This window comes from Streptomyces sp. NPDC002776, assembly GCF_053592195.1.
In genome coordinates, this window is record NZ_JBSFVG010000001.1 from 334,419 (window position 1) to 390,973 (window position 56,555).

Genomic DNA, 56,555 nt, shown 5'->3' on the forward strand with positions numbered 1-56,555 from the left:
CGGCCACCGGGAAGGGGCAGTCCTGCGCCGCCTCCGTGATCACCTCGGGGGTGTCGTCGGTGGAGTCGTCCACGAAGACGACCTCGCAGGGCAGCCGGGCGGGCACCGACTCGGTGATCAGGCGCAGCAGCCGGCGGATGTTCGCGGACTCGTTGAAGGTCGGGACGACGATGGTGACGGCGCCGGGCTCGGGGACCTCGGCCGCCTGAAGATCCGGGATCGGGGTGGTGTATTCCTGGCTCATCGGACGCCGCCTCCCGCGGTCTGGATCTGCCGGATCTCGATGCGGTCCGCGCCCTTGCCGAAGACGGCGACGGGCCTGGAGTGCTCCATGGCCGCCTTCACGTTCGGCAGGTCGGCCGCGTCGCGCCGTACGGTCGGGGAGGCGACGACGTAGTCGATGTCGCGCCAGCCGCGGGGCATGGTCTCGGTGACGGCGGGGTCGAGGTCGGCCTTGTAGAACCAGATGACGCCGTCGCCGGGCCGGTACCCGGCGTGCACCAGGTCCAGCCAGAGCGCGTCGTCGACCAGGACGCGGGTGTCCTTGGGGTTCTCCACCTCGGTGCTGAGCCACTGGGAGGCGGCCCGGTAGGGGGCGTTGGCGTCGGCGGTGACGGCGGTGCGGCCGCCCTCGTACCAGCGCGGGACGACATAGGCACCGGCGCCGATCGCCAGGACGGCCACCAGGGTGTACCGGCCCGCCGGGTGCAGCCGTCCCTTGCGCAGGACGGCGTGGGCGACCGACGCGGTGCCGCCGGCGAGGACGAGGGCGAGGAACGGCAGCGCCTGGATGATGTACATCGCGGGCAGATAGCCGCTCGGGCGCATCGCGACCAGGGCGAGGATCGCCACGGCGGCACAGGGGCCGGCGAGCGCGCGGGCGGTGACCGACCAGCGCCAGGTGGCGAGCAGCAGCAGGGCGCCCGCGAGACCGCCGAGGGGCAGGACCCGGTCGTAGTAGAGCCACGACTGCAGGACGCCGTACGAACCGGAGCCCTGGTCGAGGATGAAGCCGGAACCGGGCCTGGTCATCTGGTACTTGACGCCGTCCCACAGCGACACGTGCCCGGCGCCGGGGAACAACTCCCCCTTGAGCAGAGCGAACAGGGGGTACGACAGACCGATCAGGACGCAGGCGGTGATCGCGCCGGTCACCGCGAACTTGCGGGTGTCGCGGTGGCTGTGCCGCCACATGGTGACGAGGATCGCCGGGAGGACGAACAGCATCGTCTCCTTGGTCAGCACCGCGGTGGCGGCGGCGATGCCCGCGCCGAAGTGGTGCCAGAGGTGCCGGCTCGGCGAGGCGGCGAGGGTGAACGCCAGCAGCGTCCACATCACGGCGAGGTTGTCCAGGAAGATCTCGCGCTGGAGGATCACCGAGAGCGGCGAGAGCCCGAACAGGACCATGCCGAGCCCGGCGGCCCAGCGCGGCAGCGACAGCCGCCGCCCGAGCACGTACACCAGGACCGCGCTGATCCCGCTGACGACCAGCATGACCGCGCGCATCGAGCCGACGGTCATCGAGTCGGGGCTGATCAGCGAGGGTATCCAGGTCAGCGCGGCGATCTGGATCCAGCCGAACGGCGGGTGGTCGTACCAGTAGGTGTAGTGGGCGAGCCCCTTGCCCTCCTGGACCGCCCAGGCCTGGGCGAGGTAGGTGCCCTCGTCGTCGCTGAGCGTGGGGTAGTCGGCGATGTTCCAGCCCTGCACGACGAGGATCGCCGCGAGCAGCACGGCACACAGGACGAGGTCGGGTCGAGAGGTACGCAGCTTCTTCGGCGGGGTCGTTCGACCGGTCGAACGGAACTCCGGCGCAGGCTGCCGCTGCGCGGGGACCTCGGTGGTCACCGCGGGAAGGGTGGAGGTCACGCAGGAACGTCCTCTCGGATCACTTCGGCCGGGTGGAGATGTGCGCCGACATGGGACGTCAACTCCCAGTCGTTACGGCCGCGTTGCTCGCGCCAGACGGCACGGATCGCGGCTCCGGCGAGCAGCACCTGGTAGAAGGGACCGCCGACGATGAGCTTCAGGTAGTGCACGAACCGGACGCGCAGCCCGTACTGCTTGCCGAAGTCGTGCAGTCCGACGACCTCGAAGACGAAGGTGACGAGCGCGGTGACGGCCGGCAGGAAGGTGATGAAGGCGATGGCCACCGGCACGTCGAGGAAGAGGGCGATGGCCACGTTGAGCGGGATGATCACGCCGGTGAAGGCCTGGAGGAACGGCGTGGTGAGGGTGTAGCGGGCCAGCAACCGCTGCCCGAAGGTGGGCAGTTGCTTCCAGTCCTTCTTCCGGTAGACCTGGAGGAAGCCCTGGTTCCAGCGGGTGCGCTGCTTGAGCAGCGACATCAGGCTGCCGGGCGTCTCCTCCTTGGTCACCATGTCGGAGTCGTAGGCGACGACGACCTTCTTGCCGATGCTGGACAGCCGCACCCCGAGGTCGCAGTCCTCGGCGAGGCAGTCGGGGTCCCAGCCGTCGGCCGCCCTGAGCACGTCCGTGCGGACGAACACGGTGTTGCCGCCGAGCGGGATGAACCCCTTCTGCGCGTGCAGGTGCAGCCGGGAGCGGAACCAGAAGAAGTACTCCAGGCAGTTGCGCAGGCTGTACCAGCTGGAGTGGAAGTTGATCAGCTGGACCCCGCCCTGGACGACGTCGGCGCCGGTGGAGCGGAAGGCGTGGTCGACGTGGGCGAGCAGCTCCGGATGGACCTGGTCCTCGGCGTCGAAGACCCCGACGACATCGCCGCGGCAGTACGGCAGCGCCGTGTTCATGGCCTTCGGCTTGTTCTTCTTCTCGTGGGTGTCGACGACCACCCGGACCCGCGGGTCGCGTGCGGCGGCCCGCTCGGCGACCTGTGTGGTCTCCGGGTCGTCGTGGCCGACGATGACGATGATCTCGAAGTCGGTGTGGCTCGACTCCAGCAGCCGCTGGATGGTGTGGTCGAGCACGGCCTGTTCGTGGCGGGCCGGCAGCAGCAGCGAGAACGACAGATGCTCGCCGCCGTCCGGTCTGCTGAACCGGGTGGAGGCGAGCACCTCGGGCGTACGCCAGGCGTGCATCTGCCACCACAGGGTGAACGCCGCCATCCAGAACAGGGCCAGTGAAACGACAGCGATGAAGACAGACGTGAGCAACAGATCCCCCCAGATCCCCAAACCCCCTGTCGCGACGGCCAGTCACAGCCGTCGCGCCACTGTGCAGAGATTAGGGGGGAACCGTGAAGCGCGGGAGCTGTTCCGATAAATAGCGTGTTTCGGAACGGGGCGGCGAAGAGCGGGATCTAACCGAACACACGCCCCATTTGGACAGTGCGGGACCCTCCCCGACCGCTGTTCTCAGCCGTTCAGCGCCTCACGCAGCCGCTCCGGGTCGGTCGTCGGGGCGTCACAGGTGAAATTACGGCAGACGTACGCCGCCGGTTCACCGCCGACCAGCGGCCGCCCCGCGAGCAACGGCAGCTCGTCGCTCTCCGGAGCGCCCACGGCGACCACCGCACCGGGCGCGGTGCCCAGCAGGGCCGTGCGGTGCAGGGTCCGGGTCGCCGGGTCGTCGAGCGAGGGGCCCACGACCGCGATCTCGCGCGGCCCGTCCAGCCGGGCCTCGGCGGCGGCGAGCCCCCAGCCGATGAACCGTGGCACCCGCGGCCCGAGCGCCTTCACCACGCCCAGCGCCCGTTCCGCGGCGCTGCGATGCGGCTCGGAACCGGTCTGGGCGGCATAGCTCAGCAGGGCGTTCGCGGCAGCCGTCCAGCCGGAGGGGGCGGCGTTGTCGGTCGGGTCCTGCGGGCGGCGGATCAGCCGCTCGGCGTCCACGGCCGTGTCGTACAGGGCACCCGACTCCGCGTCGACGAACCGGGTGAGGACATGGTCGAGCAGGAACCCGGCGAACTCCAGCCACACCCCCTCCCCGGTGACGGACGCGAGCGCGAGGAACCCCTCGGCCACGTCGGCGTAGTCCTCCAGCACCCCCGCGTTCGCCCCGACCTGCCCGTCCTTGCTGGTACGGGCGAGCTGCGCGTGCTCGTCCAGATGCAGGCGTACGAGGAGATCGGCGGCGCACACCGCGGCCTCGACGAGGTCGGGGCGGTCGAAGTAGGCGCCGGTCTCGGCCAGCGCGGCGATGGCGAGCCCGTTCCAGGCGGCGACGACCTTGTCGTCCCGGCCGGGGGCGGGCCGCCCGGCGCGCGCGGCGAGCAGGCGCGCGCGGACCCCGGCGACCTTCTCGGCGTCGAACACGCCCTCCTGCTGCGGGAGTTGCAGCACGGAGGAGCCCTCCTCGAAGGTGCCCTCCTCGGTGACGCCGAAGTACTGGGCGGCGAGTTCCGCGTCCTCGCCCAGCACCTCGCGCAGCTGCTGCGGGGTCCAGACGTAGTAGGCGCCCTCGACGTGCTTGCCGGTGCCGTCGTCGCTGTCGGCGTCGAGCGCGGAGGCGAACCCGCCCTCGGCGGTGCGCAGTTCGCCGACCATGAAGTCGGCGGTCTCCAGCGCCACCCGCCGGGCGAGCCCGGAGCCGGTGGACCGCCACAGGTGGGCGTAGACCCGGCACAGCAGGGCGTTGTCGTACAGCATCTTCTCGAAGTGCGGCACGGTCCACTCCCGGTCCACGGAGTACCGGGAGAAGCCGCCGCCGAGCTGGTCGTAGATGCCGCCCCGGGCCATCCGCTCGCAGGTGTCGGCGGCCATCTGCAGGGCGCCCTCGGAGCCGGTGCGGGCGTGGTGGCGCAACAGGAACTCCACGACCATGGACGGCGGGAACTTCGGCGCTCCCCCGAACCCGCCGCGCACCTGGTCGTACTCCCGGGTGAGCCCGAGCAGCGCCCCCGCAAGCTCCTCCTCGCCGGGCGCCAGGGAGTCGCCGTAGGAGATCTCCCGTCCGGCCAGATCGCGCACGATCTTCCCGGCGACCTCGGTGACCTCGTCCCGCCGTCCGGTCCAGGCCTGCTGGACGCCCTCCAGGACCTGCCGGAAGGAGGGCATGCCGTGGCGGGGGGCGGGCGGGAAGTAGGTGCCGAAGTAGAAGGGCTCGGCGTCGGGCGTGAGGAAGACGGTCATGGGCCAGCCGCCCTGCCCGGTGGCGGCCTGCACGGCCTCCATGTAGACGGCGTCCACGTCGGGGCGTTCCTCGCGGTCGACCTTGACGTTGACGAAGTGCTCGTTCAGGTACGCGGCCGTCGCCTCGTCCTCGAAGGACTCGTGCGCCATGACATGGCACCAGTGACAGCTGGAGTATCCGACGCTGAGCAGCACCGGTTTGCCGCTCCGGCGCGCCTCCTCGAACGCCTGGTCCGACCAGGGCCACCAGTCGACGGGGTTGTCGGCGTGCTGGAGCAGGTAGGGGGACGTCTCATGGGCCAGTCGGTTCGGCATGGGATCCATCCTGCCGCAGTACCCCGGCGAGCGCCGGACAGCACACCCCACAAGCCCGATCTTGCCGCCCCCTCCCCAGGGCGTCCCGTCCGCAGCACACTTGACCAAGGAAGCGTTGCCGCCGGAGGGGGACCTGACATGCGGGACAGCCATCGGACGGAGGCCGAGCGGCTGTTGGCTCGGGCTGTGGAGGAGGAGGTGCGGCGCTCGGGCGGACGCACCGACGGGGCGGTGCTGCTGTCCCGGGCGCGGGGCGCGCTGGACGCCATGGCCCAGTCGGCGGCCGAGGAGTACGAGGCGTACTGCCGCGCGCTGGACGAGGCGGAGGCCGGCCGGCTCACCTTCGGCCAGCGCTACGCCCGCGAGGGCGGCGGCACTCCGCTGCTGGTGGCGGGCGTGGCGGGGATCGCCGCCGTCCTCGCCGACCTGGCGCTCGGCACCGGTGCCGGGACCGCGGTGGGCGCGGGCGTGACCGTGGGGGTGGTGGGCGCCGCGACGACGGTGGTGAAGGTGGCCGGGGTGCATCTGCCGGCCGCGCACCACCGGGCGGGGGCGGCCGGGCAGCCCGGCGGGGTCGAGCAGCTGCGGCTGCAGTGGCTGACCGCGCTGGAGGTACGCGGGATCCGGCCCTTCCTCGACCAGCAGCGGATGCTGAGCGCGTCGACGGGGCCCAAGCAGCAGGGCCCGCGGTTGCGCGGCACCGACAAGAGCGCGGCGGCCCGGGGGCGGAAGGTGCTGGAGCAGTCCTTCGGACAACTCCCCGAGCCGGAGGAGCCGTTCGCGGGGCGGCGCCCGGAGCTGGGGCGGATCCGGCAGTGGGTGCAGGCGGCCCGGGCGAGCACGGAGACCCGTCCGACGGTGGTCGTGCTGCACGGGACGCCCGGCAGCGGCCGTACGACCCTGGCGGTGCGGGCGGCGCACGATCTGCGGGACCAGTTCCGCGGGGCGTGCGTGGTCGATCTGCGCGGCGGCACGGCGGAGGAGCCGCCGCTGTCCACCCGGGACGCCCTGCTGCATCTGCTGAACCGGCTGGGCGCGCCGCGCGAGCAGCTGCTGTTCCGTGAGCGCTCCTCCCCCGACCAGCAGGTCAAGCGGCTGAGCGAGCTGTACCACCAGCATCTGACCGGGCTGCCGGTCACGGTGGTCCTGGACGACGCCTCGGACCCGGAGCAGGTGCGCACCCTGCTGCCCGAGCGCTCCGACAGCCTGGTCCTGGTGACGGCCCGCGAAGCCCTCGACCTGCCCGGTGACCTGCCGGCGTGGGTGCATCACCTGCGGGTGGAGCCGTTGGCGGCGGCGGGCGCGGAGGAGCTGCTGACGGCGGTGGCACAGGACGCCACGGGCCCCTACGACGCCGAATCCACCGACCGGATCCGTGAGTTGTGCGGCGGTCTGCCGCTGGCGCTGCGCATCGCGGGCTCCTCGCTGGGCCCGCGGTCACCCCGCCGGCTCGCCACCGACCTGGCCGCGTACGGGCCGGTGGATCCGGTCGAGAGAGTGCTGTGGCTGCGCTACAGCGACCAGTCGGAACCGGCCCGCCGTCTGCTGCGCCGGCTGGCGCTGGCCGGACGGGCCTCGCTGGGCACGGCGGCGGCCGCCGCGCTGCTGGCGACGGACGAGCCGGAGGCGGCCCGCCAGCTGACCGCCCTGTCCGGGGCGGGCCTGCTCGACCACGTCCGCGGCAACCGCTACCGCCTGCACGACCTGGTCCGCGCCTTCGCCCACGCCCGCCTCCTGGACGAGGAGGAACCGGCGGAGCGCGCCGCCGCGCAGGAGCGGCTGATCGTCAACTACGCCGACCTCGCCGACTCGGTGCTGCGCCTGGTCGACGGCAACGTGTCCACCCGTTCCGACCGGTTCAGCCCGCACGGTTTCACCTCCCTGGACGAGGCCCTGCGCTGGCTGGACGACGAGTCCAGCTTCATCACCTCGGCGCTGCGGCACGCGGACGGCGTCAACCAGGCGGCGGTCCTGGAACTGCTCGGCGCCCTGTGCGACTACTGCCTGCTGCGCGGCGACCTGTACCGCCTGGGCGAGATCAGCGACCTGGCGCAGGCGGTGGACCAGGGCCTGCTGCTGCGCTCGGTGCAGTGGCGTACCGGCATCGCCGCACGCCAGCTCGGTGAACTGGACCGGGCGAGGACGACGCTGGCGTCGGTGGTGGACCTGTACATGGAGGCCCACCACGACGCGGGCGCGGCCCGGGCCCTGTGCTCGCTGGGCATCACGCTGCACCACCAGGGACAGCTGACGGAGGCGGCGAAGAAGCTGCGCGAGGCGCTGGATCTGCAGGATCCGCCCCAGCTGGCCACGGACCGGGCCTGGACGATGCACGCGCTGGCGGCGGTGCAGCGGGACCGGGCCCATCTGTCGGAGGCGCTGGACCTGCTGAACCGCTCGCTGGAGCTGCACCGGGCGGGAGAGTCGGTGCACGGCGAGGCGTGGGCGCACTTCCAGCTGGGCCAGCTGGGCCTGCGGATGGGGGACGTCCCGCGGGCGGAGCGGGAACTGCGCACCGCGCTCGACCTGTACGGCCGTACCCGCGACGTACGGGGCGAGGCGTGGGCGCTGACCCAGCTGGCCCGGGCTCGGCTGGTGGCCGGTGATCATTCCGCGGCGGTGGACGGCCTGCGCCAGGCGGCGTCCCGGCACCGCGACAACGAGGACGCGCGCGGTGAGGCGTGGACGGTCTACTACCTGGGCCAGGCGCTGGAGGAGACCGGCACCCTGGACCAGGCGGTCCGCGAACTGGAGCGCTCCCGCACGATGTTCTCCCGGATGCGGGACGTGTACGGCCTGGCGTGCGCCCGCCACCACTCGGCGCGGGCGACGCGCGATCTGCGGGCGGCGCAGACCGGTTCCCTGCGCAACTCCGGCTTCGCGCGCCAGCTGCTGGTCGACGCGCGGGCCGACTTCCAGCGCATCGGCGTCGCGCACGGCGAGGCGTGGACCTGTCTGGAGCTGGCGGTGGTGGACGCCGGCAACTCCCGTACCCAGCAGGCACTGTCGCTGTGCGACGAGGCGGTGGGCCTGTTCACCTCCTACGGCGACCGCCGGGGCGAGGACTGGGCCCGCTTCCTGCGCTGCACCCTGCTGCCGTATGCGGCGCCCGGCGGGGTGGAGGTCGGCACGGCGGTGGCCCAGGAGGAGCTGGCGCAGCTGGCCCGGAGCGGTCATCCGGTGCGGGACGAGAAGCTGGAGGAGTACGTCGGCGCGTATCAGCTGCTGCTGGAGCGGGGCGTGAACCTGGAGGCGGGCTGGCAGGCCTGGCGGCTGGGCATGGTGCCGAGCCGGCACGCCCGGGAGGTCATGGGGGTGGCGGTGGTGACCGCGGGGCGGTGATCCGACGGTTTCGCCGGCGGGCGGGGGCGGGGCTGGGAACGTGGTCGGGTTGCCGGGTACGGGGTTCGGGGGTGAACCGGTGGGGCGTGACCTGCGCGGTCCGACGGGGCCGCCGGACGAAGATCGGTTCGTGGGACGGGAGCGGGAGATCGCCGCGCTTCTCAGCGGGCTGCCCCCGAGCCTCAGCGACTGGACGCGGGGGCCGTACCTGGTCGTCCTGCACGGGCCGGGCGGTGTGGGCAAGTCCGCCCTCGCGGGTCAACCGGTGCGGCGGTACGGCCACGAGCTCAGGGCCCTGACCGCAACGGATCCCCTCCCGGTGCACTGGCTCTCCCTCGGCGGTGCGTTGGACACGGAGGGCACGTCTGCCGCGCGGCCTCTGCTCGAGAGGTCACGGCGCTGTTCCGGGTTGATGGTGATCGCCACCTCACGCGAGAAACGCGGCTGGAAGGACGCCGACCAACTGCACGAGGTGCGGTGTCGAGCTCTTCTCGCGGTTCTCCAAGGGCTCCTTCGACGTCCCACCAGCCGCGCGGACTGCCACCGCTCGTACGCCTCGCCGGCGCGCTCGGCATCCGGATGCGCGGCCCCGCCGAGCCGTACCCGCACGACGTCCTCGACCACCGGTTCGTCAGCGTCGACGCCTCGGACGTGTTCGTCCGCCGCCGCGGCTGGTCGGGCGCCCACTCCGGCCATGTACGGCCGGAGTCGGCGCATCTCCTGCTGTCACTGGCCGACCACGCGCGGTGAGCTCAGCCCTTCTCGGCGTCCCCGGGGGTGTCCGCCTTCGGGTCCGGGGCCTCCGTGAAGGCCACCTTGCCCATGTGCTTGTTCATCGACTTCATCAGGCCCCACACGGCCAGTGCCATCACCGCGAAGACGATGAAGCCGAGGACACCGGGGGTGACCTTGTCCTCGTCGACCTCCTTGGCGAGGGTGGCCAGCTGGGTCATTGCCAGGCTTGCGCTTGCGCTCATGTCAGGCATTGTCGCGGACGCCCGCGAAGAGGTCGTCCTCGGGGAGGGAGGTATCGACGAGGGACTTCGCCAGCTCGTACTCCTCCGTCGGCCAGACCTCTTTCTGGAGCTCCATGGGCACCCGGAACCAGCCTCCGTCGGGGTCGATCTGCGTGCGGTGCGCGATCAGGGCCTTGTCGCGGATCTCGTAGAACTCGGCGCAGGGGATGTGCGTGGTCAGCGTGCGCTCGGTGCGCTGGAACTCGTCCCAGCGCTTGAGCCAGTCCCCGTACGGCGACTCCATGCCCCGGTCCAGCAGCGCCTGGTGCAGCGCCTCGGTGCGGGGGCGGTTGAAGCCCTGGTTGTAGTAGAGCTTGACCGGCTGGTACGCCGGGCCGAACTCGTCCTCCGGGTACTTCTCGGTGTCCGCCGCGCCCTCGAACGCCACCATCGAGATCTTGTGGGTCATGATGTGGTCGGGGTGCGGGTAGCCGCCGTTCTCGTCGTAGGTGGTGATCACCTGCGGGCGGAAGGAGCGGATCTTGCGGACCAGCTCACCGGCCGCCTCGTCGACGTCCTCCAGGGCGAAACAGCCCTCGGGCAGCGGCGGCAGCGGGTCGCCCTCGGGCAGGCCGGAGTCGACGAAACCGAGCCACTCCTGCTTGACGCCGAGGATCTCGCGGGCCTCGTCCATCTCCTTCCTGCGTACCTCGTGGATGTTCTCCTCGATGTACCGGTCGCCCTGGAGCTTGGGGTTCAGGATGGAGCCGCGCTCCCCGCCCGTGCAGGTCACGACCAGCACGTCCACCCCCTCGGACACGTACTTCGCCATGGTGGCCGCGCCCTTGCTCGACTCGTCGTCGGGGTGGGCGTGGACGGCCATCAGTCGCAGCTGGTCAGTCAAGACTCAATCCTCGTCGGTCGGCGCACCCGGATGAACGGGCGCAAACGGCGGCTTCTATAGTGACCGAATCGGGGGCCGAATAATTCCGGGGCCTGCTCCACCGCCCGCCCCGCGAGAGGACGATCATGACCACGGCGAGCACACGACCGCCCGAGGGCCGGTACGGACGCTCCTCGGACGAGCGCGCCGACCACCGGCTCAAGCTCGCCGCCGCCGTCCTCGGAACCCTGCTCGTGGTGGTCGTGGGCTACTTCGGCTACCACTACGTCGGCCAGAACAAGATCAGCGCCGAGGTCATCGAATACGACTTCACGAAGACCTCGGTCAAGGTGCATCTGGAGGTCCGCAAGGACGCCGGCGCCTCCGGGTACTGCACGATCCGCTCGCAGGCGGAGAACGGCGCCGAGGTCGGCCGGGCGGACTTCCGCTTCGACGGTGACGCCACGCGGATCGACGAGGTCGTCACGTTGCGTACGACGTCCCAGGGCACCACGGCCGAGCTGCTCGGCTGTCACGCGGACTGACCCGGCCCGCCCGGGCCCGGAGCGGGTTCGCCCGCAATACGTAGGCGCTGACCTGCGTTGACGTAATTCTGGCGGCTTATGTCCTCCCCCTGACGCCCTGGAATTGTTAGGCTCGTGGTTTCGCCCTTCCGTGAAGGAACATTCTTCTGGGTAGGGCGATGCTTTGTATTCCCAGTACCGACGAGGAGCACCTGTGACCCAGACCAGCGAGTCCGTCACCTGGCTGACCCAGGAGGCGTACAACAAGCTCAAGGACGAGCTTGCGTACCTTACTGGTCCTGCGCGCACGGAGATCGCCGCCAAGATCGCGGCCGCGCGCGAGGAGGGCGACCTGCGCGAGAACGGCGGGTACCACGCGGCCAAGGAGGAGCAGGGCAAGCAGGAGCTCCGTGTGCGCCAGCTGACCCAGCTTCTCGAGAACGCCCAGGTCGGCGAGGCGCCGACCTCGGCGGAGGGCGAGGTCGCGCCCGGCATGGTCGTGACGATCGCCTTCGACGATGACGAGGACGACACCCTGTCCTTCCTGCTCGCCTCGCGTGAGTACGCGAGCTCCGACATCGAGACCTACTCCCCGCAGTCCCCGCTGGGCTCCGGCGTGATGGGCCACAAGGTCGGCGAGGACGCGGAGTACGAGCTGCCGAACGGCAAGAAGGCCTCGGTGCGGATCCTGAAGGCCGAGCCCTACAGCGGCTGACCCCGGCCCCCGGCCGTACGCCCTTGACCACGCCCCCGGCGTCCCTGTGACGCCGGGGGCGTCGTCATGCCGCCGCGGAGCGGTACTTGCGGACCGCCAGCGTCCGGAACACCGCGATGATCAGGACCGAGTAGATCAGCGACGCCCACACCGGATGCTGCATGGGCCAGGCGTCGGAGGGCGAGACCCCGGGGTTGCCGAAGAGCTCGCGGCACGCCTGCACCGTGGCACTGAAGGGGTTCCAGTCGGCGACGTGCTGGAGCCAGGGGGTCATCCGGCTGGAGTCCACGAACGCGTTCGAGATGAACGTGACCGGGAACAGCCAGATCAGTCCGCCCGAGGTGGCGGCCTCCGGAGTCCGCACCGACAGGCCGATCAGCGCTCCGACCCAAGTGAACGCATAGCCGAGCAGAAGCAGCAGGCCGAAGGCGCCGAGCACCTCGCCGAAGCTGGTGTGCGTACGCCAGCCGACCAGTAGCGCGACCATGGCCAGCACGAACAGCGTGAGCGCCGTCTGCACCAGGTCGGCCAGGGTGCGGCCGGTGAGCACCGCGCCCCGCGCCATCGGCAGGGACCGGAAGCGGTCGATGAGTCCCTTGTGCATGTCGTCGGCGATGCCCGCCCCGGCGCCGGCGGTGGCGAAGGTGACGGTCTGCGCGAAGATGCCGGCCATCAGGAACTCGCGGTAGACGGAGGACTCCGTGGTGCCGCCGATGTTCATGGAGCCGCCGAAGACGTAGCTGAACAGCACCACGAACATGATCGGCTGGATCAGTCCGAAGATGACCATCTCCGGGATCCGGGACATGCGGATGAGGTTCCGCTTGGCCACGACCAGGGAGTCCCGGACGGACTGGACGAGCGGGTGGGCGGGGGCCGTGACCGGCACGGCGTCGGTGACGGCGCTCACTTGGCTGCCTCCTTGTCGGATTCCTTGTCCCTGACCTCGGCGGCGTGGCCGGTCAGGGACATGAAGACGTCGTCGAGGGTCGGGCGGCGCAGCCCGATGTCGTCGATCTCGATCCCTCGGCTGTCCAGCTCGCGGATGACCTCGGCGAGGAGCTTCGCGCCGCCGGTCACCGGAACGGTGAGCTTGCGCATGTGGTCCTCGACGGTGGTCTCGCCCTTGCCGAAGCCGCTGAGCACCTCGGAGGCGGACTGCATGTGCTCGCGCTCGTGCACCACGACCTCGACGCGCTCGCCGCCGGTGCGGGCCTTGAGCTGGTCCGAGGTGCCCTGGGCGATGACCCGGCCGTGGTCGACCACGGCGATGTCATGGGCGAGGTGGTCGGCCTCCTCCAGGTACTGGGTGGTCAGCAGCAGGGTGGTGCCGCCGGAGACGAGCCGCTTGATGACGTCCCACAGCAGTTGGCGGTTGCGCGGGTCGAGGCCGGTGGTCGGCTCGTCCATGAACATCACGGGCGGGGAGACCACCAGGGCGGCCGCGAGGTCGAGGCGGCGGCGCATCCCGCCCGAGTAAGTCTTGGTCGGGCGGTCCGCGGCGTCGGCGAGGTCGAACTGCTCCAGCAGCTCGGCCGCGCGGGCCTTCGCCGCCTTCGCCCGCATCTGATAGAGCTGGCCGACCATCTGGAGGTTCTCGCGGCCGGTGAGGTATTCGTCGACCGCCGCGAACTGGCCGGAGAGGCCGATGGAACGGCGCACGGCGTCGGGGTGCTTGAGCACGTCGATACCGGCGACGACGGCCTTGCCGCTGTCGGGGCGCAGCAGGGTCGTCAGACAGCGGACGGTGGTGGTCTTGCCCGCGCCGTTCGGCCCGAGCAGGCCGAGGACGGTGCCCTCCGGCACATCGAGGTCGACACCGTCCAGTGCCTTTACGTCGCCGAAGGTCTTGACCAGACCTTCGGCATGGATGGCGCCTGGCATATCAGTCTCCACGTCATCGGGGATGGTTCGGTAGGCCTGAGGTGTGGCACGACACACACCATAACGCGATGTATCGCGTCTCTCAACGGAATTACTCGAACGAGTGACCAAGGGGCCTCTGACCTGGGCCGATGCCCTCAGCCGATGCCCTCTGCCGTCCTCAGGCGATGACCGTGTAACCGGCCTCGCGCAGGGCCTGGCCGACCTCGGCGCAGTGCGTCGGCCCCTTCGTCTCCAGGTGCAGCTCGACCTCCGCCTCCGTGAGCCCGAGCCGGGGATCGGTCCGTACATGGCTCACGTCGAGGACGTTAGCGTCCACCACTGACAACACCCCGAGGAGCGTGGCGAGGGCGCCCGGCCGGTCCGTGAGACGCAGCCGTACGGCCAGGTAGCGGCCCTGCGCCGCCATGCCGTGCCGCAGCACCCGCTGCATCAGCACCGGGTCGACGTTGCCACCCGACAGCACCGCGACCACCGGGCCCTCGAAGGCGCCGGGGTCGCTCAGCAGCGCCGCGACCGGGCTCGCCCCGGCCGGTTCCACCACCAGCTTGGCCCGCTCCAGGCAGAGCAGCAGGGCGGTGGACAGCTCGTCCTCGGTGACCGTGCGGACCTCGTCCACCAGATCGCCGATGATCCGGAACGGCACGTCGCCGGGTCGCCCCACCTTGATGCCGTCGGCCATCGTCGCCGGGTTGTGCACCGACACCGGACGCCCGGCCGCCAGCGAGGGCGGGTAGGCCGCCGCGCCCGCCGCCTGCACGCCCACGATCCGCACGTCCGGCCGGATCGCCTTCACCGCGACGGCGATCCCGGCCGCGAGCCCGCCGCCGCCGATGCCGACGACGATCGTGCGCACCTCCGGGCACTGCTCCAGGATCTCCAGGCCGACCGTGCCCTGGCCCGCGATGATGTCGGCGTGGTCGAAGGGGTGGATGAACACCGCGCCGGTCTCGGCCGCGTACTCCTGGGCGGCGGCCAGCGTCTCGTCGACCACCTGGCCGTGCAGGCGCACCTCGGCGCCGTAGTCCCGGGTGGCGCTGATCTTCGGCAGCGGGGCACCGTGCGGCATGAACACCGTGGAGCCCACCCCGAGCAGGGCGGAGGCGAGCGCGACGCCCTGCGCGTGGTTGCCGGCGCTCGCCGCGACCACCCCCGCGGCCCGCTCCTCGGGCAGCAGCCCGGCGATCCGGACGTAGGCGCCGCGCAGCTTGAACGAACCCGTCCGCTGGAGGTTCTCGCACTTGAAGTGCACCGGCGCGCCCACGAGCTGGGACAGGTGCCGGCTGCCCTCCATCGCGGTCACCCGAGCCACGCCCGTGAGCATCTTCTGGGCGCCGCGCACGTCGTCGAGCGTGACCGGCGGCAGCGGGTCGGCCTTGCGGTAGCTCATGACTCAAGTCTCGCAGTTCACACGTGCGGACTCCCGCCGTGACCATCCACCGAGACTGGTTTACGCAGCGCCGGTACGGCCCGCGCCCCATCCGCGTAACCTGTCCCCCAACCCAGCACCCCTTCATGAAGTGAGCCCCCGGCCATGCCCACAACACCTGAAATGTCGATGGACATGTCGACCGTCGGTGACACCGGTCTCCTCGACACGCTGCAGCACGAGGTGGCGGTGTTCGCCCGCCGTGCCGAACAGACCCGGCTCGGTGGGGTCGGGCAGGTGCGCAACTCCATGGACCGCGCCGCATACCTGCTGCTCAACCGCCTCGACAAGGAAGGCCCCATGGGGGTCAAGGCGCTCGCCGCGAGCATGGGGATCGACTCGTCGACGGTCACCCGGCAGGTGGCCCCGCTCGTCGACACCGGGCTCGTCAAGCGCACCTCGCACCCCGAGGACGGGCGGGCCGTGGTGCTGCAGCTCTCCCCGCGCGGGCAGTCCCGGCTCGAGGAAGTGCGCTCCTCCCGGCGTCAGTTGATGGCCGAGCTGACACACGACTGGGCGCCGGAGGAGCGCGAGGCGTTCTGCACGCTCCTGACGCGCTTCAACAGCGCGCTGTCCGCCCGGATGGCGGCACACGGCATGCCGGGCGCCGAGCCGGCCCCGGCCTCGGCGTCCTAGGAGCTTCCGGGTCCGCGCACACACGTGCCGCCCGGCTCTTGACCCCGGGCCGCCCCTGGCCTCATATGAAACCGGGTCCTCTTCGTACGCCCGTACGTGGCCGGGATCCGCTCACTCAGGGGGTCGCCCTCAGGCGGGAGGCGCGGTGCGAGAACGGCATGCGTTCCAAGGCGTCCGCCGGGTCCGGGAGTTCGAGGCGTTCGTCGCGGGCGCGGCGGGCCGGCTGTTGCACACCGCCACTCTGCTCACGGCGGAGGCACCGGCCGACAACCCGCGCGCGCGGCGCCTGCTGACGCTCGCCCTCGCCCATACGTACGCCGGCTGGGACCGGCTGCGCGGGGAGGATCCCTACGACCACGCCCGGCAGTATCTGGCCACCCGCTTCGCGCGCGGGGCGTGGCATCAGCACGGCGGTCCCGGCCGGGCCCGCCCGCACCCGGACAGCCCGCTGGCCGTCCTCGGCCCGCAGGAACGCCTGATCCTCGTCATACGGCTGTACGAGGGGGTCGCCGAGGAACAGACGGCGGCGCTGCTCGGTCTGCCCCTGGAACGGGTGCGGACGATCTGCGACCGGGCGACGGCGACGCTGCTGCACCCGCCGCGTGGGCCCGCGCCCGCGGCCGTACCGGCGGGAGCCGCGGCGTCATGAACCGCAACGAACGGCAGGCCGCGGCACGGCGGATCATGGAGCGCACTCCGCCCGTGGTACCGCCCGGCCTGTGCGCGGACGCCGTGCGGCGCGGCGGGCGGATGCTGCGGCGGCGCAGGGCGGCCCTGCGGCTGATGTGGCTGCTGATGTTCGCCGCGTCGGTGGCGTTCCTGGTGTGGGCCCTGCTGGCCCGTCCCTGGGTGGAGCCGCCGTCGGAGGTGACTCCACCGCTCACGGGCTGGTGAAGGACTAGCCGAGCGCCTGCTGGAGGTCCTCCAGGAGGTCCTCCACGTTCTCGATGCCCACGGACAGGCGGACCAGGTCGGCCGGGACCTCCAGGGCGGAGCCGGCCGCGGAGGCGTGGGTCATCCGGCCCGGGTGCTCGATCAGCGACTCGACACCGCCGAGGGACTCGCCGAGGGTGAACACCCGGGCGCGGTTGCAGACCTCGACGGCCGCCTCCTCGCCGCCGGCCACGCGGAAGGAGATCATGCCGCCGAACGCCCGCATCTGCTTGGCGGCGATCTCGTGGCCGGGGTGCTCGGGCAGGCCCGGGTAGAGCACGTCCGTCACGCGCGCGTGACGGGAGAGCATGTCGGCGACCTTGGTGGCGTTCTCGCTGTGCCGGTCCATGCGCACCGACAGCGTCTTGGTGCCGCGCAGCACCAGCCAGGAGTCGAAGGGACCGGCGACGGCGCCCATCGCGTTCTGGTGGAAGGCCAGCTCCTCGCCCAGCGTCTCGTCGCTGACGACCAGCGCACCGCCGACGACGTCGGAGTGGCCGCCCATGTACTTGGTCAGGGAGTGCACCACGACGTCGGCGCCGAGCGACAGCGGCTGCTGGAGGTAGGGCGTGGCGAAGGTGTTGTCGACGACGAGCCGCGCGCCGGCGTCCCGGGCGACCTGGGCGACCGCGGCGATGTCGGTGATGCCGAGCAGCGGGTTGGAGGGGGTCTCCACCCACACGGCCCGGGTCCTCGGGGTGATGGCGGCCCGTACGGCGGCGGGATCGCTGGTGTCGGCGACCGACCACTCCACGCCCCAGCGGGCGACGACCTTCGCGAACAGGCGGAAGGTGCCGCCGTAGGCGTCGTTGGGGATGACCACGTGGTCGCCGGGGCTGAGCAGCGTGCGCAGCAGACAGTCCTCGGCCGCCAGGCCGGACGCGAACGCGAGCCCGCGACGGCCGCCCTCCAGGGCCGCCAGGTTCTCCTCCAGGGCGGTCCTGGTGGGGTTGGCGCTCCGGCTGTACTCATAGCCGCCGCGCAGGCCGCCGACACCGTCCTGCTTGTAGGTCGAGACCTGATAGATCGGCGGGACGACCGCGCCGGTGAGGGGGTCCGCCGTGTTGCCCGCGTGGATGGCGAGCGTCTCGAAGTGCTGACTGATGTGCCTGTCGCTCATGAGTCACGAGCGTAGTGCTCCGACGGCGCTGATGACGGGCCGAGGAGTGGACGGAGGAGGCGACCGGGGAGTTTTCCACAGGCCGCGGCCCGGGTTGGCCAATTGTCAGTGCGGTCTGGAACCCTTGGGCCATGGAGATTCTCTGGGTTCTGGTGGCGCTGGTCATGATCGGCTTCGTGGTGCTGCCGTTCATGCGGCGCCGGCGGGGCATGATCGAGCAGGTCCCGCCCGGCCACCCGGACGCCGCGGACCCGGCGAACTACGGGTTCGTACGGCAGGAGGAGCTGGACGTCCGGATGCCCGGGCCCGATCAGGACCTGCTGGACGTGCTGGACCTGGTGCAGCGCACGCAGGACCACCGGGCGGCCGCGCAGCTGCTCGCGGGCACCGAGACGGAGGGCGAGCTGCGCTGGCAGCGGGTGCAGGCCTTCGCGGGCGCCGCCTCGCTTGAGCTCCAGCAACGGCCCGGCGGGGTCAGTGACACGCCCGGCGGGCAGTGGCTGCGGGTGTGGCGGGCCGAGCAGGCCAAGGACGCGGGCGGCGCGGCGGTGCACGCGGAGTTCCTGGTGCAGCAGGCGTGGCGCACCGCGGCGCCCGGCACGGACGAGTTCCGGATCATCATGGAGGAGGCGCGGGCGGCCTGCGGCGATGCGGCACTGCTGGCTCCCGGCGACCCGATCCCGTACATCGTCGAGCTGTCGGTGGCCCGGGGACTGGCCTACTCGCAGCCGGAGTTCGAGCAGCTGTGGCTGAAGATCCTGGACCGCGCGCCGACCCACATGGGCGCGCACCTGGCCGCGCTGCACTACTGGTGCGAGAAGTGGCACGGCTCGCGTGAGCAGGCGTACGGCTTCGCGGAGGCCGCGGCGGCCCGGGCGCCGCGGGGCTCGCTGCTCGCGGCGATGCCGCTGTTCGCCGTCTTCGAGCATCTGCCCGAGGTCAACCTGGTCAGCGGCTTCTACCAGAGCGAAGTGGTGACCAAGGCGATGCACGGCGCGCTGCACGCGGTGCACTCGGCGCGCCCCGACGACCCGATGCTGGCGCATGTACGCCATCTGCTGGTGTTCTTCCTGGTCCGCGCCGAGCGCTGGGCGGAGGCCATGAACCAGCTGGTCCACGTCGACGGCCATGTCGGCGCCCTGCCCTGGACGCTCTCCCCGGACCCGGCCGCCGAGTTCGCGGTGTACCGGGCACTGGCGGTCGCCGGCTACGAGGCCAACGGCGGCAGCCCGGCATCGCTGCCGCACTGAGGAATGCCCGGGGTCGCGGCCCTGTTGAACCGAGCGAACCCCGTGGGATTGGAGACCGCATGTTCCTGAACAGCCGTTCGCCTCAGCTGCCGACCCCCGAGCAGGCGCTGGGCGGCCGTCCCGAGCCGGCGTTCACCGTCCCCGACCGCCACACCGTCCTCGGCAACCCGCTGCTCGGCCCCTACCCCGAGGGCCTGGAGGTCGCCGACTTCGCCCTGGGCTGCTTCTGGGGCGCCGAGCGCAAGTTCTGGCAGCTCCCCGCGGGCGTGTGGACCACTCTCGTCGGCTACCAGGGCGGCTACACCGAGCACCCCACCTACGAAGAGGTCTGCTCGGGCCTGACCGGCCACACGGAGGTCGTCCGCGTGGTGTTCGACCCGAAGGCGGTCTCGTACGGCGAGCTGCTGAAGACGTTCTGGGAGTCCCACGACCCGACCCAGGGCTTCCGGCAGGGCAATGACGTGGGCACCCAGTACCGCTCGGCGATCTACACCCACACCCCCGGCCAGGCGGCAGCGGCGGAGTCCTCCCGCGCGGCCTACCAGCAGGTCCTCACCGGCTCCGGCTACGGCACGATCACCACGGAGATCCTTCCGGCCGAGGGCCGCGCCTTCTACCCGGCGGAGGGCTACCACCAGCAGTACCTCGACAAGAACCCGGGCGGCTACTGCGGCATCGGCGGGACCGGGGTGAAGCTGAGCGCCCCGTTCGAGACGAACTGGGGGGCGTCCTGCCCGACGGGCCTGGTCGCGGCTCCGGAAGCGACGACCGAGTAGCCGTCCAGCAAGTTACCAGTGGTGCCCATGGGGCATGAGTCCCCATAGGGTGCCCTGCGTGACTGCCACATTGAGTTCCACGAAGGTCCGGGCCGCGCTGCGCACATCAGCGCGGACCTCCGGAGAGTTGCTCCTCATACTCCTCATGCTCGCGGTGAGCCTGTGGCTCCTGGGCCGGATGTGGTCGATCGTCTGGCCGCTCGTGATCGGCCTGCTGCTGACCACCCTGACCTGGCCGCCGATGCGTTTCCTGCTCCGTCGCGGGTGGTCGCCCGCGCTCGCCGCGTCGGTCGTGACGGTGCTGTTCCTGCTGGTCGCCGCGGGCATCGTGGCGCTGATCGCGGTGCCGGTCGCCTCCCAGTCCGGGGAACTGAGCGACGGTGTGATCAAGGGTGTGCAGGAATTGCGCGAGTGGGCGGCCGGGCCGCCGCTGAACATCGACGACGCACAGATCAACAAGGCCTTCGACAGCGCGGTCTCCCGCGCCCAGGACGGTCTGGGCAGCATCACCGGCGCGGTCGTCACGGGTGTGAGCACCGTGCTGAACGGCCTGGTCACCGGCGTCCTGGCGCTCTTCCTGATGTTCTTCTTCCTCAAGGACGGCCCGCGGTTCCTGCCGTGGCTCGCCCGTCAGCTGCCCGGCCGGCTCGCCACCGACGTCCCGACCGTGGCCGCGCGCGGCTGGGACACCCTGGGCTCGTTCGTGCGTTCCCAGGCGGCCGTCGGCCTGCTCGACGCCGTCCTGATCGGCCTGGGCCTGTGGATCCTGGACGTGCCCCTGGTGCTTCCGCTGGCGGTGCTGACCTTCGTCTCTGCGTTCGTGCCGATCATCGGTGCCCTGTTCGCCGGTTTCGTCGCGGTGCTCATCGCGCTGGTCTCCAACGGGCTGACGGACGCGCTGCTCGTGCTGGCCATCATCGTGGTGGTGCAGCAGCTCGAGGGCAACGTGTTCCAGCCCATGATCCAGAGCCGCGGGCTCGGCCTCCACGCGGCCGTGATCCTGCTGGCGGTGACCTTGGGCGGCAGCCTGGCCGGCATCGTGGGCAGTCTGCTCGCGGTACCGGTCGCCGCGCTGATCGCGGTGGCCTGGGACTACCTGCGCGAGCAGCTCTCCGAGCCGTCGTCCGAGGACCCGGGCACCGGCACGGCGGACACCGGCGCCCCCGTCCCGTCCTAGCGTGACCGCTGGTCCGACCGGGACACTCCGGGACCGCCGCTCGCGGCCCCGGAGTCTGTGGCGCGGCCGTCGGTGAGGCCCGCGGCCGGGGCCGTCAGATCGTCGCGGTGTCGATCACGAAGCGGTACCGGACGTCGCTCGCCAGTACCCGCTCGTACGCCTCGTTGATCTCGCTCGCGGCGATCAGCTCGATCTCCGCGCCCAGGCCGTGCTCGGCGCAGAAGTCCAGCATCTCCTGGGTCTCCCGGATGCCCCCGATGCTGGACCCGGCGAGGGACTTACGGCCCATGATCACCGAGAACAGGTTGAGCGCGACGGGCTCCTCGGGCGCGCCGACGTTCACGAAGGCGCCGTCCGTCCTGAGCAGCGAGAGGAACTGGTCCAGGTTCAGCGGGGCCGAGACCGTGGACACGATGATGTCGAAGCTGCCCCGGAGCTCCTCGAAGGTCTTCGGGTCGCTGGTGGCGTAGTAGTGGTCCGCGCCCAGCCGCAGCCCGTCCTCCTTCTTGCGCAGGGACTGTGACAGGACCGTCACCTCGGCACCGAGCGCGTGCGCGATCTTGACGGCCATGTGACCGAGGCCGCCCATGCCGAGGACCGCGACCTTCTTGCCGGGGCCGGCGTTCCAGTGCTTGAGCGGGGAGTACGTGGTGATGCCCGCGCACAGCAGCGGCGCGGCCACGTCGAGGGACAGACCGTCCGGGATGCGGACGGTGTAGTTCTCGTCCACGACGATCTGCCGGGAGTAGCCGCCGTAGGTGGGCTCCCCGTTCTTGTCGAGGGCGTTGTACGTGCCGATCATGCCGCCGCCGGTGCAGTACTGCTCATGACCGGCCTTGCAGTTGTCGCACTCACGGCAGGAGTCGACCATGCAGCCGACGCCCACGCGGTCGCCGACGGCGAACTTGGTGACGCCGGATCCGACCTCGGTGACCACGCCCGCGATCTCATGGCCGGGCACCATCGGGAAGATGGCCTCACCCCAGCCCTCGCGGGCCTGGTGGATGTCCGAGTGGCAGATACCGGCGAACTTGATGTCGATCAGCACATCGAACTCGCCGACGGCGCGCCGCTCGATGGTGGTGCGCTCGAGCGGGGCCTTGGCAGAGGGGGCGGCGTACGCAGCGACAGTGGTCATGGGGAGTGGATCTCCTAGGGGTTGCACGCCCGGCTGCCTTCTGTCCGGGCACGGTATCCAGCGTGCCCCACCCGTCGGCATCCACCCAGGTCACCGCTTTGCGTACGTCTGCTGTTCCTACTACTGACGGGGTCAGGCTGGTAGGCGTACGACCGTGAATACTGGGCTCATGGACGAACAGCCCGCACCCCCGCAGGAGCCCGGCGGCCTGGACCGGCGCGCCGAGCTCAGCGAGTTCCTGCGCACCCGGCGTGCCCGGCTGAAGCCGGAGGACGTGGGGCTGCCGGACTTCGGGCGGCACCGCAGGGTGCCGGGGCTCAGGCGCGAGGAGCTGGCGCAGCTGGCCGGGGTGTCGGTGGCGTACTACACCCGGCTCGAGCAGGGCAACGGACGCAATGTGTCGGCGGAGGTGCTGGACTCCATCGCCCGGGCGCTGCGGCTGACCGACGCCGAGCACGCCCATCTGACGCATCTGGCCAAGCCCAAGCAGCACAAGAAGAAGCCAGCCGGGCGGACCGAACAGGCCCGGGCGTCGCTGGGGCAGCTGCTGGTGTCGTTGGAGAACGTCCCGGCGTATGTCACGGGGCGGCGCACGGACATCCTCGCGTGGAACCCGATGGCCGCGGCCGTCTTCGGCGACTGGGCCGAACTGCCCGCGCAGGAACGGAACTGGGCGCGGCTGGTGTTCCTGAAGCCGGAGTACCGGGAGCTGTTCGTGGAGTGGGACCAGAAGGCGTCCGACATCGTCAGCTACCTGCGCATGGACGCGGGCTGCCACCCCGACGACCCCCGCCTCTCCTCGCTGGTGGGCGAACTCTCCGTGAAGAGCGAGGAGTTCAGGCTCCTGTGGGCCACCCACGACGTGCGGGAGAAGAGCTACGGCATCAAGCGCCTGCGGCACCCGCTCGTCGGCGAACTGACCCTGAACTTCGAGACGTTCACCCTGACGGACGGCTCGGAACAGTCACTGATCACTTACCATCCCGAGCCGGGCTCCCCGTCCGCGGAGGCGCTGCGGCTGCTGGCGAGCTGGGGTGCGGACGCCACGAAGTCCGGCTCCACGGCACGGTCCGCCCCCTGACCTCCCTCAGCCCTGGTACGGCGGTGCCGCCCCCCAGTTCCACTTCGGCACCGGCTGCTCCGCCGGGGTGCGCGCGTCCGAGCCGGAGAAGTGGACCGCCAGCCGGGTGCCCCACTCCACATAGGCCACGAACGCCGAGCGGAACTCCGCGTCCGTGGGCAGGCCCGCCTCGTCCGCCGCGTCCTGGATGAGGTTGACCCAGCGGCGGCGCTGGGGCTCGGTGATGGCCAGGCCCATGTGCTTGGCGACCATGCGGCCGTGGCCGCCCTGGGTGTCGGAGTAACCGGTCGGGCCGCCGAAGACCTCGCCGAGCCACTGCGCCACGCGCTCGGCGTGCTCGGGGTCCAGGCCCTCGAACAGCGGGGCCAGCAGATCGTCCTTGGCGACCTTGTCGTAGAAGGCCGTGGTCAGCCGGCTGAGCGCCTCGGCGCCGCCGGCCCACGCGTACAGCGTGGGCACCGCCGAGCCCGTGCCGCGCACGCTGGTCGGCATGTAGTGCCGCATCTCCTCGATGTTGCTGATGAAGGACCGGATCTCGGCCAGGAAGGGAGGGAACAGCTCCGAGGTGCGGAAGCCCTCGATGTGGTCCTCGGTCGAGGTCCAGGTGATCCGCAGGATGTAGTGCTCGAAGTCCTCGTCGCAGCGCGCCAGTTCGTAGTCGACGCACTGCGGGGCCGCCGCGAGACTGGCCGCGGCGCGGGTGTAGGCGGCCATGAACTCCGCCGACTGCTGCTCCGGGATGCGGTACCGGACGTATTCCACCGTGTGAGCCGTCATGCGCCCACACAAGCACAGTCGGACACGACATGGTTCCCGCTGCGCGGACAGCCTTCTCATCCTTCTCTTATCGCGGCCTTATCCCTTCATCACGCGCCCTGCCTAGCTTGCGGCGCATGTTCTTCACCTACCTGAGGCGCGAACTGCGCCGCCGCAGAAGGGCGGCCCTCGTCGTCGCCTCCGGCCTCGCGCTGGGCATCGCCCTGGTCATCGTGGTCAACTCCGTGTCCTCGGGCATGGGCAAGGCCCAGGACACGGTCCTGGAGTCGCTGTACGGGCTCGGCACCGACATGACCGTCACCAAGGCGGCCGCCGCGGAAGGCGGTCAGGCGCAGCGGCCGCGCTTCGAGTTCGACGCGCGGGACAGCGACTCCGAGGAGGAGCAGAGCAGCGACCGGGTCATGGTCCAGGGCTTCCAGACGCTGGCGAGTTCGACCGTGGACAAGGTCGGCGCGCAGGACGGGGTCGCGGACGCGGTGGGCGGGCTGAGCCTTCAGGTCATCAAGGTCAGCGGGCAGTTCCGGCGCGGCGAGTTCCAGCAGGACGGGGGCGGCCAGGCGCAGGGCGGTCCCGGCGGCGGGACGCAGGCGCCCGAGGGCCGGGTGGCGGGCGGTGGCGCCGAGTTCGACGTCAACAACTACTCGGTCTACGGCACGGATGTCACCGAGCCTGCGCTGGGTCCGCTGACCTCCTCGACGATCACGAGTGGTCGTACGTTCAAGGCGTCCGAGACGAACGCCGAGGTGGTCGTCGCCGACGCGTCGTACGCCAAGGAGAAGGAGCTGAAGGTCGGCTCCACGGTGACCGTCAAGGGCAGCAAGTTCAAGGTGATCGGCATCGCCACGCCCGAGAGCGGGGACGCGGCGGCCAGTCTCTACATCCCGCTGAAGCAGGCGCAGACGCTGAGCGACTCGAAGAACAAGGTCACCACGATCTACGTCAAGGCGACCGACTCGCAGCGGATCGACGCGGTGAAGTCGGAGATCCAGCAGAACATCTCCGGTACGACGGTGACGACTTCCGCGGACCTGGCGGACACGGTGTCGGGGTCGCTGTCCACGGCGTCCGACCTGGCGTCGAGCGTCGGCAAGTGGCTGTCGGTCGCGGTCCTGGTGGCGGCGTTCCTGGTGGCCGGACTGCTCACCTCGTCGGCGGTGTCGCGCCGGGTGCGGGAGTTCGGCACGCTGAAGGCGCTGGGCTGGAAGTCCGGCCGGGTGACCCGGCAGGTCGTCGGTGAGGCGGTAGTCAACGGTCTGGTCGGCGGCGTCCTGGGCATCGCGGTGGGCCTGGCGGGCGCCTACGCGGTGACGGCGATCAGCCCGACGCTGGAAGCGCAGTTGGGCACGACGGGCGGTGGCATGGGCGGCCCCGCGGCAAGGCAGACCTCCACGGCCCTGGAAGTAGCCCTGACGGCCCCGGTGAGCGCGACGACGATCGCCCTGGCGGTGGGCCTGGCGGTAACAGGCGGCCTGACAGCAGGCGCCTTCGGCGGCTGGCGAGCCTCCCGCCTCCGCCCGGCGGACGCACTGAGAAGAGTCGAGTAACAACCGCCGCCCACGACGACCGAATCCGGGCCCCGCACCCGGCGCTGCCTGGTCACCGCCCTCGGCGGACGAAGGTGGGACGTGCGTGCTCGGTGCTTTCGGGTCGGGCGAAGGTGGGACGCGCAGCCCGGCGCTGACGGGTTGCCGCCCGCGCCCACCCGTGCCGCCCTGCGGCACGACTGCCCGCGGCTGAAGCGGCAGGGCCGACCCTGGCCGGGGCGGCGCAGACAGCCGTGGCTGGGACGGCGCGGCCGGCCAAGGCTGGAGCGACGCAGTCGGCCAAGGCTGGAGCGACGCAGTCGGCTGCGGCTGGAGCGGCGCAGACAAGCCTGGCTGGGACGGCACGGCCGGCAAAGGCTGCAACGGCGCGGACAAGCGTGACTGGGACGGCGCAGCCGGCCGCGGCTGCAACGGCGCAGACAAGCGTGGCTGGGGCGGCGCAGCCAGCCGTACTTGAAGCCGTACGGCCAGCCAAGACCGGAGCGGCGCAGTCAGCCGTAGCTGGAGCGGCGCGGATGGCCAAAGCCTGGGCGGCGCAACCGGCCAACCCTAGGCAGTCGGCCGCAGCCGAGGCGCGCAGTCGGCCAAGGCTGAAGCAGAGCATCCCCCGCGGCCACCCCAGAACTGACCAAGCACCCCGCACCAAGCCCACCCAGGGGCGCGGGGAACTGCGCGACCAGCCCCCACCCACCCGCAGCCAACACCAAAGCAGGCCACACCGGAACCCACCCCAGGGGCGCGGGGAACTGCGCGACCGACCCCCACTCACCCGCAGCCGACCCCGAACCCCCGCCACCCCGACGACGACCCCACCCAGGAGCCACCCATGTACGACCTCAGAAACGTCACCAAGCTCTACACCCGAGGCAAGGAAACCGTGCACGCCCTCGACGGAGTCGACCTCGCCATCCCCGACGGGGACCGTCTCGTCATCCAGGGCCCCACCGGCGGCGGCAAGTCCACCCTTCTCCAGATGCTCGGCGGCCTCGACCGCCCGACGTCGGGCGAGGTCGTCCTGGACGGCACGGATCTCGCCAAACTCTCCGAGGCCAAACTGACCGGCGTCCGCAGCGAGAACATCGGATTCGTCTTCCAGAGTTTCAATCTCATCCCCACCCTCACCGCCCAGGAGAACGTGGAAACCGCCCTCGTACCCCTCGGCACGAAGCCGAAGGACCGCAGGGAACGCGCGGCCCAGGCCCTGGAATCCGTCGGCCTCGGCGAACGGCTCACCCACCTCCCCTCCGAGATGTCCGGAGGACAGCAGCAGCGCGTCGCGATCGCCCGCGCCCTGGTCAAACAGCCCAAGGTGCTGCTCGCCGACGAACCCACGGGCAACCTCGACGAGTCGATGCGCGACGAGATCATGGACGTACTCGAACGCATGTGGAAGGAGCTCGGGCTCACCTTCATCATGGTCACGCACGATTCGGCCATCGCGAGGAAGGCCCCCCGCGTCGCGACCATCCGCAAGGGAAAGATCTCCGTCAGGGAAAACGCGGGCGCGTAACAGTCCGATTCTGTCCGTCCCCTGTCTATTGAGGTAGCTGATCACCCCCCGGCATACTGCCTATTCCGGGGGGCACGTACGTCTGTGCAGACCACCCCCGGCCGGGTGAAGGGGGAATTCACCCGGTACTTCAGCAAGGGGGAAACTTGCGCAGACAAGTGAAAAGAGCATGCGCGGCCACCGTCGCCACGGCCGCCGCCGTCGCCCTCGCCGCCGGCATGACCAGCCCGGCATCGGCGAAGCCCGAGCCGCGCGCCACCGGCGCCGCTCAGCTGACCGCCCATCACGCCATCACCCTGATCACGGGTGACCGGGTCACCGTCGACGCCAAGGGCCGCGTGATCGGCCTGCAGCGGGCGGAGGGACGTCAGCACATACCCGTCCAGATCCGCAAGGCCGACGGGCACACGCTCGTCATACCCGCCGACGCGGCGCGCCTGATCACCGCGGGCAAGCTCGACCAGCGGCTGTTCGACGTCACCGAGCTCAACACGTCGGCCACCCGCAAGTCGCAGGCCAAGGGCCTGAAGGTGATCGTCGGGTACAAGGGCGCCGCGGCCGGCACCAAGGCCGACGTCCGGGACGCGGGCCAGCTCCGCCGGACCCTGAAGTCCCTGAACGCGGACGCGGTCCAGACGCCGTACACCGAGACGCCCGACCTGTGGGACGCCGTCACCAACGGCGACCGCACCGCCTCGGGCATCGCCCACATCTGGCTCGACGGCACCCGCAAGGCCACCCTCGACACCTCGGTGGCCCAGATAGGCACCCCCGCGGCATGGTCGGCGGGGTACGACGGCAAGGGCGTCAAGATCGCCGTCCTGGACACCGGTGTCGACGTGAACCACCCGGACCTCAAGGACCAGGTGATCGCGTCGAAGAACTTCACCCCGGCGGCCACCGCGGAGGACAAGGTCGGCCACGGCACGCACGTCGCGTCCATCGCGGCGGGCACCGGAGCGAAGTCCGGCGGCAAGTTCAAGGGCGTGGCGCCCGGCGCCCAGGTCCTCAACGGCAAGGTCCTGGACGACACCGGCTCCGGTGACGACTCCGGCATCCTGGCCGGCATGGAGTGGGCGGCCGAGCAGGGCGCCCAGGTCGTCAACCTCAGCCTCGGCGGCATGGACACCCCCGAGGTGGACCCGCTGGAGGCGGCGGTCGACAAGCTGTCCGCCGAGAAGGGCATCCTGTTCGCCATCGCGGCGGGCAACTCCGGCCCGGAGTCGGTCGGTTCGCCCGGCAGCGCGGAGGCCGCGCTCACCGTCGGCGCGGTCGACGACAAGGACCGGCTCGCCGGGTTCTCCAGCACCGGACCACGGCTCGGCGACGGCGCGATCAAGCCGGACGTCACCGCCCCGGGCGTGGACATCACGGCCGCGTCCGCCAAGGGCAGCATGATCGAGCAGGAGGTCGGCGAGAAGCCGGCCGGGTACCTCACCATCTCGGGTACGTCGATGGCCACCCCGCATGTCGCGGGCGCCGCCGCGATCCTGAAGCAGCAGCACCCGGAGTGGACGTACGCCGAGCTCAAGGGCGCGCTGACGGCGTCCGCCAAGGGCGGCAAGTACACGCCGTTCGAGCAGGGTTCGGGCCGGATCCAGGTGGACAAGGCCATCAAGCAGACCCTGATCGCCGACCCGGTGTCGCTGAGCTTCGGGGTGCAGCAGTGGCCGCACACCGACGACACCCCGGTCACCAAGGAGCTGACGTACCGCAACCTCGGTACGCAGGACGTCACCCTGAAGCTGTCGGCGACCGCCACCGACCCCAAGGGCCGGCCGGCCCCGGCGGGCTTCTTCAAGCTGGCCGCCTCCACGGTGACCGTCCCGGCGGGCGGCAAGGCCACCGTCGGCATGACGGTCAACACCAAGCTGGGCGGCACGCTGGACGGCGCCTACTCGGCGTACGTCACGGCGACGGGCGGCGGGCAGACGGTCCGTACGGCCGCCGCGGTGCAGCGCGAGGTGGAGTCGTACGACGTCACGGTCAAGCACATCGGCAAGGACGGCAAGCCGACCGACGTCTACAACACCGTCCTGCTCGGCTACACGGGTCTGGCCACCGACCGCATCTACGGTGTTCCGCCGGTCGCCTCCGGCACCACCACGCTGCGGCTGCCCAAGGGCCAGTACCTGCTGGACGCCTGGATCGCCGAGGACTTCGCCGAGATGAAGGGCGGCCTGGACTGGCTGGTCCAGCCGAGGCTGACCGTCACCAAGAACACCTCGGTGACGATCGACGCCCGTAAGACCCAGGCGGCCGACATCACGGTGCCGGACGCGGGGGCCAAGCCGCTCTCGGCGATGATCGGCTACATGTACGACCCGGCAGGCATCGGCATCGGGGTCGGACTCGACTCCTTCGCCAATGTGCGCATGAAGCACCTGGGCGGCGAGGTCTCCGGTCTCCAGCAGACCTGGAGCGGCCAGTGGACCAAGGGCGCGAGCGCCGAGTACGACGTGGCCACCACCGCCACGGTGAAGAAGATCCAGGGCGACAAGGTCCGCCACTTCAAGGCGAGCGAGCTCGCCACGGTGAAGAACCGCCTGGGCGCCTCGGCCTCCGGCAAGACCGGTGGTGTGACCTCGTACGGCGAGTTCCCGAATGACTTCGTGATCGGCATGCCGGTCGAGCAGAAGCTGCCGGGCACCCGCACGATGTACCTCTCCACGTCCGACAAGATCCGGTGGACGTTCGACGTCGAGCAGTACGGCAGCCACACGCCCGAGGGCTTCCCGGTCCCGGACGCCTTCTACACGCTCGGCGCGCCGCAGACCTTCAAGGCGGGCCAGACCTACCAGAAGACCTTCAACAACGCGGTCTTCGGTCCGCACATCAACGCGGACTACGGCCTGTTCCGCGAGGGCAACAGCGTCTACGGCTTCTTGCCGCTGTTCGCCGACGGGGCCAAGCACGCCGGCTCCTCCGACTTCACCTCGGTGAAGACGGAGCTGTACCGCAACGGCACGAAGATCGGCTCCAACACCGACCCGCTGTTCGGCGAGGGCGTCTTCAAGGTTCCGTCCGCCGAGGCCGAGTACAAGCTGACGACCTCGGTCAAGCGGAGCGTCAAGGTAGCCGCCGCCTCCACCCGGATCGACGCCAGCTGGACGTTCAAGTCCAAGAAGCCGGCGTCCGACCAGGTCAGGCTCCCTGCCTCCACGGTCCGCTTCAACGCCAAGACCGACCTGAGCAGCCGGGTCACGGCGGGCCTGACGAAGAGCGTCCCGGTCAGCGTCGTGGGCGCCGCCGCGGGCAGCAACCTCAAGTCGCTGTCGGTGTGGGTGTCGTACGACTACGGCCAGACCTGGAAGAAGGTCTCCGTCACCGGCGGCAAGATCAAGGTGAAGAACCCGGAGAAGGGCAAGGCCATCTCCTTCCACGCGAAGGTCGCCGACAAGAAGGGCAACAAGGCGACCCTCTCGATCTACAACGCGTACTACGGCAAGTAGCAGGCGGACAAAAGGAAGCGGCCTCCGGGACTCAGGTCCCGGAGGCCGCTTCTCGTTGCCGAGGAGTTGACGAGGAGGGGGCGGCGGATCAGACCGCCGAGCCCGCCTTCCAGTCCGCCCAGCTCATGTTCCAGCCGTTGAGGCCGTTGTCCGGGGCGATCGTCTTGTCGCCGGTGTTCTGGACGACCACGACGTCACCGACGATCGAGTTCGTGTAGAACCAGTAGCCCTCGGTGCCCTTGTCGTTGGCGCCCTTGGTGTCGTTCAGGCCGACGCAGCCGTGGCTGGTGTTGGCGTTGCCGAAGACCGAGTCCGCGCCCCAGTAGTTGCCGTGGATGAAGGTGCCGGAGGTCGACAGGCGCATGGCGTGCGGGACGTCCTTGATGTCGTACTCGCCCTTGCCGTCATCGTCGGTGAAACCGACCGTCGCGCCGTTCATCCGGGTCTCCTTGAACTTCTCGGAGATCACCATCTGGCCCTCGTAGGTCTTGTTCTCCGGCGAGCCGGCCGAGATCGGGATGGTCTTGACGACCTCGCCGTCCTGCGTGACCTTCATCTGCTTGGTCTTCGCGTCGACGTAGGAGACCTGGTTGCGGCCGATCTTGAAGGTGACCGTCTTCTGCTGGACGCCGTAGACCCCCTCGGCGCCTTCGACACCGTCGAGCGCGAGCTTCAGCGTGACGGTGGAGCCTTCCTGCCAGTACTCGTCGGGGCGGCAGTCCATGCGGGTGTCGTTGAACCAGTGGCAGGCGACTTCCTGGCCGCTGGTCGAGGAGACGGTGACGGCCTTCTGGACGTCCGCCTTGTTGGTGATCGACTTGTCGAAGTTGATCGAGACCGGCATGCCCACGCCGACGGTGGAGCCGTCCTCCGGCGTGAAGTAGCCGAGGAAGCTGTTGGTCGGGGAGAGCGTGGTGAAGGAGGCGTTCTCGTGGGCCTTCAGGCCCTTGGCGTCCTCGGCGGTCACGGTGATCTTGTAGGTGGTGGACCGCTCCAGCTGGGCGTTGGGCTGCCAGCTCTTCTTGTCGGCGGATATCGCGCCCTCGACGGCGGCACCGTCGGCGGTCTTCATCGTGACCTCGGTGAGCGTGCCCTTGCTCACGGTGACGGTGGCGGAGTTGTTGATGGAGGCGTTGTCGGTGCCGTCCTTCGGCGTGATCTTGATCTGGGCCTCGGAGGTCTCCTGCGCCGCCGCCTCGTCGACAGTGGCCTGCGCGGTGTCGCCGCCCCCGTCGTTCCCGGAGGCCTCGTCGCCGCCGGAGCACGCCGAGAGCACCAGCACACCGCCGAGCAGTGCGGACGCGACCGTCAGGCCCCTGCGCCGCTTACTGTCCGTCATCACACGCTTCTCCATCGCTGCCGAATCCCCATACCCCGAGAGTCCCCGTCAAGAATCTTCAACGCTACGACCGGTTCGTCCCGTTCCACATCCCTTGCAGGTGTGGGGCACACCACGTCGCTGCGGCGGGTGGTGCGGGTGTCGGTCAGTGCGTCCCGTGAGACGACGAAACCCCGGGCGGCGGTTGCCGACCGGGGTCACGGGTTTCCCCAAGCGAACTCAGTCAACCGTCTCTTCGTCGTCGTCCCCGTCGACATCATCCTCGTCAAGGTCCCAGTCCGGCGAATCGGGGTCGTAGTCGATCTGCTCGCTGGACCAGGAGGCCTGCGCCAGGTCGACCCCCGGGATCTCGCTGACCAGGTCGAACGGGTCCACGAGGTAGGCCAGGGCCTCCGCGGTGTCTTCCGTCACAGCGCTCTCGGCGTGCGTCCGCTCGTCGGCGGGCATCGCGCTGTCGTCGGCGATCCGCCCCAGGGCCGCCTTCGTCACGGCGTCCATGTCGTCCACTTCCAGGACGAGTTCCACCCGAAGCCGTACAAACCGTGATGTCTCTTCAGTACTCATGCCCCGGAGCGTACGGCCCGAGGATGTCTTGAGGCTCCCACGACTTTCCCGCGACCGGGGGCTTTCATTAGCATCGCTCCACACGGCCAATTCGCCAGCGCCACAAGGGGATCGATATTCCGTGTCATCCGCTCGCCGTCCGTTGCTGACCGCCACCGCCGCGGGGACCCTGCTGGGCGCCCTGTGGTTCGTCCCCTCCGCGAACGCGACCGGGGACGAACCGGCGAGAGACGTGCCCTCGCCGGCCCCGTCGACGCAGGTCACCCAGCAGGCCCGGGCCGCCGCCGCGGCGGACTCCGCGGACTCCGCGGTCGAACTCGCCGACACCGGAAGCTTCGACAGCACGCCCTACGTCATGGGCGGGACCTTCTCGCTCGCGGTGGGCGCCGGCTTCGTGGTCTATTCGGTTCGGCGGGAACGTCACGGTTTCTGAACTGACTTGACGTTTCTTCAACGAAACGTTCATAGTCCGCGTCATGAAGAGATCTTCGAGGGCGCGGATAGGCGCCACGGCCGCCATGAGCGCGGTGACGCTCGCCCTCATCACGGGTTGTTCGAGTGAGGACTCCAAGGACTCCGACAAGGCCGCGGGCACGGAGGCGTCCGCCTCCCCGACCCAGGCCGCGAAGGCGCTGAGCGCCGCGGAGCTGGAGAAGCTGCTGCTCGCGCAGGGGGACGTCAAGGGGTACAAGGTCGAGGCGGGGGACGAGACGCTCCCCAAGGCCAAGACCGAGGTGAAGACGGACAAGGCCGAGTGCGCCCCGCTGGCGTGGGCCACGGCGGGCCTGGCCCCGGGTGAGACGGACGCGAGCGCGTCCAACACGGTCGCCGAGGACAAGGCGGCCTCGGCGACGACGGCGCCGGAGAGCGTCGAGGACGCCTTCGACTTCAACATGACGTTCGTGGGCCTGTCGTCCTACGACGCCGACGGCGCCGAGAAGACCATGAAGGCCGTCAACGACGGTGTCGCGGCCTGCTCCGGCGGCTACGGCATGACGGCGGCCGAGGAGAACACCAAGGTCACCAAGGTCGGCTCGGCGAAGGCCGCCGGTCAGGGCGACGAGTCGGTGGCGTTCACGCAGGACGTCGACATGGACGGCGAGGGTACCGCCACCTTCACCACCGCGGTGGTCCGCACGGGCAACACCATCGCCACGTTCTACACGGTGAACCTCGCGTCGCTCGGCACGGGCAAGGCGGCCGAGATCCCGGCGGAGATCGTCACGGCCCAGCTGGGCAAGCTGAAGTAGTCGGCGAGAGCCCCCGCCGTACGCGCGTACGGCGGGGGCTTCGTGCTGTCCGCTACCGCAGCGGCCCGGTGACGCTCTCCACGGCCGCGACCAGCCGCCCGTCGCGTACGAAGGCGTCCGCCGCCGCGAGATCCGGCGCCAGGAAACGGTCCGGCCCCGGCCCCTGGACCCCGGCCTTCCGTACGGCCTCGATGACGGCCCGGGTGGCGGGCGCGGGGGTGAGCCCTTCCCGCAGTCCGACGCCCCGGGTGGCCGCGTACAGCTCGATCGCGACGACCCGCGTGAGGTTGTCGACGGCGGTACGCAGCTTCCGCGCGGCCGACCACCCCATGGAGACGTGGTCCTCCTGCATGGCGGAGGAGGGGATCGAGTCGGCGGACGCGGGCACCGCGAGCCGCTTCATCTCACTGACCAGAGCCGCCTGCGTGTACTGCGCGATCATCAGCCCCGAGTCGACGCCGGCGTCGTCGGCGAGAAACGGCGGCAGGCCGTGGCTGCGGTTCTTGTCCAGGAGCCGGTCGGTGCGCCGCTCGGCGATGGAGGCGAGGTCGGCGGCGGCGATGGCGAGGAAGTCGAGCACGTAGGCGACCGGCGCCCCGTGGAAGTTGCCATTGGACTCCACCCTGCCGTCCGGAAGGACGACGGGGTTGTCCACGGCGGAGGCCAGCTCCCGCTCGGCGACCAGCCGGGCATGGGCCAGGGTGTCCCGCCCGGCACCGGCGACCTGCGGAGCGCACCGCACGGAGTAGGCGTCCTGCACCCGCGGGGCGTCGTCCTGGTGGTGCCCGGTGAGCTGGGAGTCCTTCAGTACGGCGAGCATGTTGGCGGCGGAGGCGCCCTGCCCCGGGTGGGGGCGGATGGCGTGCAGCTCGGGCGCGAGCACCTTGTCGGTCCCGAGCAGCGCTTCGAGGGAGAGGGCCGCGGTGATGTCGGCGGACTTGTACAGCCTCTCCAGATCGGCCAGCGCCATGACCAGCATGCCGAGCATGCCGTCGGTGCCGTTGAGCAGGGCGAGACCCTCCTTCTCGCGCAGGACGACGGGGGCGATGCCGTGCTCCGCGAGCAGCTCGGCGGCGGGGCGTACGGTGCCGTCCGGGCCCTCGGCGTCGCCCTCGCCCATGAGCGCGAGGGCGCAGTGGGAGAGCGGGGCGAGGTCGCCGGAACAGCCGAGGGAGCCGTACTCGTGGACGACCGGCGTGATGCCGGCGTTGAGCAGGTCGGCCATGGACTGCGCGACCTCGGGCCGCACGCCGGTGTGCCCCGAGCAGACGGTCTTCAGTCGCAGGAACATCAGGGCCCGCACGACCTCGCGCTCCACGCGCGGGCCCATGCCGGCGGCGTGCGAGCGGACGATGTTGCGCTGGAGCTGAGCGCGCAGCTCCTGGCTGATGTGCCGGGTCGCCAGGGCGCCGAAGCCGGTGGAGACGCCGTAGACGGGCTCGGGCTTGGCCGCGAGGGCGTCCACGAGCTCCCGGGCCGCGGCAAGAGCGGCCACGGCCTCCTGGCTCAGCTCGACGCGGGCGCCGTCGCGCGCCACCGCGAGCACGTCGGACGCGGTCGCCCCGGACGTCCCCACCACCACAGTGTGCATATCCATATTCAGGAGCGTACGCAGTGAATTCCCGGATGTCACCAGTGGGGGCCTGGTTCGCCCCTTACCGATCGGTCACGTCGCGGCGGCCCCGGAAGCGACGGCGTTCCCCGGCGGGGGGTTCGGCGGAGGGCGAGTCGGCGAGCCGGACGACGGGGTCGTCGGGGCCCTCCCGGCCCGCCACCACCGGCTTGGTGGCCCGCATGGCCTTGGCCTGGTACTGGGCGGCGTCGGCCAGCCGGAAGAGGCGGCGGGCCGAGACGACGGGACCGATGGGGTCGGCGGTGGAGGCGACGCCGCAGGCCACTCCGTCGCCCAGCTCCAGCTCGGCCGCGCGACGGCACAGTTCGTCGGCGGTGCGCACGACCTCGTCGGCGGACGGGCCGACCGCGAGCAGACAGAACTCGTCACCGCCGAGGCGGGCGGCCAACGCGCCGGGGAGCATGGCGCCGCACAGGGAGAGCACCGAGCCGAACCGTTCCAGCAGCCGGTCGCCCACGGCGTGCCCGCGGGTGTCGTTGACGCGCTTGAGCCCGTTCAGATCGCAGACGACGAGGCTGACGACGACACCCTCCGCACGGTGCCGGTCGATGGCCTCGTCCAGGCGTCCGTCCACGGCCCGGCGGTTGGCGAGACCGGTGAGCGCGTCGGTGTACGCCAGCCGCCGGGCCTCCTCCAGCCGTTCCGCCTGGGCGATCCCGGCGGCCACGACCGCGGCGAGGACGGTGGCGAAGTCGGCGTCCTCCCGCCCGAAGAGCGGGGCGCCGGTGGGACGGGCGACATAGAGCTCGCCCCACGCCCTGCCGTGCAGCACGATCGGTGCGACGACGCAGCAGCCGCGGCCCCGGCGCCGTAGAGCGGCCACGCGCTGATGCACATATCCCGGGCGCCGCCCCGCGGCCGGCCCCTCCGCCGTCTCCACCCAGGCGTTGGGCTCACCGCCCCCGGCCCAGCGTTCGTGCAGGAACTCGGTGATCTCGGGGAACTGGTGGACGGGGTAGGCCTCCCGCTCGGGGAACTCCTCCTCGTCGGGTGCCCGGTCCCCCACGTTCACCAGCACCCGCAACCGCCCCAGCTCCCGCTCCCAGACGGACAGCGCGGCGAAGCTCCCGCCGAGCGCACGGCAGGCCCCGCTCGCGGCGGCCCGCCACGCCTCGCGCGAGCTGTGCGCCGCCGCCATCCCCTGCGCCAGCCCCACGACGGCCGCGAGCCGGTTGTCCTCACCCATCACCCCAGGCTAGGGAGGTTCACGACAATTAGGGACATTGATACGGCGAACAGGTGTCACCACCGGGGGCCGCGTGGGGGCCGCCTGGCCCCGGGGGTGATGGGGCCGGGAGTCGCCTGGGCGGGGAGTCGCGGAGTGCGGGATCGGTGGAGGTTTCAGACCGGCTGGTCGGGGCAGGGGGGCCGGGTCGCTCGCGGCGCCACCCTCCACACCCCGAGCCAGGCAGGCCACGCCCCTCGCCGAAACCCCGCCAGTCCCGCCGCCCAGCCTGATTTCCGCCCCCGCCGAAACCACACCCCGCCACTCTCCAGGCAGGCGCCGACCCCTTCACACCCCGAGACCGGCAGGCCCCCACCCCTTCACACCCCGGAGCCAGGCGGGCCCCCGCCCGTTCAAGCCCCGGCCCAGGCAGGCCCCGCCCCTCGCCCAAACCCCACCAGTCCACCCGGCCCGCCGGATTTCCGCCCCACCGAAACCACACCCCGCCGCCCCCGGCCAGGCAGGCCTACCCCTTCACGCCCCGGGGCCCGGCAGGCCCCGCCCCGTCACGCCCCTGGCCGCGCAGGCCCCCGCCCCCTCACTCCCCCGGCCACTCCGGCTTTCGCTTCTCGTTGAAGGCGGCCACTCCCTCCGCGCGGTCGCCCGAGAACGCCACCGCTCGCCAGGCCGCGTCCTCGACCTCGAGGCCGGCCCGCAGGTCCAGCCCCTGTCCGAGCCGTAGCGCCCGCTTGGCGGCCCGCAGGCCCACCGGGGAGTTCCCCGCGATCCGGCCGGCCAGGGTCAGCGCCTCCTCCCGGTCCCGCCCCTCCTCCACCAGCTGGTCCACCAACCCCAGCTCCCGTGCCTGCACGGCCTCCACCCGCCGCGCCGTGAAGATCAGTTCGGCCGCCCGGGCCGCCCCGACCCGCCGCGGCAGCAGCTGCGTACCGCCACCGCCCGGGATCACCCCGACCGACACCTCCGGCAGCCCCACCACCGCGGTCGAGTCCGCCACGATCAGGTCACAGGAGAGCGCCAGCTCGAAGCCGCCCCCCAGGGCGAACCCGTGCACCGCCGCGATCGTCGGCACCGGCAGCTCCAGCACCCCGGTGTACGCACCCCGGGCCACCGGCCGCTGCCGCACCAGATCCGCGTCGCTGAAGGAGTTCCGCTCCTTCAGATCGGCCCCGACGCAGAACGCCCGCTCATGCGTCGAGGTCAGCACCACCACCCGTACGCCCGGGTCCGCCCCCAGCGCGGCGCACGCCTCGCCGACGGACCGTGCCATCTGCGTGGACACGGCGTTCATGGCCTTCGGCCGGTCCAGGGCCAGCTCCGCGACATGCCCACCGTCCCCGTGCCGCCGTACCAGCACGAACTCCCCGTACCGCTCCTCGCTCATGAGACCCTCCGGTTAACGCGGGTTAACAACAACCGCCCCGATCATCGCAGCCCGATCCCCCTCCGGGGAAGGCATCCCGTTCGGGTGACATCCCTACAAACCGCTCCGCCTGGTCCGCCGAGCGCATAGCGTGCGTCCGCCATGGCGCAGCGGGGAGGGAGTGTGAGGGCGGTGACGGAATCGTCGGCGGCACAGGCCGTGCCGGAGCCGGAGCCGGAGACCGGTGCCCCGGTCCGGCTCTTCGGCTCCCGTGGCCGGCACCGCCGCCCCCGTCCCCGCAAGGTCCTGCTCGCCGCGGGGGGCCTCGCCCTGGCGGCCGGCGCCCTGAGCCTCGTAAGGCTGACCCCCGAGTCGGGTCTCGGCGGCCTGGACGCACCGGAGGCGGAACCCTGGCCGGGCGGGGACGGGGCCCCGGCCACCGACCACGCCACGAACGCCGCCGCGGCGGTGGGCCCGCTCCCGCGGGTCAGCCCCTCCGCGACCACGGTGCTGGGCGGCCCGGGCGCACCGACCCCCACGGCACCCCCGAGCCCAGCACCGACGAACCCGGCGCCGACCGCACCCCCGCCCCCGCAGGCTCCGCTGGACCCGGCCACGACCATTCCCGAGGCCCCGAGAACCGACGCGCCGCAGCCGCCCGCGACGACCCACCCGGCGCCACAGCCCGCCGCCCCCAGCCGACCCGCGCACACACCGGCCCCCGAGCCGACGCCCGGCCCCACCGACCGGCCGGGCGTGTGCCTGCTGGTCATCGGACTGTGCGTGGACCCGCTGCCCGAGCGCGAGCACTGACCCCTACGACGGCATCGTATCCCGCCGGGTAAGCAGCCACGGCTCGACCACACCAAGGCCACGCACGGGCCGCTGCCACATCGGCTGCAGCGCGAACCGGTACGTCGGCGGCTCCTCGCCCTCCTTCTCGGCGGCGGCAGCGGCCTCCGCCGCCTCCGCCTCGGAGGCCGGCGCCTCCCCGGTCCGGATCAACTCCTGCGCGAAGGCGCTGTCGACGAGGACGGCGTCCCGAGGAGCTATCGACGTCAGCCGGGAGGCGAGGTTCACGGTCGTACCGAAGACATCGCCCATACGAGTGGTGACCGTGCCGAAGGCGATGCCGACCCGCAGCTCCGGCATGGTCTCGTCGTTCGCCATGGTCTCGATGAGCCGCAGCGCGATCTCGGCGGCGACGCCCGCGTCGTCGGCGGAGTACAGCACCTCGTCGCCGAGCGTCTTGATGAGCCGTCCGCCCCGCGCGGCGACCAGGTCGGCGGCGGTGGTCTCGAAGGCCTCGACGAGTTCGCCGAGCTCCTCCTCCTCCATCCGCCGGGTCAGGCGGGTGAAACCCACGAGGTCGGCGAAGCCGACGGCGAGGCGCCGGTCGACCATCTCCTCGTCGTCGGCGGCCTGCACGACCCGGCCGGTGGCGGCGGCGAGCTGGCGGCGCCAGACGTAGACGATGAACTCCTCCAGCTCGGGCAGGAGCAGCTCGACCAGGGGGTAGGTGACCTCCGTGCGGGTCATGCCCGGCTCGGGGGGTTCGGTCAGGCCCTCCAGGAAGGAGTCGATCTGCCACTCGGCGAGCCGGGCGGTGGTCTGCCCGGTGGACCTGGCCACCTGGACGGCCATGGCCTCGCTCAGCAGTCCCGCCTCGACGAGACCGGCGAGGCGCCTGAGCGCCAGCACGTCGGCCTCGGTCAGCGCCTTGGCCTGGCCGATGTCGGCGAAGCCCATGGCCCGCCAGAAGCGGGAGGCCAGCTCCATGGAGACACCGGCGCTGCGGGCGGCCTGGAAAGGGGTGTAGCGCCGCTCCGCGCCGAGGATGAGCTGCTCGAGACGCAGGGCGAGTGGATCTTCGCCGGGGTCGGCGGCGTGGGGGTCCATGCCGGAGCCCGTGTCGTCGACGGTCACGCCTGCTGCCCTTCCGATCTGCCGCGGTCAGGTATCGACCGGCCCCAACTCTACGGCAGGTGTGCGCCAGCTCACTCCGTTAAGCGGGGCAGAGGGTTTCCTGATCGCGTCCCTTTCCGGTATTCGGCGTCGGGCCCGCGGAGCCATCGCTCACGCCGGCCGCAGGTGCACGATGTCCCCCGCCCCCACCGGCTCCTGCACGCCCTCCTCCGTCGCGATCACCAGGCGTCCGTCCCCGTCCACGGCCACCGCCTCCCCGACGATCGACCGGTCCCCGGGCAGCTCCGCCCGCACCACCCGGCCGAGCGTCGCGCAGCCCGCCGCGTACGTCTCCTGGAGACCGCTCGCCGCGGGGTCGCCCCCGGCCGACCGCCACCGCCCGTACCAGTCCTCCAGCGACCGCAGCACCGCCCGCAGCAAGGTGTCCCGGTCCGTGCTCACCGCCCCGGCCAGCGCCAGCGACCCCGCCTGGGGCACCGGGAGCTCATCCTCCTTGAGGGTGACGTTGATGCCGACGCCCATCACCACCCCGTCGTCCCCGGCCCGCTCCGCGAGGATGCCTCCGGCCTTGCGCTCGGCGCCGCCCACGGTCACCAGCAGGTCGTTCGGCCACTTGAGTGCCGTGTCGACCCCGGCCGCCCGCGACAGCCCCGTCGCCACCGCCACGCCGGTGAGCAGCGGCAGCCAGCCCCACCGCTCGACCGGCACCTGGGCCGGCTTCAGCAGGACGGAGAAGAACAGCCCCGAGCGGGCCGGTGCCGTCCACTGCCGGTCCAGGCGGCCCCGGGCCGCCGTCTGCTCCTCCGCGACCAGGACCGCGCCCTCCTCGGCTGTGCCCTTCGCGGCCAGCGCCACCAGGTCGGAGTTGGTGGACCCGGTGCGCTGGACCACCTCCAGCTCGCGGTAGAGGCCGCCGTCACGGACCAGCGCCCGGCGCAGCGCCACGGCGTTGAGCGGGGGGCGTTCCAGGTCGGACCAGCGGCTGTCGTCTGATGCATCGCGCGGCGTCATGCAAGCCACCCTAGGTGTGGCAAACGCCGCACTGCCGATCGGTAGACGCACCACTACTCTACGGATGAGTAACCGTCCCCCCTTTTGAGCAGGCAGGGAGCCGCGATCCCGATGTCCGAGCCGGAAGAGCAGATCGACATCCACACCACCGCGGGCAAGCTCGCGGATCTTCAGCGCCGCATCGAGGAAGCGACGCACGCCGGCTCCGCACGTGCCGTGGAGAAGCAGCACGCCAAGGGCAAGCTGACGGCCCGTGAACGGGTCGAACTCCTCCTGGACGAAGGCTCGTTCGTCGAGCTGGACGAATTCGCCCGGCACCGCTCCAGCAATTTCGGGCTGGAGCACAACCGCCCCTACGGCGACGGCGTCGTCACCGGGTACGGCACCGTCGACGGCCGCCCGGTCGCGGTGTTCTCGCAGGACTTCACCGTCTTCGGCGGTGCGCTGGGCGAGGTCTACGGCCAGAAGATCGTCAAGGTGATGGACTTCGCGCTGAAGACCGGCTGCCCGGTCATCGGCATCAACGACTCCGGCGGCGCCCGCATCCAGGAGGGTGTCGCGTCGCTGGGCGCCTACGGCGAGATCTTCCGCCGCAACACCCACGCCTCGGGCGTCATCCCGCAGATCAGCCTGGTCGTCGGGCCGTGCGCGGGCGGCGCGGTGTACTCGCCGGCCATCACCGACTTCACGGTCATGGTCGACCAGACCTCGCACATGTTCATCACCGGTCCGGACGTCATCAAGACCGTCACCGGTGAGGACGTCGGCTTCGAGGAGCTGGGCGGCGCGCGGACCCACAACTCCGCCTCGGGCGTGGCCCATCACATGGCCGGGGACGAGAAGGACGCCATCGAGTACGTCAAGCAGCTGCTGTCGTACCTGCCGTCCAACAACCTCTCCGAGCCGCCGGCGTTCCCGGAGGAGGCGGACCTCGAACTCACCGACGAGGACCGCGAGCTGGACGTGATCGTGCCGGACAGCGCGAACCAGCCGTACGACATGCACACGGTGATCGAGCATGTCCTGGACGACGCCGAGTTCTTCGAGACGCAGCCGCTGTTCGCGCCGAACATCCTCACCGGGTTCGGGCGGGTGGAGGGCCGGCCGGTCGGGATCGTCGCCAACCAGCCGATGCAGTTCGCGGGCTGCCTGGACATCGACGCGTCCGAGAAGGCCGCGCGGTTCGTGCGCACGTGCGACGCGTTCAACGTCCCGGTGCTCACCTTCGTGGACGTGCCCGGCTTCCTGCCGGGCGTGGACCAGGAGCACACCGGCATCATCCGGCGCGGCGCCAAGCTGATCTACGCCTACGCCGAGGCGACGGTCCCGCTGATCACCGTCATCACCCGCAAGGCCTTCGGCGGCGCCTACGACGTCATGGGCTCCAAGCACCTGGGCGCCGACCTGAACCTGGCCTGGCCGACGGCGCAGATCGCGGTGATGGGCGCGCAGGGCGCGGTGAACATCCTGCACCGCAGGACGATCGCCGAGGCCGAGGTGAACGGCGAAGATCTGGAGGCGGTGCGCGCCCGGCTGATCCAGGAGTACGAGGACACCCTCCTCAACCCCTACGTCGCGGCCGAGCGCGGCTACGTCGACGCCGTGATCATGCCGTCGGAGACCCGTCGGCACATCGTGCGCGGGCTGCGTCAGCTGCGCACCAAGCGGGCGTCCCTGCCGCCGAAGAAGCACGGCAACATCCCCCTCTGAGGACCGCTAAGGAGCCGCTGTGACGATCAAGGTCTTGCGGGGCAACCCCACACCCGAGGAGCTGGCCGCCGCCCTGGCGGTGGTCCGCGCCCGCGCCGCGGCGGCGGTGGCCGAGCCGTCCGGCGCGGACCAGCCGGGCGCCGCGTGGTCCGACCCGGCGAGGGTCGCGGCCCACCGGCTGCCGCAGCCGGGGCCGACGACATGGGCACGGACGTACTGGCCGGGCTGAAACCCCTGAGCGGCGCGGAGAAGTGGAACCCCGGGCGCCGACTTGAGTACGCGTACTCAGGCGCCCGGGACGGCCACGCCGCACGCTGGGAGCATGTTGTGGTCCGACCCCGAGGATGAGCCCCCCGAGGAACTGCGCGACATGCAACGCATGCTCCGCAGACTGGGTGTTCTCATGGCGTTGGCCATGGTGCTCGCGATGCTGGTCACCGGTCTACGCTGAACCACATGACCGATCACCCCCGCCGCCGGCTCGTGCTCGCCTCCCAGTCCCCCGCCCGACTGAACCTCCTGCGCCAGGCCGGCCTGGACCCCGAGGTCATCGTGAGCGGCGTCGACGAGGACGCCGTCACCGCACCCACCCCCGCCGAGCTGGCGCTCGCCCTGGCCGAGGCGAAGGCCTCCGTCGTGGCGGCCCGGCCGGAGGTCATGGGCGCGCTGGTGATCGGCTGCGACTCGGTCCTCGACCTGGACGGACAGGCCCTCGGCAAGCCCGCCGACGCCGAGGAGGCGACCGCCCGCTGGAAGGCGATGCGCGGCCGGGCGGGCACCCTGCAGACCGGGCACTGCGTCTGGGACACCGCGAGCGGACGGTACGCCTCCGCCACCGCGTCCACTGTCGTCCGGTTCGGCGAGCCCACCGACGAGGAGGTCGCCGCGTATGTCGCCTCGGGCGAACCCCTCTACGTCGCCGGGGCGTTCACCCTGGACGGCCGCTCGGCCCCGTTCATCGACGGCATCGACGGCGACCACGGCAACGTCATCGGCCTCAGCCTGCCCCTGCTGCGCCGCCTGCTGGCCGAACTGGGCGTGGGGATCACGGAGTTGTGGGCGCCGGCGGACCGGTGACGGGCGGCGCGCCCTCCCCGCCGGGCACGGCGTCGGCGGGCTCCGCCAGGCTGTCGTAGGTCATCAGCAGCAGCACGATCAGCCCCAGCACCACGACCATGAAGAGGAACTCGGCCCAGCCGAGCAGTCCCCAGGCGAACGCGCCGAGCAGTCCGTGCACCACCGCCGCGCTGATCAGCAGCATCCGGCCGAGGCCGGCCGCCGGGCGGTCGCGCAGCGCCACCAGCAGGGCGACCACGCCGCACAGGGCGAAGTACAGACCGAAGAGGAGTCCGCCGATCTTCGAGGACACCGACATCACGTCCGGGTCGAGGCCCGCCAGGGACATGTCCTGGCGGTCGACCACGACGCCCAGGAACCACTGCACCGCCGCGATGCCGAGCGCCTCGGCGAACAGGACGACCGCCACCACCCATGCCACCGGTCTGCGCACCACCGGTCCCCACCCACTTCCGAGCGCTCCAGCGCCGTCCTAGCAGGACTGCGGTTACTGCAAGTACGTTCAGGAGATCGAACGCTACTAACGGGTAAACCTCGGGACAAGGGTTCTGGGAGTGGCAAAGAATCATTGGGCCATTCGTAGGGACTCCACAAAGAAACAGAGTGGGCCGCAGCACGCCTTCACAGAGACCTTGACCACACCCGAGGGCTAGGGTTTCCCCGAGGAGTCCTGCGTACGGCGGTGCGACAAGGGATTTCGCGGGTCGAGCGAGCCTCGAATCACGCTCCGTGTGGGCAAGCTCACCATTGGGGACGGGTCGAAGTGCCGTGTCGGCAGTCCCTAAACTCGGCTTGTTTCAAGGAGGGAGCCTCAATCGTGCGCAAGGTGCTCATCGCCAACCGTGGCGAAATCGCTGTCCGCGTGGCCCGGGCATGCCGGGACGCCGGTATCGCGAGCGTGGCCGTATACGCCGACCCCGACCGGGACGCTCTGCATGTCCGCGCCGCGGATGAGGCGTTCGCACTGGGCGGTGACACTCCGGCCACCAGTTACCTGGACATCGACAAGGTCTTGAAGGCGGCGCGCGAGTCGGGGGCGGACGCCATCCATCCCGGCTACGGCTTCCTCTCCGAGAACGCCGAGTTCGCTCAGGCGGTTCTCGACGCGGACCTGATCTGGATCGGCCCGCCGCCGCAGGCGATCCGGGATCTCGGGGACAAGGTCGCCGCCCGTCACATCGCCCAGCGCGCCGGTGCGCCGCTGGTCGCCGGTACGCCCGACCCGGTCTCCGGTGCCGAGGAGGTCGTCGCCTTCGCCGAGCAGCACGGTCTGCCGATCGCGATCAAGGCCGCCTTCGGTGGCGGTGGCCGTGGCCTGAAGGTCGCCCGGACCCTCGAAGAGGTGCCGGAGCTGTACGACTCGGCGGTCCGTGAGGCCGTCGCCGCGTTCGGGCGGGGCGAGTGCTTCGTCGAGCGCTACCTGGACAAGCCGCGGCACGTGGAGACCCAGTGCCTGGCCGACACCCACGGCAATGTCGTCGTGGTGTCGACCCGTGACTGCTCGCTGCAGCGCCGGCACCAGAAGCTGGTCGAGGAGGCCCCGGCGCCGTTCCTGTCCGAGGCGCAGATGGCGGAGCTGTACTCCTCCTCCAAGGCCATCCTGAAGGAGGCCGGCTACGTCGGCGCCGGCACGGTGGAGTTCCTGGTGGGCATGGACGGCACGATCTCCTTCCTGGAGGTCAACACCCGTCTGCAGGTGGAGCACCCGGTCACCGAGGAGGTCGCCGGCATCGACCTGGTGCGCGAGATGTTCCGGATCGCCGACGGCGAGGAGCTCGGCTACGGCGACCCGGTGCTGCGCGGGCACTCCTTCGAGTTCCGCATCAACGGCGAGGACCCGGGCCGCAACTTCCTCCCGGCGCCCGGCACCGTCACCGCCTTCGAGGCGCCGTCCGGGCCCGGTGTCCGGCTGGACGCGGGCGTGGAGTCCGGCTCGGTCATCGGCCCCGCCTGGGACTCCCTGCTGGCCAAGCTGATCGTCACCGGCCGCACCCGCAAGGAGGCCCTTCAGCGGGCCGCGCGCGCCCTGGAGGAGTTCCAGGTCGAGGGCATGGCCACGGCCATCCCGTTCCACCGCGCGGTCGTCAAGGACCCGGCGTTCGCCCCCGAACTCACCGGCAGCCAGGACCCGTTCACGGTCCACACCCGCTGGATCGAGACCGAGTTCGTCAACGAGATCAAGCCCTTCGCCGCGCCCGCCGACGTGGACGCGGACGAGGAGACGGGCCGGGAGACGGTCGTCGTCGAGGTGGGCGGCAAGCGCCTGGAGGTCTCGCTGCCGTCCTCGCTCGGCATGTCGCTGGCCCGCACCGGCCTCGCGGCGGGCGCCAAGCCCAAGCGGCGCGCGGCGAAGAAGTCCGGTCCCGTCGCCTCCGGCGACACCCTCGCCTCGCCGATGCAGGGCACGATCGTGAAGATCGCGGTCGAGGAGGGCCAGGAGGTCAAGGAGGGCGACCTGGTCGTCGTCCTGGAGGCCATGAAGATGGAACAGCCGCTCAACGCCCACAAGTCCGGCACCATCAAGGGCCTGTCGGCCGAGGTCGGCGCGTCCCTCACCTCCGGCGCCGCGATCTGCGAGATCAAGGACTGAGCCGTACGCACCTCCCGAGGCGCCCGGCGGACTGCACCGAACAGTCCGCCGGGCGCCTCGTTTTCCCGTGCGGTGCCGGCCCGGTCCGGGAGGGCCGCTCGGGGGTGGGCGATGGCATCCTGAGGGAAGAGCCGGGCGCTGATGAGAGCAGGTGGGGGCCATGGTGGGCGCGACCTCGCGCGGGACCGCGGAGAGTGCTGGTGCGACGGCGGCGCGGGTCGCCCCGCGGGCCATGCGCGCCGATGCCCGGCGCAACTACGAGCGCCTCCTCACCGAGGCCCGTGCCGCCTTCGCCGAGCACGGCACGGACGCGTCCCTGGAGGACGTGGCCCGCCGGGCGGGCGTGGGAATCGGCACCCTCTACCGCCACTTCCCCAACCGGCACGCCCTGCTGAGCGCGGTCTTCGAGGACGCGGTGAGCGATCTGCTGGCCCGGGCCCGCGAACTGCGCCGGGCCCCGGAGCCGTGCACGGCCCTGGTGACCTGGCTGCGGGAGATGGTCCGGCACGCGAGCGAGTACCGGGGGCTGTCGCGGGCGCTGATGTCGGTCTCCCACGACGACACGTCGGCCTTGTCCCGCTGCAGCGACCCCATCAGGGAGGCGGGCGGCGAGCTGCTGGGCAGGGCGCAGGAGGCGGGCATGGTCCGCACGGACGTGGCGATCGGCGATCTGCTCCAGCTCACCCATGCCATCGCGTTGGCGGCGGAGGGGCGGCCGGGGGACCCGGACCTGGCGGAGCGGCTGCTGATGCTGACGCTGCGGGGCCTGAAAGCGGACCGCTAGGAGCGCGGGGAGCTACCGCCGCCGGAGATCGGCGACGCGCGCCCGCTCGGACCCGGGAACCGGCTCCCCGAGCACGGCGGAGCGAAGGCCGGCCGGAGCACTCCGCCGGGGCCCCGGCACGGAACGTGCCCTCCGCGCCGGGACTTCGTCACCCCCCGGGCTCCCGCTCGCCCCGGCCACGGCGATCTGCACCCCCTGATCGGCAAGGGCCTGCAGTTCGGTCTGGGCACGGTCGTCATGGGCCGGCGGTTCGTCGGTCACCAGCCGCGTGATCACGTCCGTGGGCACGGTCTGGAACATGGTGTCCGTACCGAGCTTGGTGTGATCGGCGAGCACGACGACCTCGGCCGCCGCCTGCACCAGCGCCCGGTCGACGGACGCCGAGAGCATGTTGGAGGTGGACAGGCCGCGCTCGGCCGTGAGGCCGCTCCCGGACAGGAAGGCCCGGGAGACCCGCAGCCCCTGGAGGGACTGCTCGGCGCCGGAGCCGACGAGGGCGTAGTTGGAACCGCGCAGGGTGCCGCCGGTCATCACGACCTCCACCCGGTTCGCGTGGGCCAGCGCCTGGGCCACCAGCAGGGAGTTGGTGACGACGGTCAGCCCGGGCACCCGGGCCAGCCGGCGGGCCAGCTCCTGCGTGGTCGTACCGGCCCCGACCACGATGGCCTCGCCCTCTTCGACGAAGTTCGCGGCGAGATCGGCGATGGCCGTCTTCTCGGCGGTCGCGAGATGTGATTTCTGCGGAAAGCCGGACTCCCGCGTGAACCCGCCCGGCAATACCGCACCGCCATGTCGGCGGTCGAGGAGTCCTTCTGCCTCCAGCGCGCGCACGTCCCGCCGTACGGTCACTTCGGAGGTCTGGACGACGCGGGCGAGCTCACGGAGCGACACGGCCCCGTTCGCTCGCACCATTTCGAGGATCAATTGGCGACGTTCTGCAGCGAACACGAAACTGACAGTAACCCCAACGACCGTCTGCTTTCAGCAGTTTGCGCCGAATAGCAGAAGTTGTTCGTACAGAAAGGCAGGAAGTGGTATAGGAGCTACGCCCCGTGCCTATGCCGCACGCATGCTCGACAACTCCCCGTGACCAGCGGGGAGTCGGTTCAAGCCGTCAGGCCTCGCCGCCGCTCTTGCGGGTGTGCAGCTGCCGGGCCACCTCGGCGATCGACCCCGAAAGAGACGGGTACACGGTGAACGCGTTCGCGATCTGTTCGACCGTCAGATTGTTGTCGACGGCGATCGAGATGGGGTGGATCAGTTCCGAGGCGCGCGGGGCGACGACCACGCCGCCGACCACGATGCCGGTGCCGGGGCGGCAGAAGATCTTGACGAAGCCGTCCCGGATGCCCTGCATCTTGGCGCGCGGGTTGCGCAGCAGCGGCAGCTTGACGAACCGGGCGTCGATCTTCCCGGCGTCCACGTCGGACTGGCTGTAGCCGACGGTCGCGATCTCCGGGTCGGTGAAGACGTTGGAGGAGACCGTCTTGAGGTTCAGCGGGGTCACCGCGTCACCGAGGAAGTGGTACATGGCGATACGGCCCTGCATGGCGGCGACGGACGCGAGGGCGAAGACGCCGGTGACGTCGCCCGCGGCGTACACCCCCGGGGCGGTGGTGCGGGACACCTTGTCGGTCCAGATGTGCCCGGAGTCGCGGAGCCGGACGCCGGCCTCCTCCAGGCCGAGCCCGGCGCTGTTCGGGATGGCGCCGACGGCCATGAGGCAGTGCGAGCCGGTGATGACGCGGCCGTCGGCGAGGGTGACCTCGACCCGGTCGCCGACGCGCTTGGCGGCGGAGGCGCGGGAGCGGGCCATGACGTTCATGCCGCGGCGCCGGAAGACGTCCTCGAGGACGGCGGCGGCGTCGGGGTCCTCGCCGGGCAGGACGCGATCGCGCGAGGACACGAGCGTGACCTTCGACCCGAGGGCCTGGTACGCGCCGGCGAACTCGGCGCCGGTCACACCCGAACCGACCACGATGAGCTCCTCCGGCAGCTCGTCGAGGTCGTAGACCTGGGTCCAGTTGAGGATGCGCTCGCCGTCGGGCTGGGCGTCGGGCAGCTCGCGCGGGTGACCGCCGGTGGCGATGAGGACGGCGTCGGCGGGGAGGGTCTCCTCGGTGCCGTCGGCGGCGGTGACGATCACCTTGCGGGAGCCGTCGAGGGACTGCATCCCGTCGAGCCGTCCCCGGCCGCGCAGGACCCGGGCGCCCGCGCGGGTCACGGAGGCCGTGATGTCGTGCGACTGGGCGAGCGCCAGCCGCTTCACACGCCGGTTGACCTTGCCCAGGTCCACGCCGACGACCCGCGCGGGGGTGTCGATGTGCGGGGTGTCGTCGGCCACGATGATGCCGAGCTCCTCGTACGAGGAGTCGAAGGTGGTCATCACCTCGGCCGTGGCGATCAGAGTCTTGGACGGTACGCAGTCGGTGAGCACCGACGCCCCGCCCAGGCCGTCGCAGTCGACGACGGTCACCTCCGCGCCGAGCTGAGCGGCGACCAGCGCCGCTTCGTATCCGCCGGGTCCGCCACCGATGATCACGATCCGAGTCACGTACTCCATTGTCCCGCACGCGCCCCGGTGCTACGGCCCAGGGGCCCGCCCGAGATCCCACTGTTACGGGAGGGACTGCCGTGGCGCCTGCCGTACCCTCTCCCCATGTCGCTCTACGCCGCGTACGCCGGCAACCTCGACGCGCGGCTCATGACCCGCCGCGCCCCCCACTCGCCGCTGCGCGCCACCGGCTGGCTGAACGGGTGGCGGCTGACCTTCGGGGGCGAGCACATGGGCTGGGAGGGCGCGCTGGCGACGATCGTCGAGGACCCCCTGTCCCAGGTCTTCGTCGCCCTGTACGACATCGCCCCGATGGACGAGGAGTCCCTGGACCGCTGGGAGGGCGTGGGCCTGGGCGTCTACCGCCGGACGCGGGTACGGCCGGTCACCCTGGACGGCGAGGAGTCCGCCTGGGCGTACGTCCTGGACGGCTACGAGGGCGGCCTGCCCTCGGCCCGCTACCTCGGCGAGATGGCCGACGCGGCGGAGTCGGCCGGGGCGCCGCACGACTACGTGATGGAACTGCGCAAGCGGCCCTGCTGAGGCTCCCCGCGCGGGGAGCGTTTCGTCGGAAACAACAAGACAACGATCGCCATCCCGTGGGCTCTGTCATCTACGCGCGTAGGCACAGACCGGCTACCCTCGTCGGCGTGAACGCATCTCTTCTTCCGGACGACATCCAGGGCGACCCCTATTCCGCCGCCGACGCCGCCGCCGCTCGCCTGCGCGAACTGACCGGGGCCGAGACCCACGACGTCGCCCTCGTGATGGGCTCCGGCTGGGCGCCGGCCGTGGGGGCCCTCGGTGATCCCGACGCCGAGTTCCCGGTCACCGAGCTGCCCGGGTTCCCGGCGCCGGCGGTCGCGGGCCACGGCGGCAAGGTCCGCTCGTACAGGATCGGCGAGAAGCGGGCGCTGGTCTTCCTCGGGCGTACGCACTACTACGAGGGCCGTGGGGTGGCCGCGGTCGCACACGGCGTCCGTACCGCGGTCGCGGCCGGCTGCAAGACCATCGTGCTGACCAACGGGTGCGGTGGTCTGCGCGAGGGCATGCGCCCCGGACAGCCGGTCCTGATCAGCGACCACATCAACCTCACGGCGACCTCGCCGATCGTGGGCGCGAACTTCGTCGATCTGACGGATCTCTACTCGCCGCGGCTGCGGGCGCTGTGCAAGGAGATCGACCCCACGCTGGAGGAGGGCGTCTACGCCCAGTTCCCCGGCCCGCACTACGAGACTCCGGCGGAGATCCGTATGGCGCGGGTCATCGGGGCGGACCTGGTGGGCATGTCGACGGTCCTGGAGGCCATCGCGGCGCGTGAGGCGGGCGCGGAGGTGCTGGGCATCTCCCTGGTCACGAACCTCGCCGCGGGGATGACGGGCGAGCCCCTGAACCACGAGGAAGTCCTCCAGGCCGGCCGCGACAGCGCGACCCGGATGGGCTCCCTGCTGGCGCAGGTGCTGGGACGCCTGTAATCCGGGCGAATTACTGCCCCGCCCTCGCTGCAACCAGCCCCTCCGGCGTTCGAGGAGCGGGGGTCCAGGGGGCAGAGCCCCCTGGGGCGGGGGCGAAGGGGCGGCAGCCCCTGGAGGATGGGACGGGTAGGGGCGGCGGGGGCGAAAAAAACCGCCGAGCACCCCACCGCGCCGAACGAACGAACACGAGAGGTTGACCCGACGTGCACGACGATCTCATCGCAAGGGCCCAGGCATGGCTCGCCGAGGACCCCGACGCGGACACCCGCGCCGAACTCGCCGAGCTGATCGACGCCAAGGACACCGCGGAGCTCGCCGCACGCTTCAGCGGCACCCTCCAGTTCGGCACCGCGGGCCTGCGCGGCGAGATCGGCGCAGGACCCCTGCGCATGAACCGCACGGTCGTCATCCGCGCCGCCGCCGGCCTCGCCGCGTACCTGAAGAAGCAGGGCCGAGGCGGCGGCCTCGTCGTCATCGGCTACGACGCCCGCCACAAGTCGGAGGACTTCGCCCGCGACACCGCCGCCGTGATGACCGGCGCCGGCCTGCGGGCCGCCGTACTCCCCCGCCCGCTGCCCACCCCCGTCCTGGCGTACGCCATACGGCACCTCGGCGCGGTCGCCGGCGTGGAGGTCACCGCCAGCCACAACCCGCCCCGCGACAACGGCTACAAGGTCTACCTCGGCGACGGCTCGCAGATCGTGCCGCCCGCCGACGCAGAGATCGCCGCCGAGATCGACGCCATCGGCTCCCTCACCACCGTCCCGCGCCCCACCACCGGCTGGGAGACCCTCGACGAGAGCGTCCTGGACGCCTACCTCGCCCGCACGGACGCCGTCCTCGCCCCGGACTCCCCCCGTACCGCCCGCACGGTCTACACGGCCATGCACGGCGTCGGCAAGGACGTGCTGCTCGCCGCGTTCGCGAGGGCCGGCTTCCCGGAGCCCGCGCTCGTCGCCGAACAGGCGGAGCCCGATCCGGACTTCCCCACCGTCGCCTTCCCCAACCCCGAAGAGCCCGGCGCGATGGACCTCGCCTTCGCGAAGGCCCGCGCGACCGAACCGGACCTCGTCATCGCCAACGACCCCGACGCCGACCGCTGCGCCGTGGCCGTCAAGGACGGGGACGCGTGGCGGATGCTGCGCGGCGACGAGGTCGGCGCGCTGCTCGCCGCGCACCTGGTCCGCCAGGGGGCGACCGGCACGTTCGCCGAGTCGATCGTCTCCTCCTCCCTCCTCGGCCGGATCGCCGAGAAGGCGGGCCTGCCGTACGAGGAGACCCTCACCGGCTTCAAGTGGATCGCCCGCGTGGACGGACTGCGCTACGGCTACGAGGAGGCCCTCGGCTACTGCGTCGACCCCGACGGCGTCCGCGACAAGGACGGCATCACCGCGGCGCTGCTGATCACCGAGCTGGCCTCGGAGCTGAAGGAGCGGGGCCGCACCCTGCTCGACCTCCTCGACGACCTCGCCGTCGAGCACGGGCTGCACGCCACCGACCAGCTCTCGGTGCGCGTGGAGGACCTGTCGGTCATCGCGGACGCCATGCGCAGGCTGCGCGAGCAGCCACCGACGGAGCTGGCGGGCCTCGCCATCACCCGGGCCGAGGACCTCACCCGGGGCACGGACCGGCTGCCGCCCACCGACGGGCTGCGCTACACCCTGGACGGCGCACGGGTGATCGTCCGCCCCAGCGGCACCGAGCCCAAGCTCAAGTGCTACCTGGAGGTCGTCGTGCCGGTCGCCGGCCACTCCGCCCTCCCGGCGGCCCGCGCCCGGGCCACCGAGCTGCTGGCGGCGATCAAGCGGGACCTGTCGGCGGCGGCCGGCATCTGATCCGCGGCACCCGCGGCCGACGACGGGGCGCCTCCTCGCGGGGGCGCCCCATCGGGTGATTTCGGCGCGGCGGTTGACGCGGACACCCCGCGCCACCGCGCCCTCCGGGCAACCGTGGACCGGCACCCGCCCCCACGTCAGCCCAGGAGCCGCCGCCGTGTCCTCGACCGCCTTCCGGCCGACACTCCGAGCGACCCCCGCCCCCGCCCCCGGCGCTCGCCGTCCCGGCCCCCTGCGCCGCGCGGCCCCGGCGCTCCTCGCCTACGTCGCCGTACGCGCGACGGGCCTGCTGGTGCTGACCCTCTGGGCGCACCGCAGGGGGCAGGAGGTCTGGCCGATCCTGGCGACGAAGTGGGACGCCGACTGGTACCTGGGCATCGCCGACCACGGCTACGCGACCGAACTCGGCACCGCCTACAACGCCAACAACATGGCGTTCTTCCCGCTCCACCCGCTGCTGATCAAGACCGTCTCGGCCGTCGCTCCGGGCAGTCCCGCGAGCACCGGCCTCGGCCTCGCCGTGGTTGCCTCGCTGCTGGCCGCGTGGGGCATCTTCGCCCTCGGCGACCTGCTGCACGGCAGACGCGTCGGCGTCCTCCTGACCACCCTGTGGGCCGCGTACCCGGTAGGCCTGGTGCAGTGGATGGGCTACACCGAGTCCCTGTTCACGGCCTGCGCCGCCTGGTCCCTGTACGCCGTGCTGACCGGCCGCTGGCTGTGGGCGGCGACCGGCGCGGTCCTCGCGGGCCTGACCCGCCCGACCGGCATCGCGGTGGCGGCCGCGGTCACGGTCACCGCGCTCCTCGCCCTGCGCCGGCGCCCCTTCCCGCGCCGCGCCCTCGCCGCCGCGGTCCTGGCCCCGCTCGGCTGGTGCGGTTACGTCGGCTGGGTCGGCCTGCGCACGGGCCGCTGGGACGGCTACTTCGCCGTACAGCGGCTGTGGCGCAACGAACTGGACGGCGGCGCCGGGACCCTGCGTCGGATGCACGAAGTCCTGCTGCAGGACAGGCCCGAGCTGTTCCTGGTGCTGGTGACGGGCGTCCTGCTGGCGTCGGCGGTGCTCTTCGCACTGTCCGTGGCGGACCGGCAGCCGCTGCCGTTGCTGGTGTTCACGGGCACGCTCCTGGCCATCGTCCTGACCAGCGACGCCGTCTACTTCCCCCGCGCCCGCTTCCTCCTCCCGGCCTTCCCCCTCCTCCTCCCCCTGGCCCTCCACCTGACCCGCTCCTCCCCCCGCTACCGCACCCTGACCCTGACCACAGCAGTAGCAACCTCGGCGTACTTCAGCGCCTACATCCCCTTGATCTGGGCGAGCGCACCGTAGCGGGGGGCCGCAGCAGGGCGTGCGGCGTCGGCGGGGCGCCCCGTCATGGAGGACCGCAGGGCGGGCGGAATTGGCGGCGGCCAGCTGCAGGCGCCCCCTGCCCCTTACACCCCCGCCCGGACCGCCACCAGCCCCGCCACCCACGCAACCGCCAGTACCAGTGCCCAGGGCCACAGCAGTCGTCCGCGTTCGCGGCCCTCGGCCTCGCCCGTGGGACGCAGGCCGGGGTCGGCGCACAGGGTGGTCAGCTCGGCGGCCAGGCGGTCGTAGGGGTGGGTCAGGGCGCGGCGTCGTTCCAGCCACTGCCAGCGGGGGGCGGCGACCGTCCAGGAGTGTCCGCCGCGCCACCGCAGCTTCAGTTCCATGGACTGATGGCGGGCTGAGCGGAAGTCGTCCCACGGGATGTGGGTGACCTTGAACAGGCCGTTGATCCACAGCCCCGCCCGGTCGGCGGTGATCCGCCAGCCCACCTTGACCGGCACCCGGGCGGCGCCGTAGAGCCCCACCACCAGGACCAGCGCCTGCTGCCACAGCGGCACCCCGGCGTCCGTGAACACGGCCCAGCTCAGCCAGACCCCCCACTGCGCCAGCAGCACGGCCGCCAGCCAGTCCAGCCGCCCCGCACGCCACCGCAGCACGGGCCGCGCGACGATGGCGACCTCGACCGGCGCCTCCGCGGCCGAAGGCACGACCCGTACCGGCCGCACGGCCCCGACCGACCGCTCCACGAAGGGCGGGTGGTCCGGGTCCTCGTCCGCACTGACGATCACGACCTCGGCACCGTCGTAGGGCACCCCGTAGAGCAGGGCCTCGCGCAGGGGGCCCGGCGCGTCGTCGTCCATCCGCTCGAGAAGGCCGTCATCGTCATCGTCGTCGTCATCGACCTCGTCATCGACCCCGGGCTCCTCCTCGCCGGCGTCCAGGGGCATCACGGATATCGCGAACAGCGGCCGCCGCGCGGCCACGTCATCCGCGGCGAACACCTCGGTCAGGGCCGCCGGATCGTCCCGCACCAGCACCCGCAGCACCGGCGCCGGCCCCGACCCCAGCCGGGAGGCACGGACGCGCCCGAGCCCGCCCGAGACGAGGACCGTGAGACCCACCCCGATCAGCAGGAACCCGACGGCGGCGGCCATCCCGCCGAACACGACCGCCACCCCGCCCCCGACGAGCAGCACCGCCCCGAACACCCCGAGCAGCACACCCCGCCGCAACGGCGACCCGGCCCCCGGCACCGCAGCCGTCACCCCCGCCGCGGCGGCCAGCGCGCACGCCCGCTGCCGCTTCCGGGCCCGCAGCCGCACCTCGGCGAGCGCGAGGCAGATCCCGGCGAGCAGCACGGCACCGACCAGCCCGGCCCAGCCCAGCCGTTCCAGGCCGACCGCCACCACGAGCCCCGGCGCGGCGACCCGCACCACCTCGGGCCGCAGCAGAACCCACAGCAACTGGAGCGGCAGCAAGGCCGCGAGATACGGCTCCACACCCGCGGCGGCCAGGGCGAGGGTGATCCCGCCGGCCGCGACGGTCACCAGTTCGTCGTACCGTCCGTACGCCCGTAGAGGCACCCACCGGGGCGGCAGCTCCGCGACCCAGCGCCGCCCCTGCTCACCGCTCCAGGGCAGGGCGCCCGGGGGCACGGCGGACTCGGGCAGAGGCAGGGGCGACGGCGGCCGAACATGTGTAGTCATCACTGACGAGACACGCGAGCGACCGGGTTGGTTGCGTGACAAGAAGGCGCCCCGGCAAAAACTGGCAGCAGCGCTCCCCCGAGCCCGCCCTCAGCCCACCAGCAACAGCACGACCAGCAGCACAAGCCCCGCGACGAACGGCCCGAGCACCTCGTAGGCCCATCGCACGGTGACCTCACCCTGAGCGGACCCGGCCTTCTCCCGCCCGGCGTGCAGCTCCCGCAGTTCGTCCATCACCCGGTCGGTCTCGGCGCGCACGGGCCCGTCGATCTCATCGCCGCCCCCGAGTCCCCCGAACCCGAGCCCGAGGCCGCCCCGGCCGACGCGCTGCCCGTTCCGCTGGGCCTCCGCCCGCGCGGTCCTGCGGGCAGCCTTCTTCCGGGCCCGCAGGGACACGGGGATCGCCCACAGCTGGTACTTCGCCCCCGACCGGTCCACGACCTCGTTGGAGTACCCGGACCGCAGGGAGACGACCTGCCCCCAGGGCAGCACCACCGCCCGGAAGGGGTTCCGGATCCGCAGCCGGTCCTCGTTGGCGAAGACCGCCGGCCGCAGCGTGAACGCGGTCACCGCGGGCACGATCAGCAGCAGCGACGCCAGCGCCAGCCAGGGCGTCCGCCCCGACCCCTGCACCAGCGCGTCGATCCCCAGCCAGAGCGCGACGCCGAGCAGCAGAACGCCGCCCGTCATGCCCATGGGCGAGCGGTAGACCCGGTCCCGCGCGGGCGGAACCGGCGGCTGCGGCACTGATGAGGG

51 protein-coding genes (2 of these 51 cut by a window edge) are annotated in these 56,555 nt (G+C 71.5%); 27 read left to right on the forward strand and 24 right to left on the reverse strand.

What is annotated here, in order from left to right:
• The 4 genes from ACWD11_RS01530 to ACWD11_RS01545 all read right to left on the reverse strand — a co-directional run.
• Window positions 1-244: the beginning of a glycosyltransferase gene (locus ACWD11_RS01530; protein ID WP_451280626.1), read on the reverse strand. Its footprint begins 950 nt before the window's first position; 244 of the gene's 1,194 nt are visible here — the first part of the coding sequence; the start codon lies at window positions 242-244; its stop codon lies beyond the left edge, outside the window.
• Window positions 241-1,869, reverse strand: coding sequence for an ArnT family glycosyltransferase (locus ACWD11_RS01535; protein ID WP_389415209.1), 1,629 nt, complete (start codon window positions 1,867-1,869; stop codon window positions 241-243). The genes ACWD11_RS01530 and ACWD11_RS01535 overlap by 4 nt, the downstream gene beginning before the upstream one ends.
• Entirely contained in the window at window positions 1,866-3,134 is a 1,269-nt protein-coding gene (locus ACWD11_RS01540; protein WP_389415210.1) for a glycosyltransferase, read from the reverse strand. Before ACWD11_RS01540 ends, ACWD11_RS01535 begins: the two co-directional genes overlap by 4 nt.
• A 201-nt stretch (window positions 3,135-3,335) precedes the next feature.
• On the reverse strand, window positions 3,336-5,366 hold the full coding sequence (locus ACWD11_RS01545; RefSeq protein WP_451280629.1) for a thioredoxin domain-containing protein: 2,031 nt from the start codon (window positions 5,364-5,366) through the stop codon (window positions 3,336-3,338).
• 138 nt (window positions 5,367-5,504) lie between these two features.
• On the opposite strand from ACWD11_RS01545, the gene ACWD11_RS01550 reads away from it, so the two are divergent.
• On the forward strand, window positions 5,505-8,708 hold the full coding sequence (locus ACWD11_RS01550) for a tetratricopeptide repeat protein (RefSeq protein ID WP_451280631.1): 3,204 nt from the start codon (window positions 5,505-5,507) through the stop codon (window positions 8,706-8,708).
• 477 nt (window positions 8,709-9,185) lie between these two features.
• The gene (locus ACWD11_RS01555) at window positions 9,186-9,458 is read left to right on the forward strand and encodes a hypothetical protein (RefSeq protein WP_451280632.1); all 273 of its coding nucleotides are present in this window, start codon (window positions 9,186-9,188) and stop codon (window positions 9,456-9,458) included.
• Window positions 9,459-9,460: 2 nt separating this feature from the next.
• Here the strand turns inward: ACWD11_RS01555 and ACWD11_RS01560 are convergent, their stop codons facing one another.
• Both ACWD11_RS01560 and mca read right to left on the reverse strand, forming a co-directional pair.
• Complete coding sequence (locus ACWD11_RS01560) at window positions 9,461-9,694, reverse strand: hypothetical protein (RefSeq protein WP_389415214.1); 234 nt, start codon at window positions 9,692-9,694, stop codon at window positions 9,461-9,463.
• Window positions 9,687-10,568: a mycothiol conjugate amidase Mca gene (gene mca / locus ACWD11_RS01565; protein ID WP_389415215.1), complete on the reverse strand. Its 882-nt coding sequence runs from the start codon at window positions 10,566-10,568 to the stop codon at window positions 9,687-9,689. Before mca ends, ACWD11_RS01560 begins: the two co-directional genes overlap by 8 nt.
• A gap of 125 nt (window positions 10,569-10,693) precedes the next feature.
• Here mca and ACWD11_RS01570 point away from each other — a divergent pair, with 125 nt between their 5' ends.
• Together ACWD11_RS01570 and greA are read left to right on the forward strand one after the other, a co-directional pair.
• Window positions 10,694-11,092, forward strand: coding sequence for a DUF4307 domain-containing protein (locus ACWD11_RS01570; RefSeq protein ID WP_451280635.1), 399 nt, complete (start codon window positions 10,694-10,696; stop codon window positions 11,090-11,092).
• 193 nt (window positions 11,093-11,285) lie between these two features.
• Window positions 11,286-11,786 (forward strand): transcription elongation factor GreA, encoded by a 501-nt coding sequence (greA, locus tag ACWD11_RS01575; RefSeq protein ID WP_451280637.1) that lies wholly within the window; start codon window positions 11,286-11,288, stop codon window positions 11,784-11,786.
• A gap of 64 nt (window positions 11,787-11,850) precedes the next feature.
• On the opposite strand, the gene ACWD11_RS01580 is transcribed toward greA, so the two are convergent.
• From ACWD11_RS01580 to ilvA, 3 genes are all read right to left on the reverse strand, one after another.
• The gene (locus ACWD11_RS01580; RefSeq protein ID WP_451280638.1) at window positions 11,851-12,696 is read right to left on the reverse strand and encodes an ABC transporter permease; all 846 of its coding nucleotides are present in this window, start codon (window positions 12,694-12,696) and stop codon (window positions 11,851-11,853) included.
• Entirely contained in the window at window positions 12,693-13,670 is a 978-nt protein-coding gene (locus ACWD11_RS01585) for an ATP-binding cassette domain-containing protein (protein WP_389415219.1), read from the reverse strand. The genes ACWD11_RS01580 and ACWD11_RS01585 overlap by 4 nt, the downstream gene beginning before the upstream one ends.
• 160 nt (window positions 13,671-13,830) lie before the next feature.
• Window positions 13,831-15,060 (reverse strand): threonine ammonia-lyase, encoded by a 1,230-nt coding sequence (gene ilvA, locus ACWD11_RS01590; RefSeq protein ID WP_451280641.1) that lies wholly within the window; start codon window positions 15,058-15,060, stop codon window positions 13,831-13,833.
• A 162-nt stretch (window positions 15,061-15,222) separates the two neighbouring features.
• Between ilvA and ACWD11_RS01595 the strand changes: the two genes are divergently transcribed.
• The 3 genes from ACWD11_RS01595 to ACWD11_RS01605 all read left to right on the forward strand — a co-directional run bounded on the left by ACWD11_RS01595 (window position 15,223) and on the right by ACWD11_RS01605 (window position 16,629).
• On the forward strand, window positions 15,223-15,735 hold the full coding sequence (locus ACWD11_RS01595; protein WP_250078845.1) for a MarR family winged helix-turn-helix transcriptional regulator: 513 nt from the start codon (window positions 15,223-15,225) through the stop codon (window positions 15,733-15,735).
• Between the two features lie 145 nt (window positions 15,736-15,880).
• A complete protein-coding gene (locus tag ACWD11_RS01600) occupies window positions 15,881-16,384 on the forward strand; it encodes a sigma factor-like helix-turn-helix DNA-binding protein (RefSeq protein ID WP_389415221.1) in 504 nt (167 codons plus the stop codon).
• On the forward strand, window positions 16,381-16,629 hold the full coding sequence (locus ACWD11_RS01605) for a hypothetical protein (RefSeq protein ID WP_389415222.1): 249 nt from the start codon (window positions 16,381-16,383) through the stop codon (window positions 16,627-16,629). Before ACWD11_RS01600 ends, ACWD11_RS01605 begins: the two co-directional genes overlap by 4 nt.
• 4 nt (window positions 16,630-16,633) lie before the next feature.
• On the opposite strand, the gene ACWD11_RS01610 is transcribed toward ACWD11_RS01605, so the two are convergent.
• Window positions 16,634-17,788, reverse strand: a complete 1,155-nt coding sequence (locus ACWD11_RS01610; RefSeq protein ID WP_389415223.1) for a cystathionine gamma-synthase — start codon at window positions 17,786-17,788, stop codon at window positions 16,634-16,636.
• 131 nt (window positions 17,789-17,919) lie between these two features.
• Here ACWD11_RS01610 and ACWD11_RS01615 point away from each other — a divergent pair, with 131 nt between their 5' ends.
• From ACWD11_RS01615 to ACWD11_RS01625, 3 genes are read left to right on the forward strand one after another with little or no spacing between them, the layout of a single operon-like run.
• Window positions 17,920-19,038 carry a hypothetical protein gene (locus tag ACWD11_RS01615; protein ID WP_451280643.1) on the forward strand — a complete coding sequence of 373 codons (1,119 nt, stop codon included), beginning with the start codon at window positions 17,920-17,922 and terminating at the stop codon, window positions 19,036-19,038.
• A 59-nt stretch (window positions 19,039-19,097) separates the two neighbouring features.
• The gene (msrA, locus tag ACWD11_RS01620; RefSeq protein ID WP_389415225.1) at window positions 19,098-19,814 is read left to right on the forward strand and encodes a peptide-methionine (S)-S-oxide reductase MsrA; all 717 of its coding nucleotides are present in this window, start codon (window positions 19,098-19,100) and stop codon (window positions 19,812-19,814) included.
• Between the two features lie 58 nt (window positions 19,815-19,872).
• Window positions 19,873-20,991 (forward strand): AI-2E family transporter, encoded by a 1,119-nt coding sequence (locus tag ACWD11_RS01625; RefSeq protein WP_389415226.1) that lies wholly within the window; start codon window positions 19,873-19,875, stop codon window positions 20,989-20,991.
• A gap of 94 nt (window positions 20,992-21,085) precedes the next feature.
• Here ACWD11_RS01625 and ACWD11_RS01630 read toward each other — a convergent pair whose 3' ends face one another.
• The gene (locus ACWD11_RS01630; protein ID WP_389415227.1) at window positions 21,086-22,129 is read right to left on the reverse strand and encodes an NAD(P)-dependent alcohol dehydrogenase; all 1,044 of its coding nucleotides are present in this window, start codon (window positions 22,127-22,129) and stop codon (window positions 21,086-21,088) included.
• Window positions 22,130-22,298: 169 nt separating this feature from the next.
• Here ACWD11_RS01630 and ACWD11_RS01635 point away from each other — a divergent pair, with 169 nt between their 5' ends.
• Window positions 22,299-23,210 (forward strand): helix-turn-helix transcriptional regulator, encoded by a 912-nt coding sequence (locus ACWD11_RS01635; RefSeq protein ID WP_451280646.1) that lies wholly within the window; start codon window positions 22,299-22,301, stop codon window positions 23,208-23,210.
• Between the two features lie 6 nt (window positions 23,211-23,216).
• Here the strand turns inward: ACWD11_RS01635 and ACWD11_RS01640 are convergent, their stop codons facing one another.
• A complete protein-coding gene (locus tag ACWD11_RS01640; RefSeq protein ID WP_389415229.1) occupies window positions 23,217-23,987 on the reverse strand; it encodes a group II truncated hemoglobin in 771 nt (256 codons plus the stop codon).
• Between the two features lie 116 nt (window positions 23,988-24,103).
• On the opposite strand from ACWD11_RS01640, the gene ACWD11_RS01645 reads away from it, so the two are divergent.
• From ACWD11_RS01645 to ACWD11_RS01655, 3 genes are all read left to right on the forward strand, one after another.
• The gene (locus ACWD11_RS01645; RefSeq protein ID WP_451280649.1) at window positions 24,104-25,531 is read left to right on the forward strand and encodes an ABC transporter permease; all 1,428 of its coding nucleotides are present in this window, start codon (window positions 24,104-24,106) and stop codon (window positions 25,529-25,531) included.
• Between the two features lie 826 nt (window positions 25,532-26,357).
• The gene (locus ACWD11_RS01650) at window positions 26,358-27,041 is read left to right on the forward strand and encodes an ABC transporter ATP-binding protein (protein ID WP_389415231.1); all 684 of its coding nucleotides are present in this window, start codon (window positions 26,358-26,360) and stop codon (window positions 27,039-27,041) included.
• A 218-nt stretch (window positions 27,042-27,259) separates the two neighbouring features.
• Entirely contained in the window at window positions 27,260-30,493 is a 3,234-nt protein-coding gene (locus ACWD11_RS01655) for a S8 family peptidase (protein ID WP_451281119.1), read from the forward strand.
• An 88-nt stretch (window positions 30,494-30,581) separates the two neighbouring features.
• Here ACWD11_RS01655 and ACWD11_RS01660 read toward each other — a convergent pair whose 3' ends face one another.
• Together ACWD11_RS01660 and ACWD11_RS01665 are read right to left on the reverse strand one after the other, a co-directional pair.
• Window positions 30,582-31,847, reverse strand: a complete 1,266-nt coding sequence (locus ACWD11_RS01660) for a L,D-transpeptidase (protein WP_451280651.1) — start codon at window positions 31,845-31,847, stop codon at window positions 30,582-30,584.
• A gap of 204 nt (window positions 31,848-32,051) precedes the next feature.
• Window positions 32,052-32,396 carry a hypothetical protein gene (locus ACWD11_RS01665; RefSeq protein WP_451280653.1) on the reverse strand — a complete coding sequence of 115 codons (345 nt, stop codon included), beginning with the start codon at window positions 32,394-32,396 and terminating at the stop codon, window positions 32,052-32,054.
• A gap of 121 nt (window positions 32,397-32,517) precedes the next feature.
• Here ACWD11_RS01665 and ACWD11_RS01670 point away from each other — a divergent pair, with 121 nt between their 5' ends.
• Both ACWD11_RS01670 and ACWD11_RS01675 read left to right on the forward strand, forming a co-directional pair.
• Window positions 32,518-32,829 (forward strand): hypothetical protein, encoded by a 312-nt coding sequence (locus ACWD11_RS01670; protein ID WP_389415234.1) that lies wholly within the window; start codon window positions 32,518-32,520, stop codon window positions 32,827-32,829.
• Window positions 32,830-32,872: 43 nt separating this feature from the next.
• Window positions 32,873-33,646, forward strand: coding sequence for a hypothetical protein (locus ACWD11_RS01675; RefSeq protein ID WP_451280655.1), 774 nt, complete (start codon window positions 32,873-32,875; stop codon window positions 33,644-33,646).
• A gap of 52 nt (window positions 33,647-33,698) precedes the next feature.
• On the opposite strand, the gene hutH is transcribed toward ACWD11_RS01675, so the two are convergent.
• From hutH to ACWD11_RS01690, 3 genes are all read right to left on the reverse strand, one after another.
• On the reverse strand, window positions 33,699-35,237 hold the full coding sequence (gene hutH / locus ACWD11_RS01680) for a histidine ammonia-lyase (protein ID WP_451281121.1): 1,539 nt from the start codon (window positions 35,235-35,237) through the stop codon (window positions 33,699-33,701).
• A gap of 64 nt (window positions 35,238-35,301) precedes the next feature.
• Entirely contained in the window at window positions 35,302-36,465 is a 1,164-nt protein-coding gene (locus ACWD11_RS01685) for a diguanylate cyclase domain-containing protein (RefSeq protein WP_451280657.1), read from the reverse strand.
• Window positions 36,466-37,042: 577 nt separating this feature from the next.
• Window positions 37,043-37,846 (reverse strand): enoyl-CoA hydratase/isomerase family protein, encoded by an 804-nt coding sequence (locus ACWD11_RS01690; protein WP_389415237.1) that lies wholly within the window; start codon window positions 37,844-37,846, stop codon window positions 37,043-37,045.
• A 171-nt stretch (window positions 37,847-38,017) separates the two neighbouring features.
• On the opposite strand from ACWD11_RS01690, the gene ACWD11_RS01695 reads away from it, so the two are divergent.
• A complete protein-coding gene (locus ACWD11_RS01695; protein WP_451280660.1) occupies window positions 38,018-38,638 on the forward strand; it encodes a hypothetical protein in 621 nt (206 codons plus the stop codon).
• Between the two features lie 3 nt (window positions 38,639-38,641).
• On the opposite strand, the gene ACWD11_RS01700 is transcribed toward ACWD11_RS01695, so the two are convergent.
• A complete protein-coding gene (locus tag ACWD11_RS01700) occupies window positions 38,642-39,751 on the reverse strand; it encodes an adenylate/guanylate cyclase domain-containing protein (RefSeq protein WP_451280662.1) in 1,110 nt (369 codons plus the stop codon).
• A gap of 150 nt (window positions 39,752-39,901) precedes the next feature.
• Window positions 39,902-40,762, reverse strand: coding sequence for a biotin--[acetyl-CoA-carboxylase] ligase (locus tag ACWD11_RS01705; RefSeq protein WP_451280664.1), 861 nt, complete (start codon window positions 40,760-40,762; stop codon window positions 39,902-39,904).
• Between the two features lie 111 nt (window positions 40,763-40,873).
• Here ACWD11_RS01705 and ACWD11_RS01710 point away from each other — a divergent pair, with 111 nt between their 5' ends.
• The 4 genes from ACWD11_RS01710 to ACWD11_RS01725 all read left to right on the forward strand — a co-directional run bounded on the left by ACWD11_RS01710 (window position 40,874) and on the right by ACWD11_RS01725 (window position 43,549).
• Window positions 40,874-42,472 carry an acyl-CoA carboxylase subunit beta gene (locus ACWD11_RS01710; protein ID WP_389415241.1) on the forward strand — a complete coding sequence of 533 codons (1,599 nt, stop codon included), beginning with the start codon at window positions 40,874-40,876 and terminating at the stop codon, window positions 42,470-42,472.
• Between the two features lie 19 nt (window positions 42,473-42,491).
• Window positions 42,492-42,701, forward strand: a complete 210-nt coding sequence (locus tag ACWD11_RS01715; protein WP_389415242.1) for an acyl-CoA carboxylase epsilon subunit — start codon at window positions 42,492-42,494, stop codon at window positions 42,699-42,701.
• 93 nt (window positions 42,702-42,794) lie between these two features.
• Window positions 42,795-42,923 carry a morphogenic membrane protein MmpB gene (gene mmpB, locus ACWD11_RS01720; protein WP_383319438.1) on the forward strand — a complete coding sequence of 43 codons (129 nt, stop codon included), beginning with the start codon at window positions 42,795-42,797 and terminating at the stop codon, window positions 42,921-42,923.
• A 5-nt stretch (window positions 42,924-42,928) separates the two neighbouring features.
• Window positions 42,929-43,549: a nucleoside triphosphate pyrophosphatase gene (locus tag ACWD11_RS01725; RefSeq protein ID WP_389415243.1), complete on the forward strand. Its 621-nt coding sequence runs from the start codon at window positions 42,929-42,931 to the stop codon at window positions 43,547-43,549.
• On the opposite strand, the gene ACWD11_RS01730 is transcribed toward ACWD11_RS01725, so the two are convergent.
• Entirely contained in the window at window positions 43,518-43,985 is a 468-nt protein-coding gene (locus ACWD11_RS01730; RefSeq protein ID WP_389415244.1) for a hypothetical protein, read from the reverse strand. The two genes, ACWD11_RS01725 and ACWD11_RS01730, sit on opposite strands and share 32 nt — an antisense overlap.
• A gap of 381 nt (window positions 43,986-44,366) precedes the next feature.
• Between ACWD11_RS01730 and ACWD11_RS01735 the strand changes: the two genes are divergently transcribed.
• Window positions 44,367-46,139: an acetyl/propionyl/methylcrotonyl-CoA carboxylase subunit alpha gene (locus tag ACWD11_RS01735; protein ID WP_389415245.1), complete on the forward strand. Its 1,773-nt coding sequence runs from the start codon at window positions 44,367-44,369 to the stop codon at window positions 46,137-46,139.
• 232 nt (window positions 46,140-46,371) lie between these two features.
• Complete coding sequence (locus ACWD11_RS01740) at window positions 46,372-46,923, forward strand: TetR/AcrR family transcriptional regulator (protein ID WP_451281123.1); 552 nt, start codon at window positions 46,372-46,374, stop codon at window positions 46,921-46,923.
• Window positions 46,924-46,935: 12 nt separating this feature from the next.
• Here the strand turns inward: ACWD11_RS01740 and ACWD11_RS01745 are convergent, their stop codons facing one another.
• Entirely contained in the window at window positions 46,936-47,871 is a 936-nt protein-coding gene (locus ACWD11_RS01745; protein ID WP_389415246.1) for a DeoR/GlpR family DNA-binding transcription regulator, read from the reverse strand.
• A gap of 166 nt (window positions 47,872-48,037) precedes the next feature.
• Window positions 48,038-49,486 (reverse strand): NAD(P)H-quinone dehydrogenase, encoded by a 1,449-nt coding sequence (locus ACWD11_RS01750; RefSeq protein WP_389415247.1) that lies wholly within the window; start codon window positions 49,484-49,486, stop codon window positions 48,038-48,040.
• Window positions 49,487-49,582: 96 nt separating this feature from the next.
• On the opposite strand from ACWD11_RS01750, the gene ACWD11_RS01755 reads away from it, so the two are divergent.
• From ACWD11_RS01755 to ACWD11_RS01770, 4 genes are all read left to right on the forward strand, one after another.
• Window positions 49,583-50,020: a gamma-glutamylcyclotransferase gene (locus ACWD11_RS01755; RefSeq protein ID WP_389415248.1), complete on the forward strand. Its 438-nt coding sequence runs from the start codon at window positions 49,583-49,585 to the stop codon at window positions 50,018-50,020.
• Window positions 50,021-50,127: 107 nt separating this feature from the next.
• Entirely contained in the window at window positions 50,128-50,952 is an 825-nt protein-coding gene (locus tag ACWD11_RS01760; protein ID WP_389415249.1) for a purine-nucleoside phosphorylase, read from the forward strand.
• 203 nt (window positions 50,953-51,155) lie between these two features.
• Entirely contained in the window at window positions 51,156-52,787 is a 1,632-nt protein-coding gene (locus ACWD11_RS01765) for a phospho-sugar mutase (protein WP_451280669.1), read from the forward strand.
• A 157-nt stretch (window positions 52,788-52,944) separates the two neighbouring features.
• A complete protein-coding gene (locus ACWD11_RS01770; RefSeq protein ID WP_451280671.1) occupies window positions 52,945-54,111 on the forward strand; it encodes a hypothetical protein in 1,167 nt (388 codons plus the stop codon).
• A gap of 104 nt (window positions 54,112-54,215) precedes the next feature.
• Here ACWD11_RS01770 and ACWD11_RS01775 read toward each other — a convergent pair whose 3' ends face one another.
• A complete protein-coding gene (locus tag ACWD11_RS01775) occupies window positions 54,216-55,799 on the reverse strand; it encodes a hypothetical protein (RefSeq protein WP_451280673.1) in 1,584 nt (527 codons plus the stop codon).
• A 90-nt stretch (window positions 55,800-55,889) separates the two neighbouring features.
• Window positions 55,890-56,555, reverse strand: the 3' portion of a protein-coding gene (locus ACWD11_RS01780; protein WP_389415253.1) for a PH domain-containing protein. It continues 18 nt past the right edge of the window; 666 of the gene's 684 nt are visible here — the last part of the coding sequence; its start codon lies beyond the right edge, outside the window; the stop codon is at window positions 55,890-55,892.

Excerpts from the sequence above, each read along its gene's own strand:
- ACWD11_RS01605 (WP_389415222.1), top strand. The coding sequence starts at position 16,381 with ATGAACCGCAACGAACGGCAGGCCGCGGCACGGCGGATCATGGAGCGC.
- msrA (WP_389415225.1), top strand. The coding sequence starts at position 19,098 with ATGTTCCTGAACAGCCGTTCGCCTCAGCTGCCGACCCCCGAGCAGGCG.
- ACWD11_RS01750 (WP_389415247.1), bottom strand. The coding sequence starts at position 49,486 with ATGGAGTACGTGACTCGGATCGTGATCATCGGTGGCGGACCCGGCGGA.
- ACWD11_RS01655 (WP_451281119.1), top strand. The coding sequence starts at position 27,260 with ATGACCAGCCCGGCATCGGCGAAGCCCGAGCCGCGCGCCACCGGCGCC.
- ACWD11_RS01775 (WP_451280673.1), bottom strand. The coding sequence starts at position 55,799 with ATGACTACACATGTTCGGCCGCCGTCGCCCCTGCCTCTGCCCGAGTCC.
- ACWD11_RS01635 (WP_451280646.1), top strand. The coding sequence starts at position 22,299 with ATGGACGAACAGCCCGCACCCCCGCAGGAGCCCGGCGGCCTGGACCGG.
- ilvA (WP_451280641.1), bottom strand. The coding sequence starts at position 15,060 with ATGAGCTACCGCAAGGCCGACCCGCTGCCGCCGGTCACGCTCGACGAC.
- ACWD11_RS01610 (WP_389415223.1), bottom strand. The coding sequence starts at position 17,788 with ATGAGCGACAGGCACATCAGTCAGCACTTCGAGACGCTCGCCATCCAC.
- ACWD11_RS01595 (WP_250078845.1), top strand. The coding sequence starts at position 15,223 with ATGTCGATGGACATGTCGACCGTCGGTGACACCGGTCTCCTCGACACG.
- ACWD11_RS01545 (WP_451280629.1), bottom strand. The coding sequence starts at position 5,366 with ATGCCGAACCGACTGGCCCATGAGACGTCCCCCTACCTGCTCCAGCAC.
- ACWD11_RS01685 (WP_451280657.1), bottom strand. The coding sequence starts at position 36,465 with ATGGGTGAGGACAACCGGCTCGCGGCCGTCGTGGGGCTGGCGCAGGGG.
- ACWD11_RS01560 (WP_389415214.1), bottom strand. The coding sequence starts at position 9,694 with ATGCCTGACATGAGCGCAAGCGCAAGCCTGGCAATGACCCAGCTGGCC.
- ACWD11_RS01740 (WP_451281123.1), top strand. The coding sequence starts at position 46,372 with ATGCGCGCCGATGCCCGGCGCAACTACGAGCGCCTCCTCACCGAGGCC.
- ACWD11_RS01550 (WP_451280631.1), top strand. The coding sequence starts at position 5,505 with ATGCGGGACAGCCATCGGACGGAGGCCGAGCGGCTGTTGGCTCGGGCT.
- ACWD11_RS01615 (WP_451280643.1), top strand. The coding sequence starts at position 17,920 with ATGGAGATTCTCTGGGTTCTGGTGGCGCTGGTCATGATCGGCTTCGTG.
- ACWD11_RS01645 (WP_451280649.1), top strand. The coding sequence starts at position 24,104 with ATGTTCTTCACCTACCTGAGGCGCGAACTGCGCCGCCGCAGAAGGGCG.
- mmpB (WP_383319438.1), top strand. The coding sequence starts at position 42,795 with ATGTTGTGGTCCGACCCCGAGGATGAGCCCCCCGAGGAACTGCGCGAC.
- ACWD11_RS01640 (WP_389415229.1), bottom strand. The coding sequence starts at position 23,987 with ATGACGGCTCACACGGTGGAATACGTCCGGTACCGCATCCCGGAGCAG.
- ACWD11_RS01660 (WP_451280651.1), bottom strand. The coding sequence starts at position 31,847 with ATGGAGAAGCGTGTGATGACGGACAGTAAGCGGCGCAGGGGCCTGACG.
- ACWD11_RS01690 (WP_389415237.1), bottom strand. The coding sequence starts at position 37,846 with ATGAGCGAGGAGCGGTACGGGGAGTTCGTGCTGGTACGGCGGCACGGG.
- ACWD11_RS01650 (WP_389415231.1), top strand. The coding sequence starts at position 26,358 with ATGTACGACCTCAGAAACGTCACCAAGCTCTACACCCGAGGCAAGGAA.
- ACWD11_RS01630 (WP_389415227.1), bottom strand. The coding sequence starts at position 22,129 with ATGACCACTGTCGCTGCGTACGCCGCCCCCTCTGCCAAGGCCCCGCTC.
- ACWD11_RS01755 (WP_389415248.1), top strand. The coding sequence starts at position 49,583 with ATGTCGCTCTACGCCGCGTACGCCGGCAACCTCGACGCGCGGCTCATG.
- ACWD11_RS01570 (WP_451280635.1), top strand. The coding sequence starts at position 10,694 with ATGACCACGGCGAGCACACGACCGCCCGAGGGCCGGTACGGACGCTCC.
- ACWD11_RS01585 (WP_389415219.1), bottom strand. The coding sequence starts at position 13,670 with ATGCCAGGCGCCATCCATGCCGAAGGTCTGGTCAAGACCTTCGGCGAC.
- ACWD11_RS01725 (WP_389415243.1), top strand. The coding sequence starts at position 42,929 with ATGACCGATCACCCCCGCCGCCGGCTCGTGCTCGCCTCCCAGTCCCCC.
- ACWD11_RS01705 (WP_451280664.1), bottom strand. The coding sequence starts at position 40,762 with ATGACGCCGCGCGATGCATCAGACGACAGCCGCTGGTCCGACCTGGAA.
- hutH (WP_451281121.1), bottom strand. The coding sequence starts at position 35,237 with ATGCACACTGTGGTGGTGGGGACGTCCGGGGCGACCGCGTCCGACGTG.
- ACWD11_RS01675 (WP_451280655.1), top strand. The coding sequence starts at position 32,873 with ATGAAGAGATCTTCGAGGGCGCGGATAGGCGCCACGGCCGCCATGAGC.
- ACWD11_RS01665 (WP_451280653.1), bottom strand. The coding sequence starts at position 32,396 with ATGAGTACTGAAGAGACATCACGGTTTGTACGGCTTCGGGTGGAACTC.
- ACWD11_RS01710 (WP_389415241.1), top strand. The coding sequence starts at position 40,874 with ATGTCCGAGCCGGAAGAGCAGATCGACATCCACACCACCGCGGGCAAG.